The sequence below is a fragment of the Herbidospora solisilvae genome (assembly GCF_009901565.1).
Classification (GTDB): Bacteria; Actinomycetota; Actinomycetes; order Streptosporangiales; family Streptosporangiaceae; genus Herbidospora; species Herbidospora solisilvae.
In genome coordinates this window covers 1-55,158 of record NZ_WXEW01000012.1, presented here as the reverse complement: position 1 = coordinate 55,158, position 55,158 = coordinate 1, and the positions used below count along the sequence as shown (strand labels likewise).

Annotated in this window: 52 protein-coding genes, 2 tRNA genes, 1 pseudogene and 1 riboswitch (1 of these 56 only partly in view); of the genes and pseudogenes, 15 read left to right on the top strand and 40 right to left on the bottom strand. The window is 72.4% G+C overall.

The window, feature by feature from the left end:
• Nucleotides 1-891 carry the 3' portion of a TerC family protein gene (locus GT755_RS34580; RefSeq protein WP_161483786.1) on the top strand. It extends 117 nt beyond the left edge of the window, so 891 of the gene's 1,008 nt are visible here — the last part of the coding sequence; its start codon lies beyond the left edge, outside the window; its stop codon occupies nucleotides 889-891.
• Here the strand turns inward: GT755_RS34580 and GT755_RS34575 are convergent.
• Nucleotides 886-1,344, bottom strand: coding sequence for an ester cyclase (locus GT755_RS34575; RefSeq protein ID WP_161483785.1), 459 nt, complete (start codon nucleotides 1,342-1,344; stop codon nucleotides 886-888). The genes GT755_RS34580 and GT755_RS34575 overlap by 6 nt on opposite strands.
• Before the next feature lie 200 nt (nucleotides 1,345-1,544).
• Nucleotides 1,545-1,952 (bottom strand): DUF3147 family protein, encoded by a 408-nt coding sequence (locus GT755_RS34570; RefSeq protein ID WP_161483784.1) that lies wholly within the window; start codon nucleotides 1,950-1,952, stop codon nucleotides 1,545-1,547.
• Nucleotides 1,953-2,105: 153 nt separating this feature from the next.
• Between GT755_RS34570 and GT755_RS34565 the strand changes: the two genes are divergently transcribed.
• Together GT755_RS34565 and GT755_RS34560 are read left to right on the top strand one after the other, a co-directional pair.
• The gene (locus tag GT755_RS34565; RefSeq protein ID WP_202610885.1) at nucleotides 2,106-3,023 is read left to right on the top strand and encodes a phosphotransferase family protein; all 918 of its coding nucleotides are present in this window, start codon (nucleotides 2,106-2,108) and stop codon (nucleotides 3,021-3,023) included.
• 24 nt (nucleotides 3,024-3,047) lie between these two features.
• Nucleotides 3,048-3,515, top strand: coding sequence for a GNAT family N-acetyltransferase (locus tag GT755_RS34560; protein WP_161483783.1), 468 nt, complete (start codon nucleotides 3,048-3,050; stop codon nucleotides 3,513-3,515).
• A 6-nt stretch (nucleotides 3,516-3,521) separates the two neighbouring features.
• On the opposite strand, the gene GT755_RS34555 is transcribed toward GT755_RS34560, so the two are convergent.
• On the bottom strand, nucleotides 3,522-6,014 hold the full coding sequence (locus GT755_RS34555) for a GmrSD restriction endonuclease domain-containing protein (RefSeq protein WP_161483782.1): 2,493 nt from the start codon (nucleotides 6,012-6,014) through the stop codon (nucleotides 3,522-3,524).
• A gap of 221 nt (nucleotides 6,015-6,235) precedes the next feature.
• On the opposite strand from GT755_RS34555, the gene GT755_RS34550 reads away from it, so the two are divergent.
• A tRNA-Met gene (locus tag GT755_RS34550) sits at nucleotides 6,236-6,311 on the top strand.
• A gap of 7 nt (nucleotides 6,312-6,318) precedes the next feature.
• Here GT755_RS34550 and metE read toward each other — a convergent pair.
• A complete protein-coding gene (gene metE, locus GT755_RS34545; protein WP_161483781.1) occupies nucleotides 6,319-8,532 on the bottom strand; it encodes a 5-methyltetrahydropteroyltriglutamate--homocysteine S-methyltransferase in 2,214 nt (737 codons plus the stop codon).
• 101 nt (nucleotides 8,533-8,633) lie between these two features.
• Nucleotides 8,634-8,843, bottom strand: a riboswitch (cobalamin riboswitch).
• An 80-nt stretch (nucleotides 8,844-8,923) separates the two neighbouring features.
• On the opposite strand from metE, the gene GT755_RS34540 reads away from it, so the two are divergent.
• Nucleotides 8,924-9,601 carry a hypothetical protein gene (locus tag GT755_RS34540; RefSeq protein WP_161483780.1) on the top strand — a complete coding sequence of 226 codons (678 nt, stop codon included), beginning with the start codon at nucleotides 8,924-8,926 and terminating at the stop codon, nucleotides 9,599-9,601.
• Here the strand turns inward: GT755_RS34540 and GT755_RS34535 are convergent.
• The 11 genes from GT755_RS34535 to GT755_RS34485 all read right to left on the bottom strand — a co-directional run bounded on the left by GT755_RS34535 (nucleotide 9,598) and on the right by GT755_RS34485 (nucleotide 22,935).
• Nucleotides 9,598-10,356, bottom strand: coding sequence for an ABC transporter ATP-binding protein (locus GT755_RS34535; RefSeq protein WP_161483779.1), 759 nt, complete (start codon nucleotides 10,354-10,356; stop codon nucleotides 9,598-9,600). The genes GT755_RS34540 and GT755_RS34535 overlap by 4 nt on opposite strands.
• The gene (locus GT755_RS34530; RefSeq protein ID WP_161483778.1) at nucleotides 10,353-11,399 is read right to left on the bottom strand and encodes a FecCD family ABC transporter permease; all 1,047 of its coding nucleotides are present in this window, start codon (nucleotides 11,397-11,399) and stop codon (nucleotides 10,353-10,355) included. The genes GT755_RS34535 and GT755_RS34530 overlap by 4 nt, the downstream gene beginning before the upstream one ends.
• Nucleotides 11,396-12,343, bottom strand: coding sequence for an ABC transporter substrate-binding protein (locus GT755_RS34525; protein WP_161483777.1), 948 nt, complete (start codon nucleotides 12,341-12,343; stop codon nucleotides 11,396-11,398). The genes GT755_RS34530 and GT755_RS34525 overlap by 4 nt, the downstream gene beginning before the upstream one ends.
• Nucleotides 12,340-13,392: a TfuA-like protein gene (locus GT755_RS34520; protein ID WP_161483776.1), complete on the bottom strand. Its 1,053-nt coding sequence runs from the start codon at nucleotides 13,390-13,392 to the stop codon at nucleotides 12,340-12,342. The genes GT755_RS34525 and GT755_RS34520 overlap by 4 nt, the downstream gene beginning before the upstream one ends.
• Nucleotides 13,385-14,635: a YcaO-like family protein gene (locus GT755_RS34515; protein ID WP_161483775.1), complete on the bottom strand. Its 1,251-nt coding sequence runs from the start codon at nucleotides 14,633-14,635 to the stop codon at nucleotides 13,385-13,387. The genes GT755_RS34520 and GT755_RS34515 overlap by 8 nt, the downstream gene beginning before the upstream one ends.
• Entirely contained in the window at nucleotides 14,628-15,806 is a 1,179-nt protein-coding gene (locus tag GT755_RS34510) for a YcaO-like family protein (protein ID WP_161483774.1), read from the bottom strand. The genes GT755_RS34515 and GT755_RS34510 overlap by 8 nt, the downstream gene beginning before the upstream one ends.
• A gap of 8 nt (nucleotides 15,807-15,814) precedes the next feature.
• Nucleotides 15,815-17,203 carry a YcaO-like family protein gene (locus tag GT755_RS34505; protein ID WP_161483773.1) on the bottom strand — a complete coding sequence of 463 codons (1,389 nt, stop codon included), beginning with the start codon at nucleotides 17,201-17,203 and terminating at the stop codon, nucleotides 15,815-15,817.
• Nucleotides 17,200-18,513 carry a CocE/NonD family hydrolase gene (locus GT755_RS34500; RefSeq protein WP_161483928.1) on the bottom strand — a complete coding sequence of 438 codons (1,314 nt, stop codon included), beginning with the start codon at nucleotides 18,511-18,513 and terminating at the stop codon, nucleotides 17,200-17,202. The genes GT755_RS34505 and GT755_RS34500 overlap by 4 nt, the downstream gene beginning before the upstream one ends.
• 2 nt (nucleotides 18,514-18,515) lie before the next feature.
• Nucleotides 18,516-19,253: a hypothetical protein gene (locus GT755_RS34495; protein ID WP_161483772.1), complete on the bottom strand. Its 738-nt coding sequence runs from the start codon at nucleotides 19,251-19,253 to the stop codon at nucleotides 18,516-18,518.
• A gap of 176 nt (nucleotides 19,254-19,429) precedes the next feature.
• Nucleotides 19,430-21,196, bottom strand: a complete 1,767-nt coding sequence (locus GT755_RS34490; RefSeq protein WP_161483771.1) for an ABC transporter ATP-binding protein — start codon at nucleotides 21,194-21,196, stop codon at nucleotides 19,430-19,432.
• The gene (locus GT755_RS34485; protein ID WP_161483770.1) at nucleotides 21,193-22,935 is read right to left on the bottom strand and encodes an ABC transporter ATP-binding protein/permease; all 1,743 of its coding nucleotides are present in this window, start codon (nucleotides 22,933-22,935) and stop codon (nucleotides 21,193-21,195) included. Before GT755_RS34485 ends, GT755_RS34490 begins: the two co-directional genes overlap by 4 nt.
• A 114-nt stretch (nucleotides 22,936-23,049) precedes the next feature.
• Between GT755_RS34485 and GT755_RS34480 the strand changes: the two genes are divergently transcribed.
• Nucleotides 23,050-24,324, top strand: coding sequence for an MFS transporter (locus GT755_RS34480; protein WP_202610883.1), 1,275 nt, complete (start codon nucleotides 23,050-23,052; stop codon nucleotides 24,322-24,324).
• Here GT755_RS34480 and GT755_RS34475 read toward each other — a convergent pair.
• From GT755_RS34475 to GT755_RS34450, 6 genes are all read right to left on the bottom strand, one after another.
• Nucleotides 24,287-25,000: a TIGR03943 family putative permease subunit gene (locus GT755_RS34475; RefSeq protein WP_161483768.1), complete on the bottom strand. Its 714-nt coding sequence runs from the start codon at nucleotides 24,998-25,000 to the stop codon at nucleotides 24,287-24,289. The two genes, GT755_RS34480 and GT755_RS34475, sit on opposite strands and share 38 nt — an antisense overlap.
• Nucleotides 24,997-26,010: a permease gene (locus GT755_RS34470; protein ID WP_235968066.1), complete on the bottom strand. Its 1,014-nt coding sequence runs from the start codon at nucleotides 26,008-26,010 to the stop codon at nucleotides 24,997-24,999. Before GT755_RS34470 ends, GT755_RS34475 begins: the two co-directional genes overlap by 4 nt.
• Before the next feature lie 255 nt (nucleotides 26,011-26,265).
• Nucleotides 26,266-27,396 (bottom strand): Dyp-type peroxidase, encoded by a 1,131-nt coding sequence (locus tag GT755_RS34465; protein WP_161483766.1) that lies wholly within the window; start codon nucleotides 27,394-27,396, stop codon nucleotides 26,266-26,268.
• Nucleotides 27,389-27,946: a copper chaperone PCu(A)C gene (locus tag GT755_RS34460; RefSeq protein ID WP_161483765.1), complete on the bottom strand. Its 558-nt coding sequence runs from the start codon at nucleotides 27,944-27,946 to the stop codon at nucleotides 27,389-27,391. The genes GT755_RS34465 and GT755_RS34460 overlap by 8 nt, the downstream gene beginning before the upstream one ends.
• Before the next feature lie 60 nt (nucleotides 27,947-28,006).
• Nucleotides 28,007-28,573 (bottom strand): MFS transporter, encoded by a 567-nt coding sequence (locus GT755_RS34455; RefSeq protein ID WP_161483764.1) that lies wholly within the window; start codon nucleotides 28,571-28,573, stop codon nucleotides 28,007-28,009.
• A gap of 100 nt (nucleotides 28,574-28,673) precedes the next feature.
• Entirely contained in the window at nucleotides 28,674-29,330 is a 657-nt protein-coding gene (locus GT755_RS34450; protein WP_202610882.1) for a TetR/AcrR family transcriptional regulator, read from the bottom strand.
• Between the two features lie 58 nt (nucleotides 29,331-29,388).
• On the opposite strand from GT755_RS34450, the gene GT755_RS34445 reads away from it, so the two are divergent.
• Together GT755_RS34445 and GT755_RS34440 are read left to right on the top strand one after the other, a co-directional pair.
• Nucleotides 29,389-30,219, top strand: coding sequence for an SDR family NAD(P)-dependent oxidoreductase (locus GT755_RS34445; protein ID WP_161483762.1), 831 nt, complete (start codon nucleotides 29,389-29,391; stop codon nucleotides 30,217-30,219).
• An 85-nt stretch (nucleotides 30,220-30,304) separates the two neighbouring features.
• On the top strand, nucleotides 30,305-30,628 hold the full coding sequence (locus tag GT755_RS34440) for a nuclear transport factor 2 family protein (protein ID WP_161483761.1): 324 nt from the start codon (nucleotides 30,305-30,307) through the stop codon (nucleotides 30,626-30,628).
• Nucleotides 30,629-30,898: 270 nt separating this feature from the next.
• On the opposite strand, the gene GT755_RS34435 is transcribed toward GT755_RS34440, so the two are convergent.
• Nucleotides 30,899-31,372, bottom strand: a complete 474-nt coding sequence (locus tag GT755_RS34435; protein ID WP_161483760.1) for a GNAT family N-acetyltransferase — start codon at nucleotides 31,370-31,372, stop codon at nucleotides 30,899-30,901.
• 3 nt (nucleotides 31,373-31,375) lie between these two features.
• On the opposite strand from GT755_RS34435, the pseudogene GT755_RS34430 reads away from it, so the two are divergent.
• A pseudogene (locus GT755_RS34430) lies at nucleotides 31,376-31,504 on the top strand (CGNR zinc finger domain-containing protein); the annotation flags it as partial.
• Between the two features lie 13 nt (nucleotides 31,505-31,517).
• Here GT755_RS34430 and GT755_RS34425 read toward each other — a convergent pair.
• The 3 genes from GT755_RS34425 to GT755_RS34415 form a co-directional block, all read right to left on the bottom strand.
• Nucleotides 31,518-32,126: a hypothetical protein gene (locus tag GT755_RS34425; RefSeq protein ID WP_161483759.1), complete on the bottom strand. Its 609-nt coding sequence runs from the start codon at nucleotides 32,124-32,126 to the stop codon at nucleotides 31,518-31,520.
• Between the two features lie 103 nt (nucleotides 32,127-32,229).
• On the bottom strand, nucleotides 32,230-34,008 hold the full coding sequence (locus GT755_RS34420) for a ThuA domain-containing protein (RefSeq protein ID WP_161483758.1): 1,779 nt from the start codon (nucleotides 34,006-34,008) through the stop codon (nucleotides 32,230-32,232).
• 78 nt (nucleotides 34,009-34,086) lie between these two features.
• On the bottom strand, nucleotides 34,087-36,906 hold the full coding sequence (locus GT755_RS34415; protein WP_161483757.1) for a carbohydrate-binding protein: 2,820 nt from the start codon (nucleotides 36,904-36,906) through the stop codon (nucleotides 34,087-34,089).
• 391 nt (nucleotides 36,907-37,297) lie between these two features.
• Here GT755_RS34415 and GT755_RS34410 point away from each other — a divergent pair, with 391 nt between their 5' ends.
• Nucleotides 37,298-38,815: an arabinofuranosidase catalytic domain-containing protein gene (locus GT755_RS34410; protein ID WP_161483756.1), complete on the top strand. Its 1,518-nt coding sequence runs from the start codon at nucleotides 37,298-37,300 to the stop codon at nucleotides 38,813-38,815.
• Between the two features lie 46 nt (nucleotides 38,816-38,861).
• Here GT755_RS34410 and GT755_RS34405 read toward each other — a convergent pair whose 3' ends face one another.
• The 11 genes from GT755_RS34405 to selA form a co-directional block, all read right to left on the bottom strand.
• Complete coding sequence (locus GT755_RS34405; RefSeq protein WP_161483755.1) at nucleotides 38,862-39,377, bottom strand: hypothetical protein; 516 nt, start codon at nucleotides 39,375-39,377, stop codon at nucleotides 38,862-38,864.
• The gene (locus tag GT755_RS34400) at nucleotides 39,374-39,874 is read right to left on the bottom strand and encodes a MauE/DoxX family redox-associated membrane protein (RefSeq protein ID WP_161483754.1); all 501 of its coding nucleotides are present in this window, start codon (nucleotides 39,872-39,874) and stop codon (nucleotides 39,374-39,376) included. Before GT755_RS34400 ends, GT755_RS34405 begins: the two co-directional genes overlap by 4 nt.
• 3 nt (nucleotides 39,875-39,877) lie before the next feature.
• The gene (locus GT755_RS34395; RefSeq protein WP_161483753.1) at nucleotides 39,878-40,366 is read right to left on the bottom strand and encodes a hypothetical protein; all 489 of its coding nucleotides are present in this window, start codon (nucleotides 40,364-40,366) and stop codon (nucleotides 39,878-39,880) included.
• A 72-nt stretch (nucleotides 40,367-40,438) separates the two neighbouring features.
• Complete coding sequence (locus GT755_RS34390) at nucleotides 40,439-40,603, bottom strand: hypothetical protein (protein WP_161483752.1); 165 nt, start codon at nucleotides 40,601-40,603, stop codon at nucleotides 40,439-40,441.
• The gene (locus GT755_RS34385) at nucleotides 40,600-41,097 is read right to left on the bottom strand and encodes a hypothetical protein (protein WP_161483751.1); all 498 of its coding nucleotides are present in this window, start codon (nucleotides 41,095-41,097) and stop codon (nucleotides 40,600-40,602) included. The genes GT755_RS34390 and GT755_RS34385 overlap by 4 nt, the downstream gene beginning before the upstream one ends.
• A gap of 4 nt (nucleotides 41,098-41,101) precedes the next feature.
• Nucleotides 41,102-41,632: a hypothetical protein gene (locus GT755_RS34380; RefSeq protein WP_161483750.1), complete on the bottom strand. Its 531-nt coding sequence runs from the start codon at nucleotides 41,630-41,632 to the stop codon at nucleotides 41,102-41,104.
• The gene (locus GT755_RS34375) at nucleotides 41,617-42,294 is read right to left on the bottom strand and encodes a hypothetical protein (RefSeq protein WP_161483749.1); all 678 of its coding nucleotides are present in this window, start codon (nucleotides 42,292-42,294) and stop codon (nucleotides 41,617-41,619) included. The genes GT755_RS34380 and GT755_RS34375 overlap by 16 nt, the downstream gene beginning before the upstream one ends.
• Before the next feature lie 60 nt (nucleotides 42,295-42,354).
• On the bottom strand, nucleotides 42,355-43,104 hold the full coding sequence (locus tag GT755_RS34370; RefSeq protein WP_161483748.1) for an AfsR/SARP family transcriptional regulator: 750 nt from the start codon (nucleotides 43,102-43,104) through the stop codon (nucleotides 42,355-42,357).
• 28 nt (nucleotides 43,105-43,132) lie between these two features.
• Nucleotides 43,133-43,226 (bottom strand) — tRNA-Sec (locus tag GT755_RS34365).
• Between the two features lie 13 nt (nucleotides 43,227-43,239).
• On the bottom strand, nucleotides 43,240-44,913 hold the full coding sequence (locus GT755_RS34360; RefSeq protein WP_161483747.1) for a SelB domain-containing protein: 1,674 nt from the start codon (nucleotides 44,911-44,913) through the stop codon (nucleotides 43,240-43,242).
• A complete protein-coding gene (selA, locus tag GT755_RS34355) occupies nucleotides 44,904-46,190 on the bottom strand; it encodes an L-seryl-tRNA(Sec) selenium transferase (RefSeq protein ID WP_161483746.1) in 1,287 nt (428 codons plus the stop codon). The genes GT755_RS34360 and selA overlap by 10 nt, the downstream gene beginning before the upstream one ends.
• A 48-nt stretch (nucleotides 46,191-46,238) precedes the next feature.
• On the opposite strand from selA, the gene selD reads away from it, so the two are divergent.
• Nucleotides 46,239-47,222 carry a selenide, water dikinase SelD gene (selD, locus tag GT755_RS34350; protein WP_202610880.1) on the top strand — a complete coding sequence of 328 codons (984 nt, stop codon included), beginning with the start codon at nucleotides 46,239-46,241 and terminating at the stop codon, nucleotides 47,220-47,222.
• Here the strand turns inward: selD and GT755_RS34345 are convergent.
• Nucleotides 47,215-47,916, bottom strand: a complete 702-nt coding sequence (locus GT755_RS34345; protein WP_161483744.1) for a FadR/GntR family transcriptional regulator — start codon at nucleotides 47,914-47,916, stop codon at nucleotides 47,215-47,217. The two genes, selD and GT755_RS34345, sit on opposite strands and share 8 nt — an antisense overlap.
• Before the next feature lie 213 nt (nucleotides 47,917-48,129).
• Between GT755_RS34345 and GT755_RS34340 the strand changes: the two genes are divergently transcribed.
• Genes GT755_RS34340 through GT755_RS34330 form a run of 3 tightly spaced genes read left to right on the top strand, consistent with a single transcriptional unit; the run spans nucleotide 48,130 to nucleotide 51,765 of the window.
• Nucleotides 48,130-49,197, top strand: a complete 1,068-nt coding sequence (locus GT755_RS34340) for a sugar ABC transporter substrate-binding protein (RefSeq protein WP_161483743.1) — start codon at nucleotides 48,130-48,132, stop codon at nucleotides 49,195-49,197.
• Between the two features lie 38 nt (nucleotides 49,198-49,235).
• Nucleotides 49,236-50,738: a sugar ABC transporter ATP-binding protein gene (locus GT755_RS34335; protein ID WP_328794722.1), complete on the top strand. Its 1,503-nt coding sequence runs from the start codon at nucleotides 49,236-49,238 to the stop codon at nucleotides 50,736-50,738.
• A complete protein-coding gene (locus GT755_RS34330) occupies nucleotides 50,731-51,765 on the top strand; it encodes an ABC transporter permease (RefSeq protein WP_161483741.1) in 1,035 nt (344 codons plus the stop codon). Before GT755_RS34335 ends, GT755_RS34330 begins: the two co-directional genes overlap by 8 nt.
• A gap of 27 nt (nucleotides 51,766-51,792) precedes the next feature.
• Here GT755_RS34330 and larE read toward each other — a convergent pair whose 3' ends face one another.
• Genes larE through GT755_RS34315 form a run of 3 tightly spaced genes read right to left on the bottom strand, consistent with a single transcriptional unit; the run spans nucleotide 51,793 to nucleotide 54,611 of the window.
• Nucleotides 51,793-52,602, bottom strand: a complete 810-nt coding sequence (larE, locus tag GT755_RS34325; RefSeq protein WP_161483740.1) for an ATP-dependent sacrificial sulfur transferase LarE — start codon at nucleotides 52,600-52,602, stop codon at nucleotides 51,793-51,795.
• Nucleotides 52,595-53,305 (bottom strand): FadR/GntR family transcriptional regulator, encoded by a 711-nt coding sequence (locus tag GT755_RS34320; RefSeq protein ID WP_034385638.1) that lies wholly within the window; start codon nucleotides 53,303-53,305, stop codon nucleotides 52,595-52,597. Before GT755_RS34320 ends, larE begins: the two co-directional genes overlap by 8 nt.
• A gap of 10 nt (nucleotides 53,306-53,315) precedes the next feature.
• Nucleotides 53,316-54,611 carry an enolase C-terminal domain-like protein gene (locus tag GT755_RS34315; RefSeq protein WP_161483739.1) on the bottom strand — a complete coding sequence of 432 codons (1,296 nt, stop codon included), beginning with the start codon at nucleotides 54,609-54,611 and terminating at the stop codon, nucleotides 53,316-53,318.
• Nucleotides 54,612-54,959: 348 nt separating this feature from the next.
• Here GT755_RS34315 and GT755_RS34310 point away from each other — a divergent pair.
• Nucleotides 54,960-55,158 (top strand): twin-arginine translocation signal domain-containing protein (locus tag GT755_RS34310; RefSeq protein ID WP_161483738.1); only part of this gene is annotated, 199 nt, incomplete at its 3' end.

Here is a 55,158-nt window from a genome sequence, read left to right as displayed (position 1 = left end):
ATGCGCGAGGCCGTGGGATGGTCGGTCTTCTACCTGGCACTGCCGCTGCTCTTCGGCGTGTACGTCTGGGGCGTCCACGGCTCCGGCGTCGCGGTGGAGTTCTACACCGGTTACATGGTGGAGAAGTCGCTGTCGGTGGACAACCTGTTCGTGTTCATGCTGCTGCTGTCGTCCTTCGCGGTGCCCGACGCGCTGGCCCAGCGGGTCCTGCTGCTGGGCATCATCGGGGCGCTGGCGCTGCGGGCGGTCTTCATCGCCCTCGGGGCGGCCGTCCTGCAGAGCGGCACGTGGGCGTTCCTGCTGTTCGGCGCGATCCTGATCGCCGCCGCCGGGAAGATCGTCAAGGACGCGATGGGCGGGCACGGCCACGAGGTCGACATCTCGTCCATGCGCACCGTACGGCTGCTGCGCCGCCTCATGCCGATCACCGACGACTACCGGGGCTCCCACCTGGTCGTCCGCGAGGGCGGCCGGCGCGCGCTGACCCCGCTGGCGCTGGCCGTGGTGGCGGTCTTCGCCACCGACATCGTCTTCGCCGTCGACTCGGTGCCCGCCGTGTACGGCGTGACCCAGGACCCGTTCCTCGTCTTCGTCACCAACGCCTTCGCCCTGCTGGGCCTGCGCGCGCTCTACTTCGTGCTCATGGACGTGCTGACGAAGCTCCGGCACCTCAACCACGGCCTCGGCGTGATCCTCGCCTTCATCGGGATCAAGCTCATCCTGCACTGGGCCCACCAGGTCTGGACGTGGCTGCCGGAGATCCCGACGTTGCTCTCGCTCGGGGTGATCGTGGCGATCCTGGCCACCGTCACGGTGACCAGCGTGCTGGCCAACCGCCGCGACCGGCCGCCCGCCGAACCGGCCGCCGGCCGCAGGCGGGAGAGGCTATGACCCCGCCCGCGCCTGGCCGACGGCGCGCGGCAGCTCGGACAGGCCGAAGCCCAGCTGGCTGTACAGCTCCAGCTGGTCGTAGTAGTCGCGGTGGGTGACCACCAGGTCCCCGACGACATAGGTCATGCACGCGGCGCGGACCGTGACGTGACGGCCGGTCCCTTCGATCTCACGCCCGTCGGGCAGGAGCAAGGGCCCCAGGTGGGTCCCGGTGAACACCCATTCCCTGACCATGGGATCGTCACCGGGCACCTCCAGCCACGCCGTCTGGCGGTAGTCAGGAAAGGCGCCGAAGGCCTGCTCGTAGAACCAGGCGATCTGGTCCCGTCCCTCCGCGATGCCCGCCGGGGCGACGAGGACGGCGTCGGGACTGTACAGCCCGAGCAGGCGGGGCAGGTCGTGAGCGTTGATCGCGTCGCTGAGACGGCGTCTGATCTCCCAAGGATCGGACATGACAAAGGCCCTTCCGCAGTGGCGGGAGGAGACATCGCCTCATCGAGGCCGGAAAATCGGGATGACATCGTGTGGGGCCGACGTCTCAATCCCCCTTTCCCCCGAGGCTACCCAGCACGAAGTCAGTCGCCGATCTCGATAAAGTCGTGCGCACGTTTGGGAAGCGGCCGGGCTTTCCCGGCCGTCCCATGGCCGTGCCATCAAGACAAAGGACCGGCCTTGGCGGCCGGGCGGCCGAAGACCAGATGAAGGATGTCGGCGATCACCGCCCACACCAAGGTGGCGAAGACGAGCGCCAGCCAGGCGGGCAGCGTCACCGCCAGTCCCCAGACGCATCCGGCGAACCCGACCAGCCCGACCGCTCCCAGCACCACGCCCCGGGCATCCGGGACGGCCGGACGGGCCCGCTGCTCCTTGGTCTGGATCAGGGTCAGCGCGGCGGCGACGACGGCGGGCACGGCCAGGAAGATCCCGCCCACCACGGGCCCCCACCGGTTCCCGATCAGCCCGGCGACCACGAAGACCGCCGCACCGACGGCGAACCGCACGGCCAGGCCCCGCACCGACATGGAGGGCAACCCCAGGCGGATGCCCTCCTCCCGGATCATGACACCACCGCCGACACGGCGAGGCGGTGGGCGACGAGCTGGCGCATCCCGTCCATAGGCGTCCTTCGGTCAGGGGGGCCGGATGAGGGTCACTGCCCACCGACGGCGACCTCATGCCTGGCGCTGCCGCCGTCCGGGTGGTGAGGTGGCGCGGTGACCACCCTCCGACCATCGGCCCTGGCCTGGGTGCACCGGCACCTGGACGCCGGTGAGCGCGTCGTCACGGCGGAGCCCCTGCACGGCGGCATCACCGCCGACATGCGGCGCCTGACCGTCGGCACCCCCCACGGCGACACCCGTCACCTGGTGCTGCGGACCTTCCTCGACGTGGCGCAGGCCGAGGAGTGGCTGAACCGGGAGGCGCACGCCCTGACCCTCTGCGCGGGGTCCGGCGTACCGGCCCCGGAACTGGTCGCGGTCGACGCGACCGCCGCGCACTGCGAGTACCCCTCGCTCCTGATGACCCATCTGACGGGCCGGGTGGTCCTCGACGACGCGGGCATCGAGACCCGTGTCCCTCTGCTGGCCCGTCAGCTCGTGGCCATCCACGCCCTGCGGCCCGCCGAGCGGCCCCGGGACTACGTGACGCTGACGACCGCCGACACCGTCGTGGTCCCAGAGGGCGCCGACGCGGCGGCCTGGGCCGAGGCGATCGACATGATCCGCCGTCCCCCGCCGCCCTATGACGGGCGGGTCGTGCACCGGGACTTCCAGCCCGGCAACGTCCTGTTCGACGTGCCGCCCCGGATCACCGGCGTCGTCGACTGGGCGGCGACCTCCTGGGGACCGGCCGATCTCGACGTGGCCCACTGCTCCACCAACCTCGCGCTCCTGCACGGACCGGAGTGGGGCCCGCGGTTCGCCGAGGCATACGAAGAGGCCGGCGGCGTGCTGGCCGAGGCACCGGACGAGCGCCTGTACTGGCAGGTCCGGGACGGCATGGCCTGCTCGGAGGAGGTCGCGGTGGTGTCGCGGCCGTGGCGGGAGGCGGGCCGGACCGACCTGACGACGCGGGTCGTCGAGGCGCGCCTGGACGCCTATGTGGCCGCCCTGATCGGCACCCGCGCCTGACCTGATCATGACAGGATCCGCGTCATGGCCGATGTCACACTTCGTCCCGTCACCGACGACAACCGCGCCGCGGTGACGGCCCTGCGGGTCGCCCCCGCCCAGGAGGAGTACGTGGCGAGCGTCGCCGACTCCTTCGCCGACGCCGAACGGTATCCGCAGGCGATGCCGCGCTACTGGGCGATCTACGCCGACGAGACGCCGGTCGGCTTCCTCATGATCAGCGACGACGTCCCGCCGGGCGACCCGTCGATCCTCGGGCCCTACTTCCTGTGGCGGCTGCTCATCGACGCCGACCACCAGGGACGCGGCCACGGCCGGGCCGCCCTGGCCGCGCTGCGCGACTACCTGGGCACGCGTCCCGGCGCCACCGAGCTGCTGACCAGCGTGCATCCCGGGGAGATCGGCTCCCCGATGGGCTTCTACCTGCGGCTGGGCTTCCAGGACACCGGGACCGACCACGAGGGCGAACGCGTGCTGCGGCTGCCGCTCTGACCCTTCTCACTCGTCCTGTGAGACGACCGAGGTGAACCAGTCGAGGGTCGCCACGATCACGTCGAACACCGCCGGATCGGACAGCCGCGAGTTGGGGATCGAGGGGTAGAGGTTCAACTTCGCCACGGGGATGTCCACACCGGGCGCGTCGTTCAGGCGGGCGCGGAGTTCCTCGCGCATCGCCAGGTCGTCGAACGGCGGGCGCTTCAGCAGCGATCCGAACGGGATCTCGAAGGTCTTGGCGTACACGCGGCCGACGACCACGTCGCGGCCTCCCGACCTGCGGGCGAATCCGCAGGAGGCTCCCGCCGAGGTGCCGTGGACGAGACGGCCCCCCGTCTTGACCCAGTGGTCGATCACTCGTTGCACCGCCCCGGCCGCCTGAGGGCCGCTCGCGTCGTTGAGCTGCGCGAGCAGGCGCGCCGCTCCGCCGGAGGCGGGGTCGAACTCGCCCACGTCGTCGACGATGTCGGCGCCGGGCAGGCCGACGAGTTCGGCGAGTTCGCGGGCGGTCAGGTGCCGGGCGGGATCCGCCTTCCCCGTCGCGTCGAGGGGCACGCCCTCCGCTTCGAGCAACGCGGTGACGTCGCGGGTGTCGTCCGGGTCGGGCCAGCGGAAGCCGTCGGAGACCTGGCCCGACTTGGTGAGGACACGGTGGGCGTTGAGCACGGTCGTGCTGCCCAGGTGGACGCCGACGGGGACCGCGTGAGATCCGATGAGCTCGGCCAGATCCGAATACGACGTCCAGGTGCCCGGCGGCAGCGCGGCCAGGGCGCTGTGCAGGAGGGTCCAGTCGCGGGAGACGGCGGAGCCGCGGCCGGTCTTCTCCGGGCCGGGCCAGATGGCGATCGCCCGGTCGGCCAGCAGGTCGGCGCGGGCCCGGATCTCGAGCTCGCCCCAGGTCTCGTTGGCAGCGATCTCCTGGTTCATGGCGAGGCCGCTCTTCCCCAGGGCGGCGCGCTTGACGGCGAACGAGTGGTTGCTCAGTTCGGAGTTGTAGCCACTCAGAGTGAGGTTGCCGAGGGTGTGGACGAGGCTGCTGTGGAGTGCCTCCGGATCCGGAGTGGCGAGTTCGGCCCGCCATGCGGGGGTCAGGGTCTGCGGGAGGACGTGTTCGATCGTGATGCGGCGATCGGCGAGGTCGACGCGTTCCTTGCTGCCCAGGGACTCCTCGACACGCCGGAGGACGAGTTTCTGCTGGACCGCGCGGCCCTGCCAGTAGAAGGCCCGGTTCCTGATCTCGGCCCGCAACTGGTCGTCGTCGGCCCAATAGAGACGCGCGGCCGACAACTCACGGCGCACCTCTCCCGCCGGGTCGTCGGCGGTGACCGTCGCGGCGAGCCGCTGGAAGATGCGGTTGAGGTTGCTCGTGGACACGGCCGCGATCAGACGGCGGACGAGGAAGCTCTCGACGTAACCGAGCGCCTCGGCGATCTCCGCGTCGTCCACCAGGCCGTCCTCCCGGAACTCCAGCAGGCGCATGACGAGCGGGTAGGTGGTGGTGGCCTGCCACTCGTTGAGGAAACGGAGCCTGTCGGCGATCTCGCCGTCTCCCTGGGGAGCGAGGATCGACCGCAGGTGCCGGGCGCGCCGGTGGAGGCCGGCGACGTAGGCCTCGATGCGCGACTCGTCTCTGCCCATGGCCTGCAGGAGCTCCTGATGGCCCCGGTAGACGGCGTTGTACTGGGCGGCGTCACCGCGTTCGAGCACCAGGACCAGGTACATGAGCTGTTCCATGGCCTTGGCGTCGAGGAGGTCCTGGATCGGCTTCCAGTGGTCGTCGTAGACCCGCTGTCCTCGTGTGGGGAGGCACATGAAGACGTAGTTGCGGATCAGGTCGACCTGGCTCAGCCGCATGCCGGTGTTGTTGATCGATTCGAAGATGCGGAAGGCGTTGTCGTCCTTCTCGACCGTGATCAGCACCAGGTTCAGCCGGTCGAGCAGCACCGACTCCACCCGCGCGACGTCGTGCGGGTCGGCCGGGTCGTCGAACTCCTCGATCACGGTCCGGAAGAACTGGTAGGCGTTCCCGACGAGGCTGCCCAGCCTGCCCTCCGGCACCGCGTCGACACAGGCCTTGAACGCGTCCCGGTCGGCCTGCGTGGGCAGCAGGCGGTAACGCAGCTCGCCGCGCTGGAACTTGTTGATCAGGTGGAGTTCGTCGATGCGCTCGCGATGACCCGGATCCTCCGGGACGAGATGGTCGCGGAGGGCGCACAGGGCCAGCATGAGCGTGGTCAGCCGCTGCTGACCGTCGACCACGATCCATTGGGAACGGTTCGGCGCGAGGTCGGGGCCGGGGGCGAGCACGACGGACCCGAGGAAGTGGCTGGGCGCGTCCACGCGCTGGTCGGCGAGCAGATCCACCTGCGCGCGGATGTCCGCCCAGAGCCGGCCGAGTTGTTGTCGCTCCCAGGTGTACTGGCGCTGATAGAGCGGCACGAGCAACTGCTGGTCACCCTGGATCAGCCGGCGGAGTGTGATCTCGGTCGCCTTCACGCCACTACTTCGCGGCGGGAACACGTCGCGTTACGTGCGACCCGTGGCGGAAAACCTTTCGCGTCCGACGGATGCGATCTTGGATACTCGTCGTCACACGGTCGGACGGAGAAGGGAGGGCACCATGCGGCGAATGCCCCCGCCCTGTGAGGCTCACGTGTGACGCCGGTCCCGTGAGCCGTCTCGAACCGGTCGGGTTCGAGACGGCTTTCTCTTTTTCCGGCGGGTGAGGGCGCTGGTGTGCTCGACGGTTTCATACGCCGTTCCGGGTGGGTTCGATTCCCACACCCGCCACCACGAGTTGTTACACGGTCGTCCGGACGGTCCGGGCGGCGGTGACCATGTTGGTCAGCGCCGCCTCCGTCTCGGGGTAGGCGCGGGTCTTCAGGCCGCAGTCGGGGTTGACCCACAGCCGGTCGGCGGGGACCGCCTGGAGGGCCGTGCGGAGGTTGGCGGCCATTTCCTCGCTGGTGGGCACGCGGGGTGAGTGGATGTCGTACACGCCGGGGCCGATGCCGTTGGCGTAGCCGGCGGCGCGCAGGTAGGGCAGGAGTTCCATGTGGGAGCGGGCGGCCTCGATGCTGGTGACGTCGGCGTCGAGGTCGGCGATGGGGCTGAGGATCTCGCCGAACTCCGCGTAGCACATGTGGGTGTGGATCTGGGTGGTGTCGGCGGCGCCGGAGGTGGCGAGGCGGAACGCGCCGACGGCCCAGGCCAGGTAGGGCTCCCGGTCGGCCTCGCGGAGCGGGAGGAGTTCGCGCAGGGCCGGTTCGTCGACCTGGATGATCCGGATGCCGGCCGCCTCCAGGTCGGCGATCTCGTCGCGGAGGGCGAGGGCGACCTGCCTGGCGGTCGCGGCGAGGGGCTGGTCGTCGCGGACGAACGACCAGGCCAGCATCGTGACCGGGCCGGTGAGCATGCCCTTGACCGGCTTCGGGGTGAGCGACTGGGCGTAGGCGGTCCAGGCGACCGTCATCGGGCGGGGGCGGGTGACGTCTCCGTACAGGATCGGGGGGCGGACGCACCTCGTGCCGTAGGACTGGACCCAGCCCGCTTCGGTGGCGGCGTAGCCGTCGAGCTGTTCGGCGAAGTACTGGACCATGTCGTTGCGTTCGGGTTCGCCGTGGACGAGGACGTCCAGGCCCAGGTCCTCCTGGAGCCTGATCACGCGGGCGATCTCGGCGCGCATGGCCTCGGTGTAGGCGGGCTCGTCGATGCGTCCGGCCCGCAGGTCGGCGCGGGTGGCGCGGATCTCGGGGGTCTGCGGGAAGGAGCCGATCGTCGTGGTGGCGAGGTCGGGCAGGCCGAGTGCCGCCCGCTGGGCGGCGAAACGGGCCGCCCGGTCGGACCGCCGGGCGTCGAACCGGACCGGCTCGGCGGGGGCGGCCTGCGGCGGGGTGACCCTCGCGTGCTCCGGCTCCAGGTCGGCGGCCAGGGCGACCAGTTCGGCGACCTTCTGGCGGGCGAAGGCGAGCCGGTTCCGCACGGCCGGGTCGAGGCCCGTCTCGGTGTCGAGGTCGACGGGGACGTGCAGCAGGGAGCAGGAGCTGCTCAGCTCGACCGTGTCGGCGAGGCCGAGCAGGATCGGGTACGCCGACCTGGCCCGCGCCGGGTCCACGCGCCAGACGTTGCGGCCGTCGACGACGCCGGCGACCACGGTCGTGCGGGGCAGGCCGCCGACCGAGGCGAGCGCCTCCAGGTTGCCCGGGCCGGCGACGAGGTCGAGCGCGACCGCCTCCACGTCGGTGGCGGCGATCTCCCGCAGCGCCTCCGGCGCGACCGCGCCGAAGTAGGTGGCGAGCAGGATCTTCGGACGGCAGGCCAGGCCCCCGAGCCGCCGGTGGACGCGGCCGAGCGCGCCGGTCTCGCGGGCGTCGAGGTCGCGGGCGAGCACCGGCTCGTCGAGCTGCACCCACTGGCAACCCGCGCCGACGAGCCGTTCGAGCAGCTCGGCGTAGGTCTCGACGAGGGAGTCGAGCAGGTCGAGCGGGGTGAACCCGTCGGGTGAGCCGGGCGCGGCCTTGGCCAGCAGCAGGTAGGTGAGCGGGCCGACGAGCACCGGTCGGGTCTCGATGCCGAGCCTGCGGGCTTCGAGGTATTCGGCGACCGGTTTGGCGGCCGAGCCGTCGGCCAGCCGGAAGCGGGTGTCGAAGGTCAACTCCGGCACGATGTAGTGGTAGTTGGTGTCGAACCACTTCGTCATCTCCAGCGGCGGCAGGTCCGCGGTGCCGCGTGCCATGGCGAAGTAACGGTCGAGGCCGGTCAGGGCGCGGTATCGGGCCGGGACGGCGTCGATCATGACGGTGGTGTCGAGCACCTGGTCGTACAGGCTGAAGGTGTTGGACGGGATGGTGTCGAGCCCGGCGTCGCGGAGCTCGGTCCAGACCTCGCGGCGCAACCGCGCCGCGGTCGTCTCCAGTTCGGCGGCGTCGATCACGCCGGCCCAGTGGTTCTCGGTGGCGAACTTGAGTTCTCTCCGCGCGCCGATGCGCGGGTAACCCAGAATCGTCGTCTTCACGGCTGCTTCCCTCGTCTCGCCGACATGCGGCCACGTGAAAAAGGGAGACAGCGCACGACGCGCAGGCCCTCCCACGAGGCCGCGGACCACCACGCGCCGAGGTCGGCGCGCGGGCGGAGGCAGGTCTTCGGACTCGTGGGCGTGGTGCTCGTTCCTAGTGGCCGTCGCTTCCCAAGCCCGGAGGGCTCAGTGCTGGTGACGGCGGTCGTTCCCACATACCGCTGCGGGGCAGTCCCGGATTCACACCGGGTTCCCTCTTACGACGCCCGGCTCTGGCGGAGGCGGGCGAACCATCCACGCCGCCGAGTTTATCCGCCATCGCGCCACCATGGACGTCGATCACCCGAGAAGGTACGGTCTGCGCGAGAAGTCGACCATTGGAGCCTGTCGCATGCCCTCCAAGACGGCCAGATCGGCCCGCCCCCTCCCCGTCCAGGAGAAGCCCGGCCCGGGACGGTCGCGGTACGCGATCGGACTGGTGGCCGCCATCCTCGTGGCGGGCTCGCTGGGCTATCTGTTCGGGACCCCGGACGCCACCGAGAACTCGGTCGCCGAGATGCGGGCGGCCGAGATGAAGCGCGACGCGCAGCAGGTCACCGAGCTGACCTCCACGGCCCGCACCACGGTCGCCGAGGTGACCAAGGTCATGGTGGGCCTGGGAGAGGCGCTGCCGCCCGGCGGCGCGCTCGCCGCCCGGACGCCGTCCGAGGCCGAGATCGGCGAGTGGCAGAAGGTGATGAAGCAGGCGGTCGACCGGCACGCCGCCACGCCGTCGGGCACGACCGCGACCAATGTGGCGCGCGGTGGTTTCCGCAGCGCCGTCGACGGCATGGCGCTCGCGGTCGACACCTACGCGTACTGCCGGAAGGTGTCCACCGATGTGCGGGCGGGTTGCCTGGAGGTCGCCCGCCGGCAGCGGACGGCCGGGGTGATGGCCTGGTCGGTCGCGGCCACCCAGCTCGACGCGATCAACGTCGACGCCGGCCACGGTCACCAGCACGTCTACCTGACGAGCACGCCGGGCGAGGGGGCCATGATGGCCGACGGCGTGCCCGAGGGGACGAACTAGGTGGCCAGCGGCAAGTTGATCCTGGGCAGTCCGTCGGGGCCGTGGGTCACCTCCGCGGCCACGCCGTACACCTCGGTGAGCAGGTCGGCGGTGACCACCTTCGCGGGCGGGCCGTCGGCGACCAGGCGTCCTCCGCTCAGCACCGCGAGCCGGTCGCAGGCGGCCGCGGCGAGCTGGAGGTCGTGCAGGGCGGCGACGACGGTGACGCCCAGGGACCGGATCAGCCGCAGGAGCTCCACCTGGTGACGCAGGTCGAGGTGGTTGGTGGGTTCGTCGAGCAGGAGCAGGCCGGGCTGCTGGACCAGCGCCCTGGCCAGGTGCACCCGCTGACGTTCGCCGCCGGACAACCGGGCGTAGGGGCGGCGGGCCAGTGAACGCACCTCGCAGCGTTCCATGGCGTCGTCGATCAGGTCGTGTTCGGCGCGGGTGAGGCGTCCCAGGGTGCCCAGATAGGGCACCCGGCCGAGGGCGACGATCTGCTCGACGCTGTTCTCCAGGTCGGCGGGCGACTCCTGGGTGACGACGGCCACCCGGCGGGCCACCTCGCCCGCCGGGGCGGTCCACACGTCGAGCCCGTCGACCGTGATCCGGCCTCGGTCGGGGCGCTGCCGCCGGTAGACGCAGCGCAGCAGGCTCGACTTGCCGCTGCCGTTGGGGCCGATGAGGCCCAGGATCTCCCCCGGCGCCGCCGACAGGGTGATGTCGTGGAGCACGGGCGCCCAGGAGAGGTCCTCGACGTCCAGGGAAAGGCTCATGCCATCGCCCTCCGGTTGGCGCGGGCCAGCAGGACCAGGAAGAAGGGCGCGCCCAGCAGGGCGGTGATGACGCCGATGGGGATCTCGTCGGGCTGGTTGAGCAGGCGGGCCCCGACGTCGACCCACACCATCAGCAGCGCTCCGGCCAGCGTGCTGAGCGGGACCACCCACCGGTTGTCGCCGCCGACGACCATGCGGACGGCGTGCGGCACCATCAGCGCCACGAAACCGATGCCGCCGCTGACCGACACGACCGCGCCGACCGTGATCGCCGAGCCGACGACCAGCCGCACCCGCAGCCGGTTCACCTCGACTCCGAGGCTCGTGGCTCCTTCCTCTCCCAGGACGAGGGCGTTGAGTTCGGCCGAGCGCAGCCGGAACCACACGACGAAGATCCCGACCACGATCGCGGGGACGGGCAGGTCGCTCCATTGGGTGCCGGACAGGCCGCCGAGGGTCCAGAACAGCGCCGACCGCAACTGGGAGTCGGGTGAGTTCAGCACGATGAAATTGGTCGCGGCCTCCGCCAGCGCGGCGACGGCGACCCCCGACAGGATCAGTGAGGTGACCCCGAGCTGACCGCCGCCGCGCGCCAGCAGCAGCACCACCGTGAAGGTGACCATCGCGCCGGTGAAGGCCGCCACCGGCAGGAGCCACGACAGGCCCGACATCAGCGCCAGGACCGCCCCCAGCGACGCCCCCGAGCTGGCTCCGATCAGGTAGGGGTCGGCCAGCGGGTTGCGCAGCACCCCTTGGAGCACCGCGCCGGTGACGGCCAGGCCCGCGCCGACGATCGCACCGAGCAGGACCCGGGGCAGCCGGATGTCCCGGACGATCACCGCCATCGGCCCCGAGGGAGCGTCCTGGGTGGCGAAGACGATGCGCCACACGTCCAGGAAGGGGATGTCGACCGGTCCCAGGCCGACGGCGGCGACAAGGGAGACGCCGAGCAGTACGCCGAGCAGCACCACCGAGCCTGCCAGGGTCACCCGACGGCCCGGCCGGTCGGTGGAGACCCGCCGGGCGGCGACGCGGACGGTCAACGGGCGAAGCCCTCGGCCAGGGCCTTGAGCGCGCGGCCGCTGCGCAGGCCGGGCTGAAGGTCGTTGACGGGGATGACGACGAAGCGGTTCTCCCTGACCGCGGTGACGTCCTTGATCGGGGCGTAGGAGCGCATCCACTCGATGGCCTCGTCGGCGGGTTCGAAGGCCTGGTCCTCGACGATGATCACTTGGGGGTCGCGCTTGACCAGTTCCTCCCAGGAGACCTGGCCGAACTCTCTGGTCTCGGGGAAGATGTTCTCGCCGCCGGCCCGGCGGGCCAGGTCGTACACAAGAGTGTTCGCGCCGCTGGTCAGCGGCTTGTCCTTGCCTCCGGCGTAGTCGAAGACGCGCAGCGCCGGGGTGACGGGGGTGACGGCGTCGACCTCGGCCTTGAGCGCGGTGACGAGCTCCTCCGCCTTGGTCTGTACGCCGAAGATCCGGCCCAGCGCGCGGAGGTCGTCGTAGGTCTGCTCGACGGTGGCGGTGGCGCCGGGGCAGCTCGCCGACAGCAGGTGGCTGTTGACGCCCTCCTTCCGCAGGACGGCGCGGTCGCCGAGCGCCTTGGGGCCGTAGTCGTCGGGGTAGCCGCTGACCACCAGGTCTGGGTTGGCCGAGTAGACGACCTCCTTGGACGGCGGCGGGAAGGCCGACTCGGAGATCACCTTGATCCCGGTCAGGTCGGCGGCGTACCGCTCCATGATGTCGTTGGCGGCGACGGTCCCGGCCATCCGGTCCTTCAGGCCCAGGGCCAGCACGACCTCGGTGGCGACGGTGCTGGAGGTGACGATGCGCTCCGGCGGCTTGGCGTAGGTGTAGACGGTCCCGCAGTTGCTCACCTCGACCGGGCCGGAAGCGGCCGAGGGCGCGGGGGCGGCCTCGGTGCCGGACGTGCCGCAGCCGGCCAGCAGGACGACCGCGGCCAGCGCAAATATGGGTTTCTTCACTGTTTCTCCTTGGAGGCGACACGGGCGGCGTACTCGCCGCGGACGCGCAGGGTGTCGAGGATCGCGGCGGGCACGTCCCCCGCGACCTCGGTGGTGGCGGCCACCAGACAGGCCTGGTCGGCGGCGAAGGCCGCGAGACCGGCGGGGGTCAGGTCGGCCAGGTCGGCGGCCGGGATCCGCTCCGACACGAGGGCGATCCACTCGTCGAGGGCGGCCCCGTGCGGGCGGGCGCCCGTGGCGGCGGCCACCAGGCGCAACACGGCGGCGCGTTCGAGCTCGTCGTAGCCGCCCTCGGCGCGCAGGTCGTCGAGGACGGCCGCGGCGACGGCGGGCGGGAGCGCGGTCCGGCCGACGGGTCGCACCGCCCGCCATGGGGAGGTCTGCTCGAAGTGCCAGCCTCGGTCGGCGGGGCGGATCGCGTCCTGGGCCAGCAGGTCGAGCAGCGCGAGGGCGTCGGCGCGTTTCACGTCGCGCCGCCCGCCGGGCAGCCAGTCGCGCAGGGGCGTGTCACGACCGGCCAGCAGTTCGGGCCAGCGGCGGTCGGGATAGTGCAGCTCCTTCGCCGTGGCGACCAGGCCGGCCGCTTCCCCGGCGGGGATCACCCCTTCGGTCACGGCGGCGCGCAGCGTGGCGCGGATGGTGACCATCGCCTCGTTGACCGGGCGGTATCCCTGGTCGGCGTCCAGATGGGCGACCGCCACCTCGTCGTCGTCGGTCAGCTCGCCGGTGACGAACGCCCGGTAGACCTCGCCCACGCCGGTCATGCCGTAGGGCGCGAGCTCGGCGGCGCGCAGGGCGCCCATGCTGGCCGCTCCGGCGACGGCGACGCCCTCGGACATTGCCCAGAGGAGCTCCTTGTGCCAGACGGCGGGGACCCGCTCGTACACCCCGTCGACGACGGCGACGACACGGGGGCGTTCGGCGGCGACCAGCGCGGCCACGTCGCCCTGCCCGGCCGGCGGCAGCACCACGACGTCGCGGCCGGGCAGACGGTCGTGCACGACGGAGGCCGGGATCGTCGGACCGGCGAAGACGGCGATCTCAGGCATCGGCCGGCTCCGCTCCGAGGGCGCGTGCCCGGGGGCCGGGCAGGGTCGGTTCGCCGGTCAGCGCACCGGCCCCCTCCAGGCCGGGCACCAGCACCTTGACCACGGGCAGGCCCAGCGACGGGCGGGTCAGGTCGACGGCGGTCACCTGGTCGAGGCCCGCCGCCGCCAGCCGGTCGAGCAGCCAGTCGAGGTCGTCGCCGAGCAGGTCGTGGTCGGCCCCGGTGATCGTGAGCGGCCGGGCGTGCGGCAGGGTCGCGCGGAGCGCGTCGCGCAGCTCCGTGACGCCGCCGGTGTCGGTGGTCTGCGCGTAGCGCTCCCGGGTGACGTCGTCACGCGCGCCCGAGATGGTGATCAGCCGCGACTGGGCGGCCTCGGTCAGCGCCCGCTGGACCGCGATGGGCGGGCACGGGTGGCAACCCAGCCCGGTGGCGGCGGGCAGCGGCCGGAACGGGTCGGGTTCCGCCTCCACGATGTGGCACAACACCACGGGGACGCCGAGGTCGGAGGTGAGGTCGAACAGCGCGGCCTCGACGCCCGCCCGGTCGTAGAGGTCCAGCAGCCGCGCGGTCTCCGGGTCGGTCAGCGTGGCGGCGTCGATCCGGGCTCCGGCCTGGAACAGGGCGTCGCGGAGGTCCCACAGGGCCGCCGCGTCCCGTTCGATCAGTTCGCACAGCGCGTGGACCAGCGCCTCCAGCGCCGTGTTCCCCCCGGCCAGGCCGTTGCTGTCGCGCGACAGGCCGTGCCCGGTCAGCGCGGGCGGCAGGGTGAAGTCGAGGCTCACCGCCTCGTAGGGCACCGCTCTCGGTTCGCCGGTGCGGACGTCGGCGCCGTCGATCCAGAGCAGGGGCGTGACGTCGTCGAGCACGCCGTCGGCGGTGCGCGGCAGCCCGCGGGGGTCGAGCGCCGCCGGGCCCAGTTCGGCGGGCCGGGACAGCCGCAGGGGGCGGTCGATCATCTCGGCGTGGGCGTGCTCGACGGCCTCCATGGCCGCCGACACGCGGCTCGCCGCGCGGCTGACGCCCTTGCCCTGGCTGACCGAGAGGCTGCGCGCGTTGGGGCGGTAGGCGGTGGCGACCGGGATGCCGATGAGGTCGAGGCCGGTGACGTCGGCGACGCGGGTGACCCCGCACTCCCTCAGCGCCGGGCCGAGCCGCCGCCAGGTGTCCTCCAGGGTGGCGGCGCGGTGGGTGCCGGTCCTGGCGATCTTGCGGCCGGGCCGGTCGAGGTTCCAGGGGTCAGACATGGGGCACCGGCAGCCTCTCGACGTGGCCGGGCAGCGGGTCGGCCCCCGCGCCCAGGAAGGGGTAGGCGGCCGGTCCGGTGGAACGCAGCCCCGGCACCACGACTCGGGCGACGTGCAGCCCCACGGCGGCCAGGTCGGGGGTGGTGAGATCGACCATGATCACGTCGAGGCGGGGGGCGGTGGACGGCGTACCGGCGGGATCGCCGCCGTCGAGGCGGTCCCGGACGGCCGTGGCGACCCGTTCGTCGGCGAGGAGTTGCAGCGTGCAGAGCACGTCGGTGGCGTCGCTCAGGTCGGGGGCGTAGGAGTCGAGATACCGGCGGTCACTCCGGTGCGGCATCAGCGGGCCGGCCGGGCGTTCCCACTCCGGGATCCCGTCGGCGACCTCGGCGAGGGCGTCCAGCGAACGCAGCGCCTCGGCGGCGGCCGACCGGGCCGACCCGGTCGCGCAGCCCACGCCGAGCAGGCCCTCCGGGGTGACCGCCGTGCAGAGCACCACCGGCGCGCCCAGTGCGTTGGGGACCGACCGCCACGTGAGTTCCGCGCCGTCCGGGACGGGCAGCGGCGGCCCGTCCACCCGGGGGAAGGCCGCTCCCCCGTGCCAGGCGGTGGCCAACGCGTGCCGTTCCACGACCTCGGCGAGCGCCGAGGCGCGGGCCGCCTCCTGGGTCGGCCCGGCGGCGATGCCCGCCGCGATCGGCAGGTGCGCCGGGCGGCCCCGCACCAGCGCGTGTTCGCCGGACGACAACCAGACCAGCGAGGCGGGCACCCACACCGGGCGTCCGTCGCCGGCTCGTCCGGGCGTCCACCAGAGCACGTCGTCGCGGCGCAGGCCCGCGAACGGGAAGCCGGGGCGGTCGTGCTGGTCCGGGGAGTAGAGGGCCAGCCGATCGGGGTCGACGGCGGAATCGAGGTCGTGCCAGGTCGCACGTCTGAGCCTGGCTTCCGGGACCAGGTGGCCGGCGTAGCGTTCGGCCGCCTCGCCCAGCGCTCTCAGCCGGGCGCGGGCGGGGTCGCCGAAGGACGCGCCTCCGACGACGGGGTTGCCGAGGGGATGGCCGAACCGGCCCGTGGCGGCCAGTTCGGCGGTCGCGGTGTGCAGCACGGCGTGGCTGCGCCCGGTCACCAGCCGGGTGACCGGCCCGGTGCGGGGGTCGAGCAGGACGTCCATCGGATCTCTCAGGTGTGCGGGAGCGGGACGAGGTTGACGTCGGCCTCCGCGATCGGGGCGGCGCGCAGCCCGAGGCGGACCGGATCGGCGTAGAGGCGGTCGCCGCCGAGGAAGGGGAAGGCGGCGGGCGGGTTGGAGTAGGCGCCGGGGACGATCACGCGGACCACCCGGGCCCCCGTCGCGGCCACGTCGGAGGTGGTGAGGTCGACGGCATGGGCGTCGAGTCCCAGCGCCCGGACTTGGTCCAGATAGGTGCGGTAGACGTCGCCGGTGATCGTCGGCAGGTCGTCGAGGCCCACCGGGTCGCTCTCGCCGGTGATGGGTTCCAGTTCCTTGGCCATCGCCGGGTCGAGCCAGATCTGGCTGTGGCAGGCCAGGTCGACCACGTCCCTGAAGTCGCTGCGGTAGGAGGCGGCGTAGGCGCGGTCGGGCCGGTGCCGCTTGAGCATGTCCGGGCTGAGCACGCCGTCCTCGACGGCCTGGTAGATCGCGCCGTCGGGCTCCAGCAGGCCCAGGGAGTAGATCCGCAGGGTCACCGCCTCGGCCAGCGCCTTCGCCACCGCGTGCGCCGGATCGGGCCGGGCGGCGACGCCGAAGGTGTGGATGCCGAGCGCCGGGTCGTGGAGCAGCACCCCGATCACCGCCACGTCGAACGTCGTGGGGATGCGCACCACCCGGTAGCGGAGGTCCCCGGCGGCGCCCGGGGCCCTCCCCCAGCCCGGCCCCAGCGACGGGTCGGGACGCAGCAGGTGGGCCAGGCGGGGGTCGGCCACCTCCACCGGGTCGGCCGGGAGGCGGTTGGCCCACCAGATGACGGTGGCGTCCCGCTCGATGACCTCCTCCAGCGCCGAGGTCAGCGCGAAGCGCAGGTCGGGACCGGCCGCGAGACCGGCCAGCATGGCGTAGTTGGTGGCGGGCTCGGCCGCGCGCGGCGGCACGAGGTAGTTGACGAAGACGAGGGAGGCGGGCACCCACACGGGCGGCCCGTCCAGGGTGGTGCCCTTGATCCACAGGACCGGCAGGTCGGCGGTGAAGGGCACGAAGGGGCATCCCGGTTCGGCGTACTGGCTCTTGGAGTAGAGCGCGAGCGTCGCCGGGTCCAGGGCGTTCTCCCCGGCGGCGGCGAGTTCCGCGTGGGTCGCCCGGCGCAGGCCCGCCGGGACGAAGTTGCCGCAGTAACGTTCGATCGCCTCACCGGCCGCGCTCGTCAGGGCCCGGCCGGGGTCGTGGAAGGCGGTGCCGGTCGCCACCCGGTCGGCCGGCCACGGCAGGTGGTCGGAGACGGCGGCGACCGAGGCCGTGCACACGTTCAGCCCGGCGGGCCACCAGGGCTCGGGCGGCACCTGGTCGAGGCGGGTGATCAGTCCGGTACGGGGGTCGGGCGGCACGGGGTTCATCGGCGGCCTCCCGGGACCAGCAGCTCGACGTCGGAGACCGTGACGGTGACCGGCGTCTCCGGCGCGGTGTGGCGGGGCCGCCGCCCGACGGTGAGCTCCAGGTGCAGGACGTGGCCCGCCGGGAGGTCGACGGCGACGGGCGCGCAGCGCATCTCCGCCACCGCGTGTCCGGGGGTGATCGGCGCGGTGCCGTCGGCCAACCGGGTGCGCACGCCCGCCGGGGTCTCGTGCACGAGCGTGGCCACCAGTTCGGCGGCGCGATCGGTCCTGACGCGGCAGCGCACCCGGGCGGCCCCGCGCCACTCGACGTGGCCGGTCGCGCGCAGCCGCACGACGTCGGCTCGCGGCCCGATGACCAACAGGTCGGCCGAGTGCGGCAGCGAGGGGTAGGGGTCGGCCGGATCGTGGTCGATGGAGGAGGACGCCGGACCGGTCAGGGGCAACGCCCGCAGGTCCGGCCGCGCGGCCGGCCGGGGGTCCGTCTGCTCCCACCGGTTGCTCCCCAGCACCAGGCAGCGGTGGCCCTCCATGGGGTCGGCGCCGGTCGCGACCGCCACGAGCCACGGCAGCGCCAGGTCGGAGGGGTCGGGGTCGACCGGGACGTCGATCGCGCACTCCGGCTGGAGCCGGTGGGTCAGCGGGGAGGCCCACCCGCCCATCACGACGGTCGCCCGCCGGGCCAGGGCCGCCTGGCGCAGCGTCGTGGCGGCCGAGCCGCAGTACCAGCTGCCCAGGTGCAGGGTCGGCAGGTCGGCGGCGCGGATCCGGGACGAGGCCCGGCGGGCCTGCGGATGCCAGCTGCTCGGCGTCGGCGGCCAGGCGCCCAGCGGCACCGGCCAGGCCGGCCGGGTAAGCGCCAGGTCGTAGAGGCCGGGGCGGAGCTGGCGGCCGCCGCCGATCTCGGTACGCCACCACAACTCCTCGTCGACGGCCACGGCGGCGGGCGGCCAGGACTGGCGGCCGGCCACGCCCCGCACCGACGGGTGGCCCACGGCGCACCAGGCGGCGTAGGCCTCGTAGGCGGTGCCGTACAGGCAGGTGACGCCGTCGGACCACGGCTGCGCGGTGATCCAGTCGAGGGCGGCGTGGCCGTCGGCCCGCTCGTCGGCGCCGGCCTCGAACTCGCCGGGCGAGCGGTGGCGTCCGCGCAGGTCCTGGAGGACCACGGCGAGCCCCGCGCCGGTCAGCGCGTCGGCCTCGGGCCACAACCCGGGCGTGCCGTAGGGGGTGCGGACCACGACGGTCGGCGCGGGCAGGCGTTCGGGCAGGAAGACGTCGGCCACGAGCCCGCCGACCGGGACGTCGATCATGATCACGGCTGCTCCGTCATCAGCCCGGCGGGCACCGGCAGCACGGGGTGCCGGTTCAGCAGGCCGGTCGCCGGGTCGAAACCCGCCTGGACCCCCGTTCCGGGGGCGTCCTCGCCGTGGAGGTACGCCCACACGTCCGCGACGATCAGGGCGGCGGCGACGCCGGCCCCCAGCGGGAACGCCGGGCCGGTCTCCGGAGCGCCGCCGGAGTCGAGCCACGCCCAGTAGGCGCTCAGTTCGTCCGGCCACGGCGAGGCGGCCAGCCGTCGCAGCCGCAGATCCTCGTAGGAGGCGGTCGCGGGGCCCGTCCAGAACGGACCGGCGTACCAGCGCCGCCCTTCGGCGAACCCGAGGTGCAGCGCGGTGCCGGTCTCCCGCGCCTCGGCGGCGAGCCGCCGGAACAGGTCGTCGCGCGGCCACGGCGCGACGGCGACCCGCACCGCGACGTCCTCGTCGCCGCAGGTCAGACCGGTCCGGCCGAGCAGGAGGGCGACCGCCTCGACCAGCGGCCCGTCGCCGGTCAGGGCGACCGCGCCGGGCCTGCGCGCCGGGACCCGCTCCAGCACGCCCTCCTCGGCGAAGACCTCCGCCAGGTCGGGGTCGCCGGGCGGGGGACGGTCGGGGCGCTCGCCCCCGGGCGCGGACACGGCGAGGAAGTCCTCACCGGGGGTGTGCACCAGCCAGCCGTCCCGCGTCGGGACGAACGACACCCCGCCGGCGTACCGGCCGGTGGGCTCCATGGGCTTTCCTTCCTGCTCTACGCTGCGAGGACCACGGGCGGGGACGCGATACGCGCGCGTCCCCGCCCGTGGGTGGGCCGGCTAGCGCCAGGCCACGCTGGACCGGGTCACGGTCGAGTGGTTGTTGGAGTGCACGCTCGCCTTGACCTGGGCGACCTTCAGCTTCGTCACCTTCATCACGGATCACCTCCTCGTTTCGTCGTCGGGACGGGCCGCCCGTCCAGGAGCGCGGCGGCGTCCGCCTGCGCCTGGACGAGACGTCGGTAGGGCGCGCACCGCGCCATGAGCTCGGCGTGGCGGCCGAGGTCGGCGATGCGGCCGTGGTCCAGCACGGCGACCAGGTCGGCGTGCCGGAGCGTGGTGAGCCGGTGGGCGATGACCAGGGTGGTGCGCCCGTTCCTGACCCGGTCGAGCGCGGCCTGCAGCTCGTGTTCGGAGAGGGCGTCGAGCTGGCTGGACGACTCGTCCAGGACCAGCACCGGCCGGTCGCGCAGCAGCGCCCGCGCGATGGCGACCCGCTGCCGCTCCCCGCCCGACAGCGCGGCCCCCCGCTCCCCCACCACGGTGTCGAGGCCGTCGGGCAGCCGGTCCAGGAAGGGGGTGACACGGGCGTCGGCGCACGCTTGGGCGACGTCCTCGGCGGACGCCCCGGGACGGGCCAGCTCCAGGTTGGCACGCAGGGTGTCGTGGAAGAGGAACGCCTCCTGCGGCACGTGGCAGACGAGCTCGGTCAGGTCGTCGACGGGCAGGTCGCGCAGGTCGGCTCCGCCGATCCGGACCGTCCCGGAGGCCGGGTCGAAGTGCCGGAGCAGCAGGTGGGCCAGGGTCGACTTGCCCGCGCCCGTCGCGCCCGCCAGGGCGAGCGTCGTCCCGCCCGGGACGGTCAGCGAGACGCCGCGCAGCACCGGGCGCGTCTCGTCGTAACCGAACACCACCTCGTCGAACTCGACCGCGGGAGGCCCGGTCAGGACGGGAAGCGGGGCGCGGCCGGTGTCGGGGACGGCGGCCGGTTCCTCCAGGAGGTCGAACACGCGGTCGGCGGAGGAGGAGGTGAGGCCCCACACCCGGGTGACGTTGAGCAGCATCGTGATCGGGGTGAACGCGGCCCCGGCGAGCGCGACCGAGGCCAGCAGCGCGGGCGCGGGCAGGCCGGTGTGCAGCCCGGTGGCCAGGACGCTCAGGCTCGCGCCGCCGATCGCGGCCCCGCCGGCCACGGTCTCCAGCCCGGCGCGGCGGGCCTGCCGGCGCTGCGCCGCCGCGAGCCGCCGGTCGGCGTCGCGCAGCCGGTCGAGCCGGTCGGCTCCGCGGCCGAAGGAGAGGATCTCCCGCAGGCCCTGCACCAGGTCGGTGACCTCGACGTTGAGCTCGGTGAGCGCGTCGGTGAGGTCGCCGCCGTGGCGCGCCCCCGCCCGGCGCAGCGCCAGCGGCACCGCCGCCGAGGCCGCCATCCAGGGCAGCAGCACGAGCGCCGCCCAGCCGCCGCCGATCATCGCCATCGCCGCCAGGGCGGCCGGCGCGACGACCAGCGCCGCCGCCACGTAGATCGAGGTGTGCGCGTAGAAGATCTCCAGGCTCTCGCTGTCGCGCAGCGCCCGGACGACGAGGTCGCCGCCGCGCCTGCGGATCAGCCCGCCGGGGGCGATCCGGGCGAAGGCCTGGTAGAGCCACTGCCGGACCTGGGCCAGGACACGGAAGGACAACTCGTGGGAGATCCACGACTCGACCCAGTTGGCCACCGCGCGCACCGCCGTCAGGCCGAGGGTCCACCAGAACAGGGGCCACAGATCGGCGGCCCCGGAGAGCGCCTGGCCGGCGGTGGCGGCGGCGAGCACGACCGCGCCCATCCCGGCCGCCTGGTTGACGACCGCGAACAGCACCGAGATCCCGAACGGGCGCAGGTGCCCGGACAACACGCGCAGCAGTCCCGCGGTGCCCCGCCTCATCGTGCGCCTCCGGCCTGCGCCGCGACCAGGTCCGACCAGGCTCCGGCGCGCCGGGCGAGGTCGGCGGGCGCGCCGTGCTCGACCAGGTCGCCGTCGTCCAGGACGGCGACCGTGTCGGCGTCGACGAGGCTGGACAGACGGTGCGCGATCATGATCGTGGTGCGGCCGGCCCGCAGTTCGCCCAGCGCGTCGCGCAGGGCCGCCTCGGTCTCGCCGTCGACGGCCGAGGTGGCCTCGTCGAGGATGAGCACCGGCGCGTCCTTCAGCAGGGCCCGCGCGATCGCGATCCGCTGGCGTTCGCCGCCCGACAGGCGGGCTCCGCGTTCGCCGACGACGGTGTCGAAGCCGTCCGGCAGGCCCTCGATGAGGTCGAGGATCCGGGCGCGGCGGGCGGCGTCCCTGAGGGCGGCGAGGTCGGCGTCCGGCCGGGCCAGCCGCAGGTTCCCGGCGATCGTGCCGTGGAAGAGGTGGGTGTCCTGGGCGACCACGGCGGTCATCGCGCGGACCTCGTCGCGGTCGAGGTCGCGCAGGTCGACGCCGTCGGCCAGGATCTGGCCGCTCTGCGGGTCGAGGTAGCGCTGGAGCAGGGTGACCACGGTGGACTTGCCCGATCCCGACCGCCCGGTGACGGCCAGGGTCGTGCCCGGTTCGACGACCAGGCCGACCCCGCGCAAGGCGGGGCGGGCCGCGCCTGGGTAGGTGAAGGTGACCTCGCGCAGGACCAGCCGGGGCGGCCGGTTCGACGGCCGCCTCCGGACCGGCGTGGCCGGTGCGGGGGCGGGCGCCTCGGCGTCCAGCAGGGCGAAGACGCCCTTGCCCGCGGCCAGGCCGTGGAAGCCCTCGTGCCAGTAGTTCTGCAGTTCGAGCAGCGGGCGGAAGGCCTCCGCGGTGAGCCAGGCGATCAGGAGCAGCCCGGCAGCGTCGAGGTGGCCGGTGGAGTGGCGGATCGCGGCCACCACCACCGCCAGGCTCGTGCCCGCCGACATGAGGAACGCGCTGACGACGTAGACGGAGCTGGAGGCGGCGAGGTCGCCCATGGTCGCGCGGTAGAGCGCCAGGGCGTCGCGCCGGAGCCGGTGGCCGTAGACGCCGGTCGCGCCCAGCGCCTTCAGGGTCGTCATGCCCTGCAGGGCGTCGAGCACCCGGGCGGCGAAGTTCTCGTACGCCGTCCAGTGCCGCTGGGACCGCGTGCCCATGATGCGCCGCCAGAAGGGCTTGGACGCGGGCACCAGCACCACGCAGGTCCCGGTGATCGTGCCCGCCACCGGATCGTGCCAGGTCAGCACGGCCACGATGATCAGCGGACCGCCCACGCTCACGACCACCTGCGGCAGGTAGAAGCCCACGTAGGCGCGGATCGCCTCCACGCCGTCGGCGATCGTGGTCCGCAGCGTCCCGGCCGGCGCGGTGACCGTGTGACCGGGCCCCAGGTCGAGCAGGCGCTCGGCCAGCCGCAGCCGCAACCGGGCCTGGACCAGCGACGCCGTCCGGTTCGCCGCCTGGTCGCGGCCCCATAAGAACAGGCAGCGCAGCAGGGTGAACAGTCCCGTCAGCACCAGCGGCCCGCCCACCTCGCCGGGATCCGGCGCGCCGGAGATGAGGGCGCGCCGGATCGTCTCGACGAGCGCGACCGCCTGCCCCGCCCCCGACGCCGCCGAAAGGAGCGAGAGCAGGGCGGTCGCCGCCACGGGGCCGAAGGCGCCACGCGCCAGACGCAGCATGCGCCGCTGGACGAGCACGTTTCGCCTCCTTCCTGTCGGGTGAACCGGGAGAGACGCTAGGCGCTAACGATTTTCATTGTCAACGAAATTTTGGGGATGGTTTTCATTTTCTTTGCACGGTACGGTCCTGACGTGACCGAAGAGGAGCGGAGCGCCCCCGGCCTGGGCTCGTTGCTGGCCGGGAACCGGGACTTCCGGTTGTTGTGGCTGGGCAACCTGGTCAGCGTCTGCGGAGGCTGGTTCACCGCCGTCGCCGTGTTCGCGATGTTGTACGAACACACCGGCGCCGCCGTGGCCGCCGGCGCCTCACTGGCCATGCGCTACCTGCCCGGCATCCTGTTCGGGACCTGGGGCGGGGTGCTGGCCGACCGGCTCGACCGCAGGACGATCATGCTGGCCGGCGACGGTGTGCTCGCCGTGCTCGCGCTGGCGTTCCTGCTGGCCGACAGCCCCGGCACGGTCTGGCTCGCCTACCCGCTCACCTTCGCCTCGGCCGCCGTCGGCTTCGTCTTCCAGGCCGCCCGCAACGCCTGGATGCCGTCGCTGGTGCGGCCGGAGGAGGGCGTGCTCTACGCAGCGGCGGTGCAGGTCAACGGGCTGCTGTTCCAGGCGGTCGGCGGGCTGGCCGGGGCCGCCGCCGTCACCCTGGTCGGCTGGCGGTGGGCCTTCGTGGTGAACGCGGTGTCGTTCCTGGTGTCGTTGTACTTCACGGCCAAGGTCCGGCGCGGCGACCGGCGCGGCGACACCTCGCCGGGGGCGGCGCGCGGGCTTCGGGCGTTCCGCGAAGGGCTGCGGGCGGTCCGGCGCAGCCGGCTCGTCTCGGCCCTGCTGCTCCTGGAGGCGGTGTTCTGCCTGGGCCTGGGCGGGTCGATCACGGCCATGACGGCGCTGGCCGTGCAGGTCCACGACCTGGGCGACGGCGGCACGGGCTGGTTCTACGCGGTGCAGGGGCTGGCCGGGGCGGTCGTGCTGCTGGTCGCCGCGCCCCGGCTGAAGCGGCTGCCCGAGGAACGGCGGCTGGTCGTCCTGGGGTTGTCGTGCCTCGGGGAGGGCCTGCTCACCGCCGCGCTCGGCCTGCCGTCGAGCGCACTGGGGGCGCTGGCGGTCTGGGGGGCCGCCGCCTGCGTGGACGTCGTCTACGGGCCGGTGTCGATGGCCATCCTGCTCGGCCACTCCCCCAACGAGCTGCGCGGGCGGGTGGTGTCGTTGTGGAGCGCGACGGCGACGGCCTCGCTGGGCGTCTCGGCCGTGGTCTCCGGGGCCCTGCTCGACGCGCTGGGACCGGCGGCGCTGCTGCCGATCCTCGGCGCGTGCATGGCGCTGCCCGGCGCGGCCTGGCTGGTGGCGCTGCGCGCGGGCCTGCTGGGGGTCACTCGTACGGTTCGACCGGCTGCGGGATCGAGGTGATCGAGGTGGCGGTCAGCTCGGGGGCGATGATGCCGGGTTCCAGTTTTCCGGACGGAGGCCGCTTCCACGTGCCGACCACCTCGACCCAGGTGTTCTCCGGCGGCATGTCGGCGTCGAGCACGGCCACCTTCAGGGCGACGCCGTCGGCGGCGCAGCAGGCGATCTGGATCCGGGCCAGATACCAGCGGTCCCTCTTCCGCTCCGACGGCACGGCGAACCCGGTCAGCCTGACCTGCTGCCCCACCAGCGAGTCGGCCGACTCGCCCCACGCCCGGCCGACGAACTCGCCGATGGTCATCTCGTTGACCGTCCCGGCCGAGAGGGCGTCGTACGGCTCGGCGGCGGCCACCGGCCGCGCCTGGGGCTCCTCCGCCTTCGCCGAGAAGGCGCCGAGGGCGGGCGGGGCGATGAGGAAGATGGCGAAGACGGGAAGCGTCAGCAGCCAGGCCACTCCGGGCGCATGCGAGTGGTCGTGGTCGTCCTCGTGGGCGGTCGCTCCTCTCCACTCCTGGACGAGGCCGATCACGCCCAGCAGGAGGACCACCACGCCCGCCGCGATCAGGAAGGGCCGGAAGCCCGGCTTGACGTAGTTCAGGTAGGTGGTGGACACGGTGGTGATCCGCAACACCGCGCCGCCGAGAAGGATGAGGATCATGCTCTGGGTCAGCCGGTTCACAACAGGACCTCCCCGGCCGCCATGCTGACGACCACCGCGAGAACAAAGGTCAGCGGGATGAAGCGGGCGGCGAACCGCCGCCCGAAGGTGCCCGTCTGCAGGGCGATCAGCTTCAGGTCGACCATGGGCCCGACCACCAGGAACGCGAGCTTGGCTGTCGGCGAGAAGGCGGTCAGCGAGGCCGCCACGAAGGCGTCGGCCTCCGAGCAGATCGAGAGAATCACCGCGAGCAGCGCCAGGACCAGCACCGACAGCACCGGGATCCCGGCGACCGACTCCAGCCACGCGCGGGGCACCACCACGTTCATCGTCGCCGCGGTGGCCCCGCCGACGACGAGGAACCCGCCCGCGTGCAGGAAGTCATGGCGCATGGCCTCGACGAACGAGCGCCATTTCGGCCCGTGCCCGACGGGGCGCGAGGGGATGCGCAACCAGTCGGCGCGGCCGAACCGCAACCACACCCAGCCGGCCACGACCGCGACGACGAGCGAGGCCCCGAACCGGGCCACGGCCATCATGGGCTCGCCGGGGAAGGCCACCACCGTGGCGACGATCACCACCGGGTTGATCGCGGGCGAGGCCAGCAGGAACGCCAGCGCGGCGGCGGGCGTCACGCCCCGCGACATCAGCCCGGACGCGACCGGCACCGACGCGCACTCGCAACCCGGCAGCACCGCCCCGGCCGCCCCCGCCACCGGCACCGCCAGGAACGGCCGCTTCGGCAGCGCCCGGGTCCAGAACGAGGCCGGCACGAACGCGGTGATCGCCGCCGACAGCAGCACCCCGAAGGCCAGGAAGGGCAGCGCCTGGACGCAGATCGCCACGAAGATCGTCGCCCAGGCCTGTAACGCCGGGGCCGTCAGATAGGGCGCGAACACCAGCCGTCCGAGCAGCAGCAGCCCGACGACCACCACGAAGATCCATGGACTGACGGCGCCCAACGGCTGCCGCCGCCCCCATTCGGGCGGCGGCACCTCCTCGGAGACCTCGACCCCGACCCGTTCAGACATGCGCCGACGCTCCCGCAGTGCGATGAAAGTGGTGATGATAACCATGTGTCGGCGATGATTGTAGGGACAAAAGCGGCGAGCCGCCTAGACCCGGTCTGCGTCAGAGGAAACCCGTCGCCCGGCGAACCGGAACACGACCGGTCGCCGCCGCCGGCGGCGCGGACCGGGAGCGGCCGTCGGCGCCGACCACGCGGAGCCGTAACGGAAGTGCTCAAGCCGCCGTCCACGACGAGGCGAGCCGAGTGCGCGGCGGCCTCATGACAGGACCTCCTGGCCGATCCAGCCCTTCTCGTCGCAGCCCGGCGGGATGACGAACACCGCCGACCCGATCGGGGTGATCCACTCGTTGAGCAGGTCGGCCTCGGCGAGCTGCCGCTGGATCGGCACGAACTGGCGCTCGATGTCCGCCTGGTAGGAGGCGAAGATCAGGCCCGAGTCGGCGTGGCCCTGCGCGGTGACGTCCTCGTCGTAGTTGTACGGGCGCCGCAGGATGCGGAGCCGCGGGTCGCCGACGTGGGCGCGGCGGATGTGGGCGTACTCGGAGATGACCGGGAAGCCGTGGGCGCCCTTGGCGGCGAGGTCGGGCGGGTCCTGCTCCCGGGTGCCGGTCAGGGGCGCGCCGGTCGACAGGCGGCGGCCGATGGTGAACTCCTTGGCCACGACGTCGGCGGCGTCCCAGGTCTCCAGTTCGGCCCTGATTCTGCGGACGACGAGCTGGGTCGAGTGGTCGGGCCGCCAGACCGCGAGGTCGAAGTCGGCGGTGCCGGGCTTCGGGTTGGCGGTGCCGTCCATCTGGCCCATGACGTTGCGCTGGGTCTGGCCGCCCGGCTGGGTGCCGGCGGCACGGCGGAAACCGCGCTGGGTCCAGCGGACCGTCGCGAACGAGCGGGCGTCCTTGACGATCATCCGGAGGGCGTGGCTGACGGTCAGCGGGTCGTCGGCGCAGATCTGCACCAGCAGGTCGCCGCCGCTCCACCTCTTCTCCAGCTTGTCGACGGTGAACTTGGGCAGGGGCTTGATCGGGGACGTCAGGGCGGCATGGGCGTACAGGCCGGGACCGAAACCGAACGTCACGGTCAGGCGCGCGGCGGGGGCCGCCAGTTCGGGTTCGGTGTCGGCGAGCGCCGGGCGGCCCTGGGTGAGCCGCCTGGCGTCGTCGGTGAGCAGCCGCATCATCCGCCGGAGGGCGTCGCGATCGGTGTCCTTCCGCAGGTCGAAGGCGACGAAGACGGCGTGGGCCTGCGGTTCGGTGGCGATCCCGGCCTGGCGGGGTCCGTGGAAGGGGACGACGGTCTCGCCGGTGCGGGCCGACGCGGCAGGGGTGAACGCGGCCACCCCCGCCACGACGCCGCCGGCGAGCAGTCCCCGGCGGGTCAGGTCAGCCATTGTGCGAACCGGGCTGGTAGTCCTCCTTGGCGCCCGCGAAGTCCTTGCCGACGGCGGTGAACTCGAAGGTGCCGCCGTCGGCGAGGGTGAGGGTGAACGGGATCTCGGCGCCGGGCTCGACGGCCTGCTTGGCGTCCATGATCATGATGTGGTCGCCGCCGGGCTTGAGCTCGTGGGAGCCGCCCGCCGGGATGACGAATCCGCCCTGCTTGGGCTGCATGACCATTTTGCCGTCCTTGTCGACGACCTCGTGCAGCTCGATCATCGACGACAGCGGGCTGGCGCCGGAGACGACGGTGATGTCGGCGCCGGAGTTGTTGACCAGGGTGCCGAAGGCGGCGGTCATGCCCTCCTTGGCGGTCTTCACCCACGGGTCGGTGATCGACAGGGCGGCGGCCGCGGGAGCGGCGGGGGCGGTCTCGGCGGGAGCGGAGGCGGCCGGGGCCGAAGCGGCCGGCGCGGCGGCGGTCGGCGTGTCGGAGGAGCCGCAGGAGACGACCGTGGCGGCGGTGGCGACGGCGAGCAGGGACAGCGCGAGGCGCGAAGACATGATGAGAAGAACCCTTCGGGGAAAGACGGCAACGTCAGAGGGCCGCGCTGAACCTCGTGTTCAGGCGGCGAGAAGGCTGACGCTGCCGGGAGGCCCCCGGCGGCTGATCTCGTGTCGGAGGGGCGCCGACGCCGGGATGACGACCCGGTCGGCGGGCGCGGCGGGTTGCGGATGGGCGGGTTCGACCGCCACGCGCAGCAACAGCAGGAGGCGGACGTCGAGGCGGCGCAGCAGGGCCCACAGGAGCGCCTCGCCCCGCGCCAGCCACAGGGCCGTGAGCCCGGCCGCCCAGGCGTGGGTGAGCAGCATGCTCAGGCTGGGCAGCAGCGTGGTCGGGTGGTGGTGGCCGAGCGCCATCGGCTCGACGGTGTGGGCGTAGGAGAACAGCAGGTGGAGCACGGCCTGGCAGCCCGCCAGCGCCGGGAAGATCACCCGGGCCGACCGTTCGCGCCCCGCCAGGACCACCCCGACCAGGAACGAGAGGGTCAGCGCCACCAGCACCGCCGTCGCGGTGGTCGAACCGCCCGCCCAGGCGTGCGCGCCGACGCTCAGCACGACCGAGACCGTCGCGAAGACGGCGGCCCGGACGACGCGGAAGGGCGTCGATGCTGAGGTGGCGCTAGTCATGGCGCCGTCATCATCGCACGGCGTACGGCCGCCTCCCAATACGCCCCGGTCCGGGAGGGCGCGGAAACGACGGAAACCGAACCGGCGCCGGCCGCGTGCTCTAGCGGGCCAGGCGGTCCAGCAGTTCGCCGAGCAGCGCGCGTTCGCCAGGGGTGAGGTCGCCCGGGTCGTCGCCGACCAGCGCACGCAACGTCAGTGCGGCGCTCGCGCGGTTCGCGGGGGCGTCGGCGGAGGGCGTGTGCAGGACTCCGGCCAGCGCGGCCTCGCGGACGCGGCCGGACAGCCCGAAGTCAGGCTCCGGCTGGCTGATCAAGGTGAGCGTGATGCCGACATTGGCGGCGAGCACCTGTTCGGCGGCGTCGTCCGCCGGCACCTTGAGCAGGCCCTGGGCGGCGGCGGCGGTCAACCGCTCGCGCAACGCGGCGTGCGCGGGAGCGGTGATGGCACAGGGCTTTCCCGGCTCGGCCCGGCCGTAGAGCAGCCCGTAGAACGACGGGTGCTCCAGCCCGAACCGCACGTGCCTGTCCCAGCCCTCGCGCAGGTCGCCCAGCGGGTCGCCGGAGCTCTCGACCGCCGTGTACTGGGTGAAGCCGTGGTTCACCACGGCGTCGATCAGGCCCTGCTTGCTGCCGAAGTGGTGGTACAGCGTCGGGGCCTGCACCCCGGCGCGTTCGCACACCGCCCTCGTGGACACCGTGCCGCCGCCTTCCAGCAACTCCGCCGCGGCGAGCAGGAGTCGATCCCGCGCGTTCTGCATGTTTGCTACATTAGCGCATATAGCGCTACATTGCTCGCTATAGCGAAAGGAGAAGTCCATGAGGACTTGGTTCATCACCGGCGGGACGCCCGGAGGGTTCGGCCTGGTCTATGCCGAGGCTGCGCTGAAAGAGGGCGATCAGGTGGTGGTGACCGCGCGTCGGCCATCTGAGCTGCGGGAATGGGCTGAACCGCACGGCGGCCGTGTGCTGGTTCTCCAGCTCGACGTCACCGATGCCGAGCAGGTGCGCGCGGCGGTCAAGACGGCGGAGGAGCGGTTCGGCGGGATCGACGTACTCGTCAACAACGCGGGCCGTGGCTGGTTCGGCTCGGTCGAGGGGGCCCCTGACGAGACGATCCGCCGCACGTTCGACCTCAACCTGTTCGCCGTGGTCGAGGTGATACGCGCGGTCCTGCCGGGTATGCGGGCACGCGGCGACGGCTGGATCGTGAACATGTCGTCGGTGGCGGGCCTCGTCGGCGCGCAGGGGTTCGGCTACTACTCGGCGGCGAAGTTCGCGCTCGAAGGACTGTCGGAGACACTGCGCCAGGAAGTCGAGCCGTTCGGTGTGCGCGTGCTCGTCGTAGAGCCGGGAGCGTTCCGCACCAAGGCTTTCGCCGGCTTCCAGAACGAGCCCGTCAACGAGACCGTCGACGCCTACGTGCCGATGGTCGAGGGCGTCAAAGCGGCGTTCGTGGCACACGACGGCAAGCAAGAGGGTGACCCCGAACGCGGAGTGCAGGCCGTGATCAGCGCGATGAACGCACCGGTTCCGCCGCAGCGGATCGTGCTCGGCAACTCCGGCTACGACGTCGTCGTCGCGATGCACGAGAACGCACTCGCGGAACTGCGCGCGAACGAAGAGCTCTCACGCGGTGCGGACTTCTGAGCCCGTCGCCAGAAGTCGTGTCCGTGACCCGCGGGAGCGGACCGACTCACCACACACAACCGAACCCGAAGACCGGAGAACACAAATGGACGACATCAAGCTTCCCAAGGCCGTCGCGAACTTCATCGCGGCCACCAACGCACACGACGCGAACGCGCTGGCCGCGGTCTTCGGCGACGACGCCACCGTGCGCGATGACGGGACGACCTACACCGGCGAGGCCGAGATCCGCGAGTGGATCCAGGGGCACCTGATCAACCCCAAGATCGTGATCACGCCGACCTCGTTCGCGGGCGACCGTCTGGTGGCCTCCGGGGACGGCGAGTTCCCCGGCGGGCCCCTGTCCTTCGCGTTCGTGTTCGGAATCAAGGGCGACCAGGTCACCGACCTCGCGATCGACCCCGTCTAATTCATCACCGGCCGCCCCGGCCGTGAACAAGGACCGGCCATGGATCAACCCGGCAGCTGCGACGCCACCGAGGCCTGTCCGACAAATGATCACGGTGGATGCGGTCAGATGAGCGCCCGTGCTGCGACGAGGCGAGCCGACCGACAAGGCCCGGCAACGGATCGAGCCCCTGCTGCCCGCGACGGACGGCAGGAGACGGCCCTGGTGTGATCACCACGAGGTCATCGACGGGATCTTGTGGCGGTCGCGGCGTCTGAAAGAGGCCGAACGTCAGGCCGACGACGGTTTCCAGCACAACAGGGGGTCGGGGTGGTCGGCGAAGCCGAGGTCGCGGTAGAGGGGTTCGGCCTGCCCTGAGGCCGTCAGGTCGACCCGCACGGCGTCGCGTTCGCGGAACCAGCCGAGCAGCCCGAGCATGATGGCCCGGCTGTGCCCGCGCCGCCGGTGGGCCGGGTCGGTGACCATGCCGATGACGTGGCCGATCCGCCCGTTGCGTGAGTGGGGGCCGGGGAACCACTGCTCGACGGTGCCGATGCCGCAGGCGGCCAGGCCGGTGTCGGCGTCCACGACGAGGATCCGGCAGTCGGGTTCGGCCAGCTTCCGGCCGAAGACCCGGGCGAGGGCGGCCCGCCAGTCGTCGGCGGGGTCGGCCGGAGAGAAGAACTCGCCGCCGAGGTCGTCGAAGAGCAGCGCCCTCAGCCGGACGAGTTCGGGAATGTCATGCCTTGTTGCCGTTCGTACCATCGCCGGTGCGCCGTCGAGGGCTGCGACCAGATCTTCGCCGACACCTCCCGCACCGCGCGCCGGCGCTACTGCTCCCAGCCGTGCGCCAACCGCGACGCGGTCCGCCGCCACCGGGCCCGCACCCTGGCGTGACCGGCGACGCCGTTCAGGCTCGTTTCGCGTACACCTTCTTCAGCTTCGCGACCGCCTTCTTGGTGTTCTTGACGGTCGTCGGCCAGGTCGAGCGCCCCTTGCCGCTCTGGCCCTGGTAGACGATCACCGCGCTCCTGTACGCGACCACCACGAACTCCGACACGTAGGTAGCGTTGCGTCCCAGACCGTAGGGGACGTAGTCGAAGGTGACCTGGAAGGCGTAGGTGGCGTCACCGAGGTTGGCGACCTTCTTCCGCTTGAACGAACTCTCCCCGCGGAACCCGGTCTGGCCGTCACAGGCCGGACCGACCCTGCTCGCGGCGGCCTTGAGGCTCTTGATCGTGGCCGCGTTCCCGGTGAAGACCTGATGCAGCGCGGCGACCTTGCCGAACGTCCACGCCGACGGCCGCGTTCCGCCGAAGGCGGCGTCGTAGCCCTTGAGCGCCTCCATGCACCGGGCGTGGTCGACGCGGAAGGTCGACAGAATGCCGGCGTCCACATCGCGGACGAGCACGCCCGTGCCCTTGCCGAAGTCCTTCGCCGTGAGAAGCGCGGACTTGATCTCCGCGTCCGAGAGCGGCGCCACCGCCAGCGAACCCGCCAGCACCAGAGTCATGATCATGCGGGCACGCTAACGACATCCCATCCCGTGATCAATGAAACTGCGCGAACCGGTGGAGCCGGTCGCCTCGGCGGCCGGCTCCACGGTTTGCCTCAAGGGTTGATCAGACGCGGGTCCACTTCTGGTTGCCGCCGCCGTGGCAGGTCCAGATGTGCAGGCGGGAGCCGTTGGCGGTGCCGGAGCCCACCACGTCCAGGCACTTGTTCGCCGCGATGGCGGTGATGCTGCCGTCGGAGTTGAAGCGCCACTTCTGGTTGTTCTGGCCGTTGCAGTCCCAGATGCTGACCGCGGTTCCGTTGGCGGTGCCGTTGCCGCTCACGTCCAGGCACTTGTTGCCGTAGACGCGCAGTTCGTTCGCGGCGGTGGAGGTCCACCTCTGGTTGGTCTGGCCGTTGCAGTCCCAGATCTGCACGATCGCGCCGTTGGCCTGGGAGGCGCCGCTGATGTCCAGGCAGCGGCCCGACGCGACGCCCCGGATGGCGCTGGTGGTGCCGGTCGAGGGAGACGGGGACGGGGAGGGCGACGGCGAGGGAGAAGGTGACGGCGAGGGCGTCACGGTGGTCAGTTCCTTGATGCGGATGTTGCGGTAGGCCACCACGTCGGGGGACCCGTGGTTCTGGATGCCGATGTACCCCTGGGTGAGCGAGCGGGCCGGATCGGTGTTGGTGAAGTCGTTGATCTTGGTTCCGTTCAGGAACACCTGCAGCCGCTCACCCTCCACCAGCAGCTCGTAGGTGTTCCACTGACCCGGCGGGTTCAGGGCCGCGTCGCGGGCGGCGATGTCGGCCGCCTTGAAGCCGTAGATCGCGCCGGTCGTCTTGTCGGCGGTGTCGGTCGCGTCGATCTGCACCTCGTGACCGGTGTTGAGCGCGGTCTGCGGGTCGCTGGTGGCGGGGAAGCCGACGATGACGCCGGAGTTGGAGTCGCCGTTCAGCCGCCAGTCGAGCTTGAGCGAGTAGGACGCGAACTGCTTGGTGCTGTACCAGAGCATGCCCATGCCGCCCGAGGAGGTCAGCGTGCCCGAGCTGTTCGAGAACGACCCCGGCCCGGCCTGCTGCCAGCCCGTCGTCGAGCCGTTGTACAGCGCGGTGTAGCCGGTCTCGGGGCGGCAGTCGGCGTGGGCCGCCTTGGCCGCGTACCGGATGCCGCCCAGCAGCAGGGTGCGGAAGTTGGAGTCGGAGTACGACGCCTGCGTGTGCCCGAGGCCGGTGTAGAAGGCGCGGCCCGACTGCTGCGGGTGGCACCAGGTGATCGGGTGGTCGCCCATGCCGCCGCCGCTGTAGCTGCTCTCGTCCAGGTTCTGCAGGACGCGCACGTTCGGGCGGGGGTTGCTGCGGAAGCTGTACCACTCGTCGCTGCGCGACCAGGTCGTCCCGAGGTGGGAGGTCGCGGGGTGCGCCCGGTCCTCCTGGCGCACGGTGGCCTGCTGGATCGCGGGGTGGCTGTTGAACCAGGCGCCCACCAGCTGCCCGTAGAAGGGCCAGTTGTACTCGGTGTCCGAGGCCGCGTGGACGCCGACGTAACCGCCGCCGCCGTTCACGTAGGTCTGGAAGGCCGACTGCTGGGTGTCGTTCAGCACGTCGCCGGTCGTGTTGAGGAACACCACCGCCTGGTACTGGGCGAGGTTGGAGGTGTTGAACGCGTTGGAGTCCTCGGTCGCGTCGACGGTGAAGTCGTTGGCCGACCCGAGGTCGCGGATGGCCTGGGTTCCGACGGCGATCGAGTCGTGCCGGAATCCGGCCGTCTTGGAGAAGACCAGCACCTTGAAGGCGGCGGCGTGGGCGGGCACGGCCGGGATCACCGTCGCGGCGGCGGCGGTGGCAAGCGCCACCGCGGTCACCGCCAGGCGCCTGAGCGCGGCAGAGGTCAGATGTCGCAGCATGGGGTTCCTTCCGTGGTGACGCCCGGCGCGGTCGCGCCGGGCGTCACACCGATGGTTTTCTGGCTGGGGCGCGGAGCCTCAGACGCGGGTCCACTTCTGGTTGTTACTGCCGTTGCAGGTCCAGATCCGGGCCTTGGTGCCGTTGGCGGTGCCGTTCACCTCCAGGCACTTGTTCGCGCCGACGGCGGTCATGCTGCCGTCGGAGTTCAGGCGCCACTTCTGGTTGTTCTGGCCGTTGCAGTCCCAGATGAGGACCGCGGTGCCGTCGGCCGTGCCGGCGCCGCTCACGTCCAGGCACTTGTTGCCGTACACCCGCAGCTCGCTCGCGGCGTTGCTGGTCCACGACTGGTTGGTCTGGCCGTTGCAGTCCCAGATCTGGGCGAGCGCGCCGTTGGCGGTCGACGCGCCGTTGACGTCCAGGCACCGGTTGGAGCCGGTGCCCCGCAGCGCGTTCGTCCAGCCGGTCGAGGGGGTGCCGGTGGCGAAGGTGAAGGAGTCCACGTCGAACAGGTAGCCCTGGCCCGTCGCGCCGCGGAAGACCAGGTACAGCGTCGTGGCCCCGGAGGGCGCGCCGCTGAGGGTCGCCGAGACGTTGGCGAAGGTGTCCCAGCTTCCGGTGGCGGCCACGGTGGCCGTGCCGAGCAGCGTGCCCGTGGCCGAGCCCGCCCGGACCTCGATCCGGCCGCCCGCGCCCGCCGAGGAGACCCGCGCGGTGAAGCTCGTGGCGTTGCTCAGGTTGTACGGCTGGAAGGAGATCCAGTCGCCGTCGTCGACGAAGCCCACCGTCTTGCCGCCCTCGGCGGCGGTCTTGTCGGCCGTCTGCACGCCCTGCTGGGCGCCGAAGTGCTCGGCCTGGCGGAGCCTCGGCTGGAGCGTCCGGGTGCTCGTGGAGGTCAGGCTGCCGTTGTCGGTGTAGGAGGCCGTGAAGACGCCGTAGATGTTCGCCGCCGAGTCGTGCTCACCGTCGACCGGCACCGCGATGGAGCCGCTGCACCCGGTCTGGGAGGTGATCTGGTGGGCGTGGCTGTCGTGGCCCAGGAAGTAGGTGACCGACACCCGCGAGCAGTCGATCGTGCCGTCCTCCGGGTCGCTGACCGAGACCTGGTAGGAGACGGTCTCGCCGAAGGAGAACAGCCGGCCGTCGCCGGGGGTGGTGAGCGTGACCGACGGGGCGGTGTTGCCGACCGTCACGTTCACGCTCGCGCTGCCGGTCAGTCCCTGCGGGTCGCGGACGGTGAGCGTGGCGGTGTAGGCGCCGTTGGCGGTGTAGGTCTTGCTCGGGTTGGCGGAGGTGGAGGTGGTGCCGTCGCCGAAGTTCCACGAGTACGTCAGCGAGCCGCCCTCGGGGTCGGAGCTGCCCGACGACGAGAAGTTCACCGTCAGCGGGGCCGCCCCGGAGGTCTTGTCGGACGAGGCCCGCGCGATCGGGTTCCGGTTGGCCTGGCCGATGTACTCGACCCGGTAGAGGGCCTGGTTGTTGTTGCCGGTGCCGTAGTCGAGCACGTACAGCGCCCCGTCGGGGCCGAAGGCCATGTCCATCACCTGCGTGCCCGACCAGGGGAACGCGGAGATCTCGCCGTAGCCGCCGGAGGAGGTCACCTCGATGGCCTTGATCCAGCGGCGGCCGTACTCGCCGGCGAAGAACCGGCCGTTGAGGGCCTGGGGGAACTTGACGTTGGAGTTCAGGTTGGCGTCGTAGCGGTAGACCGGGCCGCCCATCGGCGACTCGGAGCCGGAGCCGAACTCCGGCGGCGAGCCGGCGTCACCGGCGTACCGGATCCACGCGGGCTTGGCCGCGGGGAGGGTGGACAGACCGGTGTTGCGGAAGGAGTTGTTGGTCGGCCCGCCGGAGCAGTTGTACTTGCTCCCGGTGCTGTTGCTGGCGAAGTTCCACTCGTTGTAGGTCTCGCTGGTGCTGTTGGAGCCCGTGCAGTACGGCCAGCCGTAGAAGCCGGGGCCGGTCACCCGGTTGAACTCCACCTGGCCGCTGGGGCCCCGGTTGGAGTTGGACGACCCGGCGTCGGGACCGTAGTCGCCGAGGTAGACGACGCCGGTCGCCTTGTCGACGCTCATCCGGAACGGGTTGCGGAAGCCCATCGCGTAGATCTCGGGCCGGGTGTTGGCGGTGCCCGGCGCGAACATGTTGCCGCTGGGGATCGTGTAGGTGCCGTCGGCCTGCGGCTTGATGCGCAGGAGCTTGCCGCGCAGGTCGTTGGTGTTGGCCGCGGAGCGCTGGGCGTCGTACTGCGGGTTGCGGTTGGTGCGCTCGTCCAGCGGGGAGTAGCCGCTCGACTCGAACGGGTTGGTGTCGTCGCCGGTGGTCAGGTAGAGGTTGCCCTGGGCGTCGAAGTCGATGTCGCCGCCCACGTGACAACACTGGCCCCGGTCGTTGGCGACCCGCAGGACCACCTTCTCGCTGGAGGTGTTGAGGGTGTCGTCCGAATTCAGGGTGAACCTGGACAGGTACAGTTCACCCTTCCACGCGTCGAACTGCGATTGCGTGCCGGTGGCGGGGGCGTCGCCGCTGGGGGTGCTCAGCCGGGGCGAGTAGTAGAGCCAGACGTACCTGTTGGTGGCGAAGCCGGGGTCGACCGCCACCCCCTGGAGGCCCTCCTCGTCGTGGCTGTAGACGTTGAGGCGGCCGGCCACCTTGGTGTTGCCGTTGACGTCGGTCACGCGGACCGTGCCGTCGCGGGCGGTGTGGATGACCGAGCGGTTCGGCATCACGGCCAGGGACATCGCCTCGCCCAGCTCGTTGCCGCCGGAGGCGAGCGACACCTGCTGGTAGTCGGAGGGCGAGATGGTCAGCGCGTTCGCCGGGGAGGCGGAGAGCGCGACGACCGCGGGCGCGATGAGCGCCATCGTGGTCAGCATCCTGAGCCACGGACGTCGGGACATGCGGTGTTCCTTCCTGACAAAGGAGAAGTCAGGGCAAGGCGCGCGCCGCCACGCTGTTGCCGGGAGGGTCATGCTTCTCGTGCCCGGAGGTGTGCCGCCTCGGGAGCATCGCTACCTATTACGTTCAGGCCACCCGTGATCGTCAAGGGCTTAAGCCTGCTTATTTCATCGACCACCTGCCGAGGACCCGGCCGGGAGTGGTCGTCCATCTGTTGTGAGCTGCGGATATCGCCGCAGTTGCCGGGATACCTGCCGGAAATCTGAATGAATCATTCAGGCGCGTCGTCCCGATGAGCCCACACAAGCCATGGCCCATAGGCCAAGTCAGTCATACTCTTACCGCGAATCGAATCGATTCGCTCCCTTTCCCCCTTCGCGAAGGAGCTCGACCATGCAGCGTTCGCCCATCCCCTTACCGGGCCGCCCGCTACTCGTCGCGGCGGTCGTGGTGGTGCTGACCACGCTCCTGGCCACCACCCTGACGTGGTGGGCCCCGGCCACCGCGGCGACCACCCCGTTGGTGGGCACGGCCTCCGGCCGGTGCCTGGACGTGCCGGGGGCCTCCCAGGCCAACGGCGCCCAGACGCAGATCTGGGACTGCAACGGGCAGGCCAACCAGCAGTGGACCACCACCACCGCCGGTGAGCTGCGCGTGTACGGCAACAAGTGCCTCGACGTGAACGCCGCGGGCACGGCCGACGGGACCAGCGTGATCATCTGGGACTGCAACGGCCAGAACAACCAGAAGTGGCGCCTGAACTCCGACGGCAGTGTCACCGCCCTCGGCGCGAACAAGTGCCTCGACGTGTCCGGCTACGGCACCGCCAACGGCACCCGGGTCCACATCTGGACCTGCCACGGCGGGGCCAACCAGAAGTGGTCGACCGGCGCCCAGCCCAGCCCGTCGCCCACGCCCACCACGAGCCCGAGCCCGCCGCCGCCCGGCGCCCGCCCCTGCGACATCTACGGCGCCGGCGGCACGCCGTGCATCGCGGCGCACAGCACGACGCGCGCGCTCTTCAACGCCTACGCCGGGAACCTCTACCAGGTCAGGCGCTCCTCGGACAACACGACCAGGAACATCGGCGTGCTGACCGCGGGCGGGGTCGCCAACGCCGCCGCGCAGGACTCCTTCTGCGCCGGCACCACGTGCGTCATCACGGTGCTCTACGACCAGTCCGGGCGCGGCAACGACCTGTGGTACCAGGGGTCCAGCGTGGTCCCCGGCTCGCCGCAGAGCCGGCCGGCGGTCGCCACCACCGAGTCCCTCACGGTCGGCGGCAACAAGGCGTACTCGCTCTACATCAACCCCGGCAACAGCTACTGGCGGGACGGCCACCTGACCGGCGTCCCGACGGGCAGCGCCCCCGAGGGCATGTACATGGTCACCAGCGGCGTCCACGTCAACAACGGCTGCTGCTTCGACTACGGCAACAGCGAGACCACCAGGAAGGCCGACGCCGCGGGCGCCATGGACGCCATCAACTTCAGCACCCAGTGCTGGTTCGGCGGCTGCCAGGGGACCGGCCCGTGGGTGCAGGCCGACCTGGAGTGGGGTCTGTTCCCCGGCGGCAGCCAGTCGTGGAACCCGAACCAGCGGGCCTTCCCGCACAAGTTCGTGACCGCCACGCTGAAGAACAACGGCACGACCCGCTTCGCCATCAAGGGCAGCAACGCCCAGTCGGGCGGCCTCTACACGCTGTACGACGGCCCGCTCCCCAACGGCTACAGCCCGATGAAGAAGCAGGGCGCCATCATCCTGGGCAGCGGCGGCGACTGCTGCAAGCCCGACGGCGGCGCCAACCTCAGCGCGGGCACCTTCTACGAGGGCGCCATGGTCGCCGGATATCCGACCGACGCCGTCGAGAACGCCGTCCAGGCCGAGGTGATCTCCGCCGGCTACCGCTGACGGACCGGGCCCCGGAGGGCGGCCGCGAACCGGCCGCCCTCCGGGGTCACCCGGCCTTCGCCGCCTGTGCACGGGCGGCGTCGCCGATCGCGGCGAGGTCGTCTCCGGGACCGCTGACGACGATCAGGTGGTCCTCGGTGAACACGGCGATCTCCGTCGTGTCGCCGCGCACCACCACGTTGGACGGTCCGGGCCGCGACTCCACCTTCCCCGCCGAGGAGCACTCGGCGTAGAAGCGCTTGAAGGTCTGGAAGACGTCCGTGCCGGAGACGACGACCTCGGACACCGACGCCCCGCCGGCCGACTCGAACACCCGGAAGCGCACCCGGGCGTCCTCCGGGGCGATGGTCCGCTTCCCGCACGGCACCAGCGCCTCGTCGAGGTCGGCCCAGCGGGTGTCGCCGGTCGTACCGGCCGTCCAGGGGCCGCCCGGCAGCTGCGCCGCGTCGAGGAGCACCTGTGGCGGCGGCGGCGACGGGCCGGCCGCGACCGGTTCCTCCTCCCCGGTGCAGGCGGACAACCCGGCCACCGCGACCGCGACGACGAGCGCCCATCGGCTCATCTGATCCTCCTTCGAGGGGACGACGACGAAACGGACGACACCGACGCCGCCACGACCGCCAGCAGGGCCGCGAACCCGGCCAGGGCCAGGTGGAGCAGGCGGACGGGCGCGGTCTCCGGGAGGGGGACCGTCCCCGCCGCCATCACGGCGCTCGCGGCGGCCCACACGGCGCCGACGCCCGCTTTCACCGGGGACACGGGGGTGACCGCGTCGAGACAACCGCACGGGACCCGGCCGCGTACCCGCAGCAGGACCAGGAGATACCCGGCCAGCGCGGTGTGCCACACCGCCGCCGCCAGCCAGACGTGCCGCCCGGGATGCCCCCAGAGCCAGACGCCGATCACCGCGACGCCGAGCACCGGGTCGATCAGACCGGCGGCGCGGATCACCCAGGCGGGCAGCAGGCCGTGGGCCCGCGTGACCTCCTCGGAGCGCAGGAACGCCGCCGCCACGAGCAGCAGCGCACCGGCCAGGGCGACGTCCGCGATCAGGATCATCGGTCACCACCCCAGGAGCAGGACCGCCAGGGCGGCCAGGAACCCGGCCGCGCACCACCGGCCCACCCACGCGAGCCCGCCCAGCAGGTGGCGGTCCCATCCGGAGGGGTCGCCGCTCAGGGAGCGGGTGAGCGGCATCAGCACCCGGCCCAGACCGAACCCGAGCCCGGCCAGCACTCCGGGGAGCAGACCCCCGACGAGCACGACCGTGAGCACCAGGGCGTGCGGGAGCGCGGTCGGCGTGAACGTGCGCACGCCCGTGCCCATCTCGAAGCCGAACTGGAACGGCCCCTCGAACCGGCTGCGCGGGATGATCTCCTGTGGCACCAGCCTGCGGTTCTGGATCAGCGCGAGGGGACGTCCGGCCAGCTCGAAGGCGAGCAGCACCGCCACGACCGGGATCAGCGCCCAGGTCCGCACGGCGTCCGGCACCACCGAGACGAGGCCGCCGAAGGCCCCCGCGACCGTGCCCGACACCAGCCCGCCCAGCACCAGCCCGGACGAGAACGCCGTGAGTTGTCCCCGCCAGACCGGCGAGGTCAGCAGATCCGCTGAGTTGAGGCTTCAAACCGAGCCGGACAACGAGAACCCGGCGACCACGCCCATCAGCGCCCAGGCGAGGAAGTCCAGCCTCCCGGGCCAGACCGCGCCGGCCACCGCCACGAGCGTCGTCAGGGCGAAGAGGGACCCGGCCGTGCGGGTGGCGGGCAGCCCCAAGGGCAGCGTCACGGGTTGGCCCGGGAGCAGATGTAGAAGGTGCTGCCCGCGCCGTACACCACGAAGCGGCCGTCGGCGCAGCGGTAGGGGGTGCTGCCGGCCGTCCAGCGCCAGGCGTTCTTCTTGGAGACCCCGCCCGCACCGCACTCGACGATCGGCGTGTAGTAGGAGTAGGCGTTGCCGTCGGTGCGGAACCAGCCGTCGCTGCCGCAGTAGCTGCTGGCGTACGAACCGCCCACGCACACCCGCTGGGTGGTGCCGTCGCGGTAGCCGTCGAAGTTGGCGTAGCCGCTGTTGGAGCAGCCCGACCACTCCGTGCCCACCGTCGCCGAGGCGCTTTTGATACGCGCGGGCGGCAGCGCGCCCACCACGTTGAGCGCCAGGGCGCCGCCGAGCACGCCGACCGACTTGACCATCGTGCGGCGCGACACGCGGGCCCGGACCGGCGGACGCGCCTCCACGTCCTCGTCCGCCGACGGCACGTCGGACCAGTAGTCGCGGGTCATGCGGTCACCTCACGTTCGACGATTCGGGCAGGTCCACCCCGAGGAGCCGGTCGAGGTCCGGGTCGGACCCGACCACGCGGCGCCACTCCTCGGCGCCGTCGGGGGCGTACTTCACGAGAGAGGGGGTCGCGCCGACCGCGACCGAACCGAGCAGGTCGGCGTCGACGACGGCCTCGACGTGGGGGGCCGGTCCGGCCCAGGCCGCGCACGCCTCGCCCGCGCTCAGCAGGACGAGACGGCCGTCCACCCGGCCGGGCGGCATCCCGGCCAGGTGGGCGGCGCGGTCCCGGCAGCTCGGACACTGCTCGGAGACCACGAGGACGAAGGTCGGCCGCCCGTCGGCGGAGGCGAAGCGGGGCACCCTCCGGACGGCGTCCGGGCCGGGGGCGGCGGGGACGGCCAGCACCGCCTGCTGCAGCTCGCGCACGATCCGGAGCAGCGCGGAGATCGCGAACAGGGCGATCACCATGCCGAGGAAGGCGAAGACGGCCAGCGAGTTGACGACGTTCTGCACGGCGGTCAGCTCAGCCCGCACGTGAGGGAGTCGGCGACGGCCGCGAAGCGCGGGTCGTCGGCGTCCCTGGCGGTGAGGATCGTGGTCGTCGAGGTGTTGACCAGGATGGCCGAGCGGAGCACCCGCCCGTCGTCGGCCCGTTCGTCGCGTTTCCACAACGCGCCGCCGCGCACCCGTTTTCCGCTGCCGCCGGGGGTGGGCAGCGCCCCGGCCGGGTTCACCTGGATCGAGCAGACGCCCTCCAGGCTGTTGACCGCGAGCAGGCCGTCCAGGCGCACCCGCGCGCCGAGCCGGGGGGCCACCACGACCCCTTCCGGGGAGTCGCGGACGTCGAAGGCGGCGAGCTGGCCGATGAACACCTCGAACGGCACGTTCGTGCCCTGGATGAACGTGTAGAGCTCGTGGTGCGGCCCGATCCAGAGCATCGTGGTGCCGCCGTTCTCCGGGTCCTCGTGGGAGACCAGCCGGGCCCCGTTCCACGACACCTCGCGGACGGTGAACCGGTCGTACTCGCCGAGGTGGCGGGCGATCAGCTCACGCGCGCCCGCCGCGCCGGTGTGGAACCGCTGGGCGCCGTTGTCGCCCCGCGCCCAGAACAGGTAGTCCCAGCCCATGGTGAAGGGCTGCGGGCTGCCGTCGACGGTGAGCGTACGTCCATCTGGTGTTCGCGCTAACATCGCCACGCCACAAGAGTGAGCGGTCCGCGTCCACGTCCGCCACACGACCGCCATACTGCCGCCACATCACAGGCCGGCGTCCTCCATGAGGATGCGGTCGTGCAGGGCCGTGAGCGTGGTCGACGGTCCGACGCCGATGTGCTCGACCAGCGCCGCCCGGCAGTCGTGGTAGGCCAGCAGCGCGTCGGCCCGGCGTCCGCTCTTGTGCAGGGCGAGCATCAGGCGCGCGCGCAGGTCCTCGCGCAGCGGGGCGCGGTCGACCGCGATCCGGAGCTGGTCGATGGCCTCGTCGTAGGCCCCCAGGCGGATGCACGCGCCGGCGAAGTCGCCGATCGCGGCCGTGCGGCGCTCGTTGAGCTGGGTGGCGGCGTTGCGCAGCGCCTCGGAGCTGTCGGCCAGGTCCTGGAGCGCCCCGCCGCGCCAGAGGGCGAGCCCGTCGCGCAGCAGGCGGGCCGCCTCGGCGTCGTCGTGCTCGGCCAGGGCGGCGGCCGCCGCCGACCGCGCCGCCTCGAAGTCGGCCAGGTCGAGCCGGCCCTCGACGTCGGCCACCCGGTAGCCGCCGGGCTCGGTCCGGATCTCGACGCCGGAGCAGGCCAGCCCCTTGCGCAGGTCCGCGATGTACGTCTGGAGGTTCCGCCGCGCCGACGGCGGGGCGCCGTCGCCCCACAGGACGGCGATGCAGCGCTCGGTCGGGACCGTGTGGGGCGAGTCGAGCAGCAGGAGGGCGAGCAGCTGGCGGTGCTTGATCCGGGTCACGGCGAGCTGACTGCCGTCCGGCCGTTGGATTTCGAAGTGCCCGAGCAGGAGAAATCTCATGGAACTCCAGCCGACTCTGGGGGGAGCAGCGGAGACGGACGGGAATCGAACCCGCCGCGCCGAGATCCTCGGCGCCACCGGTTTTGAAGACCGGGAGGGCCACCAGGCACCTGCACGTCCCCGATGGTAACGCTATCAAAGAAATGTTCTGGAACCAGAGGCGTCCTGGCGCCGGGTGACGCCGAGGCGGTCGAGGTGCTCCAGGAGCGGGACGACGACCCGGCGGCTGGTCTTCAGCGCGGTCCGCGCCTGCGCCACGGTGAACGGCCGGGGCAGCCGGGCCAGCACCGCGGCCGCCTCCTCCGGCGCCTCGGGCGGCAGGACGACGCCGGGGGCCAGCCGGACCAGCTCGCCCGCCGCCTCGGCGACGGCCAGCGCACGCGCGTCGAGACCCAGTTCCGCCAGCCGGGCCGCGTCCGGCGCGGTGAACGGGTCGTCGGCCCAGCCCCGCCGCAGTTCGGCGACGCCGGGGGTGCGGGCCGGCAGGACCAGCCGCCCGCGCACCAGGCGGATGGGGGTGCCCTCGGCCAGGGCGTCGACCAGCGACCGGTCCGGCAGGTCGAGCAGCCGCCGCGCGGTCTCCGCCGCCATGCCCGGCTGAGCGGCCACGGCCTCGGTGAGGCGGGTCCGCAGCCCCGCCCAGTGGGCGGGATCGGCGACCCAGTCCCCCGCGACCGGTTCCGCCGTGACGGGCGTGCCCATGGCGGCCAGGTCGCCGCGCCGGGCCAGGCCCCGCCGCCGCAACTCGGCCGCGCCGTCGGGGCGGCGGGACATCCCGGCGAGCTCGGCGGCCCGCGCCCTGGCCGCTCCCCTGCGCCGCAGCTCCGGCGGCCGGACGTCGAGCACCACCGCGCCCCACACGCGGCGGCTGCCGGGGTCGCGCAGCAGCGCCCGGTCGCCGACCCGCAGGGGCAGCGGCCGGGGCAGGGTGACCCGCGCCGTGCCGGCGCCGAGGGCGCGCAGCCGCGCCGGTTCCGCCGCGGTGCCGAAATGCCAGGTCACGTGGTCCGGCGGACGCCCTTCACCGGAGACCCGGATGTCGAGCACCCCGACGTCGAGCCAGCGTCCCGGGGTCACCAGCGTGTCCCCGCGCCGGGGACGCGCGCCGCCGCGCAGGTTCACCGCGACCCGCGCGGGCGCGGCGACCTCGGCCTTCGCCTCGTTGAGGCTGTGCAGGCCCCGGACGCGCACCTCGTCGCCGCCGAGCCGGAGCCCGTCGCCGACCCGGATCACCCCGGCGCCCAGCGTCCCGGTGACGACGGTCCCCCGTCCCTCGACGGTGAAGACGCGGTCGATCCACAGGCGCACGTCCGCCTCCGGGTCCGGGCCGGCCATCGGGATCGAGGTCAGCAGGGCGCCGAGGCCGGGCAGGCCGTGGCCGGTGACCGCGCTGACGGCGATCGACGGCACGTCGGCGAGGATGGTGCCGCGCAGGTGTTCGCGGCAGTCGGCCAGCACGGGTTCCGGGTCGGCGAGGTCCGACCGGGTCACGGCGAGCACGCCCCGCCCGACGCCCAGGGCGTGCAGGATCTCCAGGTGCTCCTGGGACTGCACCGCCCAGCCCGAGTCGGCCGCCACCACGAACAGCACCGCCGTGACGGGGCCGACCCCCGCCAGCATGTTGCCGACGAAACGCTCGTGACCGGGCACGTCGACGAAGGTGAGGTCCTCCGTCCACACGTAGCCGAGGTCGATGGTCAGCCCGCGTCTGCGCTCCTCCTCCCACCGGTCGGGCTCCATGCCGGTGAGCGCCCGCAGGAGGGTGGACTTCCCGTGGTCGACGTGCCCGGCCGTGGCGATCACCCGCACGCCGCCACCACCGCGTGGAAGAGGTCGTCGTCGCGGTGCGGCGCGACCGCGCGCAGGTCCAGCAGGCAGCGCCCGCCCTCGACCCGGCCGACCACCGCCGGGTCGCCCGTGCGCAGCGGCCCGGCCAGCGCTTCGGCCACCGCCACCGCCGCGCTGGGCAGCACGACGCCGGGTGCTCCCCCGCCGCCGACGGCGGCCCCGGTGTCCAGCGCCTCGGCCGGCACGCCCGCCTCGGCCAGCCGTGTCACCAGGTCGTCGGCGCGGCGGCGCAGGGCGGCCGGGTCGGCGCGCAGGGCCTCGCGGGCCGGGTTGGCGGTGTGGGTGAGCGTGGCCTCCATCGCGGCGAGCGTCAGCTTGTCCACGCGCAGGGCGCGGGCCAGCGGGTGGCGGCGCAGCCGCTCGACCACGCCGGCCCGTCCGAGCAGCAGGCCGCACTGCGGACCGCCGAGCAGTTTGTCGCCGCTGGCCGTGACCAGGTCGGCGCCCGCGCGGAGCCACGTCGCCGCGTCGGGCTCGTCGGGCAGCAGCGGTTCGGGCGTCAGCAGGCCCGAACCGATGTCGGCGACGAGCGGCACGCCGAGCCCGGTCAGTTCGCCGACGGACGGTGTGGCCGCGAAGCCCTCGATCCGGTAGTTCGAGGGGTGCACCTTGAGCACGAACCCGGTTGCGGGCCCGATGGCACCGGCGTAGTCGGCCACGGTGGTGCGGTTGGTGGTGCCGACCTCGCGCAGGCGGGCGCCGGTGGAGGCGAGCAGGTCGGGCAGCCGGAAGCCGTCGCCGATCTCGACGAGCTCGCCGCGGCTGATCACGATCTCCCGCCCCTGGGCCAGCGTGGTCGCGGCCAGCACCAGGGCGGCGGCGTTGTTGTTGACGAGGTGGACCGCCTCGGCGTCCGGGACGGCCCGCGCGAGCGCGGCCAGCGCCGCCCGGCCGCGCCGGGCCCGGCGGCCGGTCTCCAGGTCGAACTCGACGTCGGTGGTGCCCGCCGCCGCGCGGACGGCGTCCAGGGCCGGGGCGGAGAGCGGGGCCCGGCCGAGGTTGGTGTGCAGGAGCACCCCCGTGGCGTTGATCACCTGGCGGGGCCCGCCGCCCGGCAGCGACCGCACCACCTCGTCCGGCACGTCGGCGGGGCCGATCTCGCCGTCTCTCGCCCGTCTCTGGGCCGCCCGCACGGCCCCCTTGACCCGGTCGCGGCCCATGCGTTCGACGAACGGGGCGAGGCGGGGATCGTCCAGGAGCGCGTCGGTGCGCGGGATGTGGCGCCGGGGATCGGTCACGACAGATCGGGATATACCAATCCGCCGTTCCGCGCAATGATCCCGATCATGGTGAGACTGACCCAATACGCCCAAGGCGGCGGCTGCGCGTGCAAGATCCCACCCGGCGAGCTCGAGGACGTCCTGACGGGTTTCGGCGTCAGCCCCAAGGACCCGGCCGGGGAACTGCTGGTCGGGCTGGAGACCGGAGACGACGCGGCCGTCGTCCGCGTCGAGGGCGGCACGGCGGTGGTCGGCACCGCCGACTTCTTCACCCCGGTGGTGGACGACCCCTACGACTGGGGCCGCATCGCCGCCGCCAACGCCCTGTCCGACGTGTACGCCATGGGCGGCCGCCCCCTCATGGCGCTCAACCTGCTCTGCTGGCCGCGGGAGACGCTCCCGTACGACCTGGCCCGCGAGGTCCTGCGCGGCGGCGCCGACGTGGCCGCGCTGGCCGGCTGCCACGTGGCGGGCGGCCACAGCGTCGTCGACGCCGAGCCGAAGTACGGCATGGCCGTCACCGGCCTCGCCGACCCCGCCGCCCTGATGCGCAACGACGCGGGCCGCGCCGGGCTGCCGCTCTCGCTGACCAAGCCCCTGGGTCTCGGCGTGCTGAACAACCGCCACAAGGCGACGGGCGAGGTGTTCCCGCAGGCCGTCGCCGTCATGACGGCGCTGAACGCCGCCGCCAGCGAGGCCGCCGTCCGGGCCGGGGTGCGCTGCGCGACCGACGTGACCGGGTTCGGGCTGCTCGGTCACCTGTTCAAACTGGCCAGGGCCTCGGGGGTGACGGCGATGCTGGACAGCGGGAAGGTGCCGCTGCTGGAGGGCGCGCGGGAGGCCGTCAGGGACGGCTTCGTGCCAGGGGGTTCGCGCCGCAACCTCGGCTGGGTGGCGCCGCACCTGTCGGGCGGGGCCGACGAGGAGACGATGCTGCTGCTGGCCGACGCGCAGACCTCCGGAGGGCTGCTGATCGCCGGGGAGGTGCCCGGCGCGCCGGTGATCGGCGAGCTGGTGCCGCGCGGCGAGCACCCCATCGTGATCAGGTGACGCGCTCGCCCGGTTCGCGTACCAGGTTCTCCCGCAACCAGGTCTCGGTCGTGCTCACGTGCATGAGCGCGGCCGCCTGGGCGAGCACCGCGTCGCCCCGCTCCAGCGCCCGGTAGATGGCGACGTGCTCGGAGACCGTGCGGCCGGCCACGTTGCCCTCCAGCACCCCGCGCCAGACCCGGGCCCGGACCGTCCGGCTGGCTATCCCGACGAGCAGGGCGCACAACGCCCGGTTGCCGGTGGCCTCGAACACCGCGCGGTGGAAGGAGTCGTCGTGGTGGGTGAGCAGCTCGACGTCGCCCTGGGCGGCGACCATGGCGTCGAGGTGTCTCTCCAGCTCCGCGAGCTGGGCCGGCGTGATGCGGGTGGCCGCCAGGCTGGTGGCCACCGGCTCGAACAGCCGGCGCACCTCGGTGATCTCCAGCAGGTCGTCGCCCTGCATCATCTCGACCGCGACGCCGACCCCCTCCAGCAGCAGCGCGGGGTCGAGTGAGGTGACGTAGGTGCCGTCGCCCCGCCGCACCTCCAGCACCCGGGTCGTGACCAGGGATCGGACGGCCTCGCGGAGCAGGTTGCGGGACAGCCCCAGCGAGGCGGCCAGGTCCTGCTCGGGAGGCAGCCGGGCTCCGGGAGGGAGCGTCCCGTCCTTGATGAGCTGCCGGATGCGGACGATCGCCTGCTCGGTCAGAGACATAGGAGCATCCTGCCCCCAAGGCCCCCTCCCCGGGAAACCCGAGACAGACATGTGATGTTCGACGGCGAGCCGATAACGGCGTTCTGACATAAGCGCAGGTGATCGCGATTATGTTCGTCAGCTCTAGACACCGACATGGTTTGGGTCATAGAAAGACATCCCATGTCCGGCGCTCAAAGCGGGCTTACCGCAATGGCACCCGAAGGAGTGACGATGAGAATCAGACGCTTACCCGTCGCCGTGACGTTGTCAATGGCGGCCTGCCTCTTGGCGGCGTGCGGCGGGGAGGAGACGCCGGGGCCGACGGCCAACGCCCCGGCGAAACCGGTCATCGGGGTCGACTACCCCCGGTCCGACACCGACTTCTGGAACTCCTACATCAGTTACGTGCCGAAGTTCGGCGGCGAGATCGGCGCCGACCTGAAGACCACCAACTCGCAGAACGACATCGCGAAGCTCACCGCGAACGTGCAGAGCCTCGTGAGCCAGGGCATCCGCGGGCTGGTCATGGCGCCGCAGGACACCGCCGCGGTGGCCCCCACGCTCCAGCAGCTCGAAGGCAAGAAGATCCCCGTGGTCCTGGTGGACACCCGGCCCGACACGGGCAACGCCTTCATGGTCGTCCGCGCCGACAACCGCGCCTACGGGGAGAAGGCCTGCCGCTACCTCGGTGAGCAGCTCAAGGGCGCCGGCAAGGTGGTCATGCTGCAGGGCGACCTCGCCTCCATCAACGGCCGCGACCGCACCGAGGCCTTCAACGAGTGCATGGCGCAGAACTACCCCGGCATCAAGGTCTTCGGCGAGGCCACCAACTGGGACGGCGCGGTCGCCTCGCAGAAGTTGTCGACGGTGCTCACGGCCAACCCCGACGTCAAGGGCGTCTACATGCAGTCGAGCTTCGCCCTGGCCGGCACCCTCCAGGTGCTCAAGCAGCGCAACCTGCTGGTGCCCCCGGACGACCCCAAGCACGTCTTCGTGGTCTCCAACGACGGCATCCCGCAGGAGCTCAAGGACATCGCGGCGGGCAACATCGACGCGACCGTGTCCCAGCCCGCCGACCTCTACGCCAAGTGGGCGCTGGAGTACACCAAGGCGGCGATCGACGGCAAGACCTTCGCCCCCGGGAAGACCGACCACGACAGCACCATCATCGAGGTCCGGCCGGGCCTGCTGGAGGACCAGCTCTCCGCGCCGCTCGTCACGCGCGACGGCGCCACCTACGGCGGCATCCCCAGCGTCAAGCACGACGACAAGTCGCTCTGGGGCAACAACCTGAGCTGAGAGGCACGACGATGGGCGCTTCCACGAGCCCTTCCTCCGTGAACGGCCCCGTCGCCGAGGCGGAGCGCATCACCAAGAGATACGGCGAGACCGTGGCGCTGGACGGCGCCCACATCACGATCATGCCGGGCGAGACCCACGCGCTCGTCGGGCGCAACGGCGCGGGCAAGTCCACCCTCGTCTCCATCCTGACCGGCCTGCAGGAGCCCGACGAAGGGGAGGTCCGGTTCGCCGGGCGGCCCGCGCCCCGCCTGTCGGAGCGCGACGCCTGGCGGGAACGGGTCGCCTGCGTCTACCAGAAGTCCACGATCATCCCCGAGCTGACCGTGGCCGAGAACCTCTACCTGAACCGCCACGACCACAACGGCCTGCGCCTGGTGAGCTGGAAGAGCATGTGGCGCAAGGCCGCCGAGCTGCTGGAGGCCTGGGCGGTGGACGTCGACGTGCGCCTGCCGGCCAAGGAGCTCGGCGTGGAGCAGCGGCAGTTCGTCGAGATCGCCAGGGCGCTGTCCTTCGGCGCGCGGTTCATCATCCTGGACGAACCGACCGCGCAGCTCGACGGAGCGGCGATCGCCCGCCTCTTCGACCGGATGCGGGCGATGCGCGAACAGGGGGTCACCTTCCTGTTCATCAGCCACCACCTCCAGGAGATCTACGAGATCTGCGACACCGTCACGGTCTTCCGCGACGCCCGGCACATCCTCACCGCGCCGGTCATGGAACTGCCCCGGGGAGACCTGGTGGCCGCCATGACCGGGGAGGCGGCGGGCCTTCAGGAGAGGAAGGCCCGCCCCTCCGTCCCTCCGGACGCCGATGTGATCCTGGACGCCCGCGGGCTGACCGACGGCGACCTCTACACCGCCGTCGACCTGCGGGTGCGGGCGGGAGAGATCGTCGGGCTGGCCGGCCTCGGCGGCAGCGGGAAGACCGAGCTGGCCGAGACGATCGCGGGGCTGCGGGCCCCCCGCGAGGGCACGGTCGAGGTCGCCGGGCGCCGCCCGCGCGCCGGGAGTGTGCCCGACTCGCTGGCGGCGGGGGTCGGGCTGGTCCCCCGCGACCGCCACCACCAGGGGCTCATCCCGTTGATGTCGATCGCCGACAACACCACGATGACCGTGCCGGAACGGCTCGGCACCGCCGGGCTCGTGAGCAGCCGGCGCCGCGACGACCTGGCCCGCGAGATGATCACGAATCTGGCCATCAAGACCCCCGGCCCGGAGCTGCCCGTCAACGGCCTGTCCGGGGGCAACCAGCAGAAGGTGGTGATGGCCCGGGCCCTGGCGAGCGACCCCCGCCTGCTCGTGCTGATCACCCCGACGGCGGGCGTGGACGTCCGGTCCAAGGAGTTCCTGCTCGCCAAGGTCGAGGAGATCGCCGGGAAGGGCACCGGCGTCGTGATCGCCTCCGACGAACTGGACGATCTGCGGCTGTGCGACCGGGTCCTGGTGATGTTCCACGGCCGGGTCACCACCGAACTGGCCGCCGGCTGGCACGACCACGAGATGGTGGCGGCCATGGAAGGAGTCGAGCTCGATGCCTGAGACCACCGCCGCCCCGACGGAGACCGGCCGGCCCGCCCCGAAGGGATCGGGGAGGTCGCCCGCCGGGCTGCGCCTGGCCCGGTTACGCGACTTCGCGCTGGTTCCGGCGATCATCGCGATCGCGATCGTCGGGCAGATCGTGCACCCGATCTTCCTGCAGGCCGACAACCTGATCAACATCCTGCAGACCATGTCGGAGATCTCACTGCTCGTCCTGGCCCAGGCGCTCGTGCTCATCGTGGGCAAGATGGACCTGTCGCTGGAGTCGACCTTCGGCCTCGCGCCGGGCGTGGCCGCCTGGCTGACGGTCGCGGTGGGCACCGGCTCGGGTCTCGGGCTGCTGTCCGGCTTCTGGGCGATCCCCATCACCCTGGCGGTCGGGGTGCTGGTCGGGGTGGTGAACGCGTTGTTCATCGTCCGGTTCGGGCTCAACGGGTTCATCGTCACCCTGGGCATGCTGATCGTGCTGCGGGGCCTGCTCACCGGCATCTCCGGCGGGCAGACCTTCTTCAACCTCCCGGAGTCGATGACCTACCTGGGCTCGGCGATGTGGCTGGGCGTGCCCGCCTCGATCTGGATCTGCCTGCTGCTGTTCGCGGTCGGCGTCCTGGTCATGGGCTTCACCGGGTTCGGCCGCTCGCTGTACGCCATCGGCGGCAACGTCGACGCCGCGAAGGCCGCGGGCATCCGCACCGACCGGGTGCTCTGGATCACGCTGATCACCGCCAGCGTGCTGGCGGCGATCGGCGGCCTGCTGCTGACCGGGCGGCTGGCCTCCGTCGCCGCCGCGCAGGGCGACGGGGCGATCTTCACCGTGTTCGCCGCCGCCGTCATCGGCGGGGTCAGCCTCAACGGCGGCAAGGGCACGGTGTTCGGCGCGTTCACCGGCATCCTGCTGCTGTACATGATCCAGAACGTCCTCACCCTCGCCGGCGTGCCGGCGCAGTGGATCGAGGCGCTCAACGGGGCGATCATCCTCACCGCCCTGGCCCTGTCGCGGCTGACCGGCGGCAAGACACAGGAGTGACGCCCCCGTGATCTCGCGTCCGGGCGCCTACGACGGCAGCAGAGGGAGCAGCGCGTTGAGGCGTCCGGACGCGAACCCGGACAGGTCGAGCGAGCAGAAGGTGAAGCCGGCGCCGCGCACGGCGGCGTCGACGTGGTCGCGCAGCTCGCCGGCGCGGGCGATCTGGTCCTTCGGCACCTCGATCCGGGCGAGGGTGCCGCCCGCGTGGGCGCGCACCCGGCACACCGGGAAGCCGAGATCGCGCAGCGCCGCCTCGGCGGCCTCGATCCTGGCCAGCACCTCGGGCGTGACGGGGTCGCCGTAGCTCACCCGTGAGGCCAGGCACGGCGCGGCGGGCTTCTCGGCGGTCACCAGGCCGAGCTCCCGGCTGACCGCGCGCACGTCGGCCTTGGTCAGCCCGGCGTCGACCAGCGGCGTGATGACCCCGCGCTCGGCCGCGGCGCGCTGGCCGGGCCGGTGGTCGCCCAGGTCGTCGAGGTTGGTGCCCAGGGCGACGGCCGCGCCCATGGCCGCGGCCAGCGGGGTGAGCGCGTCGAACAGCGCCGACTTGCAGTGGTAGCACCGGTCACGCCCGTTCGCGGTGTACTCCGGCCGCTCGATCTCGTCGGTGCAGACCTCGACGTGGGCCAGGCCGTGCTCGCGGGCGAAGGCCCGCGCGGCGGACCGCTCGGACGCGGCCAGGCTCGGCGAGACCGCGGTGACCGCCAGGGCGCGGGTCCCCAGCGCCCGGCCGGCGGCGAAGGCGAGCAGGGCCGAGTCGGCGCCGCCCGAATAGGCGACGACGACCGCCTCCTCCTCGCGCAGCCGGGCCGTCAACCGCTCGACGGGGTCACTCATCGTTGTCCTCTCTGAAGTCACGCGAGCCCGCCAGGCTCTCCTCGACGCCCAGCACGTGCATGGCGGCGTGGATGCGGGCCCGCTCCGGATCACGCGCGAGCAGCGCCAGGTAGACGGCGCGGTGCTCCCCCAGCGTGCGCTGGACGGCCTCCGGGTCGGTCATGCCGCGCCAGATCCGGGCCCGGACCGTGCGGCCGGACATGTTCTGGATGACGGCGGCCAGCACGGCGTTGCCGCAGTGGGAGGTGATCAGCGCGTGGAAGTCCTGGTCGAGGGCGACGAGCTTGCCGTGGTCGATCTCGGGCCCCGAGGCGAGGCGCTCGGCCTCCTCCAGCAGGTTCCCCAGGGCGACGAGGTCGTCGTCGGGGATGCGGACGGCCGCCAGAGCCGTCGCCTCCGCCTCCAGGATCCGCCGTACGTGCAGGAACTCCCCCGCGCCCGCGTGCTGGTGGATGTCGGCGACGAAGCTCATGCCGTCGAGCAGCAGCGCCGGGGACAGGCTGGTGACGTAGGTGCCGTCGCCCTGGCGCGTCTGCAGGACCCGCATCGCGATCAACGCCCGCACGGCCTCGCGCAGGGTGTTGCGGGCGATGCCGAGCTGATCGGCGAGCTCCTTCTCGATCGGGAGTTTCTGGCCGGGACGCAGCTCGCCGTCGACGATCATCTGCTTGATCGTGTCGATCGCGCTCTCGATGACTCCCACGCCACCATCCCTACTGCCGTGCCCACCGCGGGCCATCAGGGTAGCGGTAGGCCGCCACGGACTCCGGACGCATCTGGGCGCTGTAGCCCGGCGCCCCGGGCAGGCGGTAGCGGCCCCCGTCGATCCGGACCGGGTCGGTGAAGTGCTCGTGCAGGTGGTCGACGTACTCCAGCACGCGTCCTTCCAGGCTGCCGCTCACGCAGACGTAGTCGATCACCGACAGGTGCTGGACGATCTCGCAGAGGCCGACGCCCCCGGCGTGCGGGCACACCGGCACGCCGAACTTCGCGGCCATGAGCAGGATGGGGATGATCTCGTTCACCGAGGCCAGGCGGCAGGAGTCGATCTGGCAGTAGTCGATCGCCTCGGCCTGGAGGAGCTGCTTGAACATCACCCGGTTGTGGCAGTGCTCCCCGGTGGCCACGCCGACCGGGGCGATCGCCTTGCGGATGGCGGCGTGGCCCAGGACGTCGTCGGGGCTCGTCGGCTCCTCGATCCACAGCGGCTCGAAGGCGGCCAGCCGGTTCACCCAGGAGACGGCGTCCGGCACGTCCCACACCTGGTTGGCGTCGATCATGAGGTGGCGGTGGCCGAGCTCCTCGCGGGCGATGGCCAGCCGCCGCAGGTCGTCGTCGAGGTCGGCGCCGACCTTGAGCTTGACGTGGGTCCAGCCGTCGGCCACCGCCTCCCGCACCAGCCGCCGCAGCTTGCCGTCGTCGTAGCCCAGCCAGCCGGGCGAGGTGGTGTAGGCGGGGTAGCCCCGTTCGGCCAGTTCGGCCACGCGCTCCTCGCGGGTGGGCCGCAGCCGGGCGAGCATCTCGACGGCCTCGGCGGGGGTCAGCACGTCGGACAGGTAGCGGAAGTCGCAGGCCGCCACGATCTCCTCGGGCGTCATGTCGGCCACCAGGCGCCACAACGGCTTGCCGGCCCGGCGGGCGGCCAGGTCCCAGGCGGCGTTCAGCACGGCGGCCGCGGCGAGGTGCACGACGCCCTTCTCCGGTCCCAGCCAGCGCATCTGGCTGTCGGCCATGATCTCCCGGTAGAGGCCGCCCAGGTCGGCGGCGAGGCCGTCGACGTCGCGGCCGTTCAGCCGGGCGGCGATCTGGCGGGCGGCGGCCACGCACAGGTCGTTGCCGCGTCCGATGGTGAAGGTCAGGCCGTATCCCGTCAGGGCGTCGTCGTCGGTGCCGAGGACCACGTACGCGGCGGAGTAGTCGCCGTCCGGGTTCATCGCGTCCGAGCCGTCGAGGGTGGCGGAGGTGGGGAACCTGACGTCGATCACGTCCACTGCGGTGATCGTCGGCATAATGATCTCCAATTGATCGGATGAATACGGGTTAGACGGTAGGCCGCGACCCGTCTGAGGTCAACAAACTAGCCGATTGGTCGTTTCTCGTCTTCACTTAACCCGATGAATCTGCCGACCTGCCCGCGCGCGAGCGCACAACGGCCGGTCGGGCACGGTGATCCGCGTGGACGATCAGCCGCGAGGCCAATCAATCCCATGTCTCACCATGATCATGTGGCGAAAGAGGGCAAATGTCGGCCCTCACAACGACTATTGACCCTATTAATCCCATGTTTGTAACCTGACGGTCACATTGCCTCGCGTGTGGCGAGCCCACCCGTACCCCAGGGAACGGAGAACCGAGAGATGTCTGACTTATCCCGCAGGCAGGTGCTGCGCTTCGGCGCCGCGGGCGCCGGAGCGGCGATCCTGCCCCTGCAGTGGACGGCGGTCGCCAGGGCGGCCGCCGCGCCGCCGGCCGAGGCCGGTGACCTGGCCCTGTGGTACGACGAGAGCGCCGGCACCGACTGGCTGCGCGCGTTGCCGATCGGCAACGGCCGATTGG

Excerpts from the sequence above, each read along its gene's own strand:
- GT755_RS34340 (WP_161483743.1), top strand. The coding sequence starts at position 48,130 with ATGAGAATCAGACGCTTACCCGTCGCCGTGACGTTGTCAATGGCGGCC.
- GT755_RS34500 (WP_161483928.1), bottom strand. The coding sequence starts at position 18,513 with ATGATCGACGTCCCGGTCGGCGGGCTCGTGGCCGACGTCTTCCTGCCC.
- GT755_RS34425 (WP_161483759.1), bottom strand. The coding sequence starts at position 32,126 with ATGATCATGACTCTGGTGCTGGCGGGTTCGCTGGCGGTGGCGCCGCTC.
- GT755_RS34445 (WP_161483762.1), top strand. The coding sequence starts at position 29,389 with ATGAGGACTTGGTTCATCACCGGCGGGACGCCCGGAGGGTTCGGCCTG.
- GT755_RS34455 (WP_161483764.1), bottom strand. The coding sequence starts at position 28,573 with ATGACTAGCGCCACCTCAGCATCGACGCCCTTCCGCGTCGTCCGGGCC.
- GT755_RS34520 (WP_161483776.1), bottom strand. The coding sequence starts at position 13,392 with ATGCCTGAGATCGCCGTCTTCGCCGGTCCGACGATCCCGGCCTCCGTC.
- GT755_RS34470 (WP_235968066.1), bottom strand. The coding sequence starts at position 26,010 with ATGTCTGAACGGGTCGGGGTCGAGGTCTCCGAGGAGGTGCCGCCGCCC.
- GT755_RS34490 (WP_161483771.1), bottom strand. The coding sequence starts at position 21,196 with ATGAGGCGGGGCACCGCGGGACTGCTGCGCGTGTTGTCCGGGCACCTG.
- GT755_RS34330 (WP_161483741.1), top strand. The coding sequence starts at position 50,731 with ATGCCTGAGACCACCGCCGCCCCGACGGAGACCGGCCGGCCCGCCCCG.
- GT755_RS34570 (WP_161483784.1), bottom strand. The coding sequence starts at position 1,952 with ATGATCCGGGAGGAGGGCATCCGCCTGGGGTTGCCCTCCATGTCGGTG.
- GT755_RS34495 (WP_161483772.1), bottom strand. The coding sequence starts at position 19,253 with ATGGAGCCCACCGGCCGGTACGCCGGCGGGGTGTCGTTCGTCCCGACG.
- GT755_RS34450 (WP_202610882.1), bottom strand. The coding sequence starts at position 29,330 with ATGCAGAACGCGCGGGATCGACTCCTGCTCGCCGCGGCGGAGTTGCTG.
- GT755_RS34460 (WP_161483765.1), bottom strand. The coding sequence starts at position 27,946 with ATGTCTTCGCGCCTCGCGCTGTCCCTGCTCGCCGTCGCCACCGCCGCC.
- GT755_RS34505 (WP_161483773.1), bottom strand. The coding sequence starts at position 17,203 with ATGAACCCCGTGCCGCCCGACCCCCGTACCGGACTGATCACCCGCCTC.
- GT755_RS34415 (WP_161483757.1), bottom strand. The coding sequence starts at position 36,906 with ATGTCCCGACGTCCGTGGCTCAGGATGCTGACCACGATGGCGCTCATC.
- GT755_RS34370 (WP_161483748.1), bottom strand. The coding sequence starts at position 43,104 with ATGAGATTTCTCCTGCTCGGGCACTTCGAAATCCAACGGCCGGACGGC.
- GT755_RS34440 (WP_161483761.1), top strand. The coding sequence starts at position 30,305 with ATGGACGACATCAAGCTTCCCAAGGCCGTCGCGAACTTCATCGCGGCC.
- GT755_RS34465 (WP_161483766.1), bottom strand. The coding sequence starts at position 27,396 with ATGGCTGACCTGACCCGCCGGGGACTGCTCGCCGGCGGCGTCGTGGCG.
- selD (WP_202610880.1), top strand. The coding sequence starts at position 46,239 with ATGGTGAGACTGACCCAATACGCCCAAGGCGGCGGCTGCGCGTGCAAG.
- GT755_RS34575 (WP_161483785.1), bottom strand. The coding sequence starts at position 1,344 with ATGTCCGATCCTTGGGAGATCAGACGCCGTCTCAGCGACGCGATCAAC.
- larE (WP_161483740.1), bottom strand. The coding sequence starts at position 52,602 with ATGAGTGACCCCGTCGAGCGGTTGACGGCCCGGCTGCGCGAGGAGGAG.
- GT755_RS34410 (WP_161483756.1), top strand. The coding sequence starts at position 37,298 with ATGCAGCGTTCGCCCATCCCCTTACCGGGCCGCCCGCTACTCGTCGCG.
- GT755_RS34510 (WP_161483774.1), bottom strand. The coding sequence starts at position 15,806 with ATGGACGTCCTGCTCGACCCCCGCACCGGGCCGGTCACCCGGCTGGTG.
- GT755_RS34345 (WP_161483744.1), bottom strand. The coding sequence starts at position 47,916 with ATGTCTCTGACCGAGCAGGCGATCGTCCGCATCCGGCAGCTCATCAAG.
- GT755_RS34405 (WP_161483755.1), bottom strand. The coding sequence starts at position 39,377 with ATGAGCCGATGGGCGCTCGTCGTCGCGGTCGCGGTGGCCGGGTTGTCC.
- GT755_RS34540 (WP_161483780.1), top strand. The coding sequence starts at position 8,924 with ATGCCCTCCAAGACGGCCAGATCGGCCCGCCCCCTCCCCGTCCAGGAG.
- GT755_RS34420 (WP_161483758.1), bottom strand. The coding sequence starts at position 34,008 with ATGCTGCGACATCTGACCTCTGCCGCGCTCAGGCGCCTGGCGGTGACC.
- GT755_RS34560 (WP_161483783.1), top strand. The coding sequence starts at position 3,048 with ATGGCCGATGTCACACTTCGTCCCGTCACCGACGACAACCGCGCCGCG.
- GT755_RS34315 (WP_161483739.1), bottom strand. The coding sequence starts at position 54,611 with ATGCCGACGATCACCGCAGTGGACGTGATCGACGTCAGGTTCCCCACC.
- GT755_RS34435 (WP_161483760.1), bottom strand. The coding sequence starts at position 31,372 with ATGGTACGAACGGCAACAAGGCATGACATTCCCGAACTCGTCCGGCTG.
- GT755_RS34515 (WP_161483775.1), bottom strand. The coding sequence starts at position 14,635 with ATGTCTGACCCCTGGAACCTCGACCGGCCCGGCCGCAAGATCGCCAGG.
- GT755_RS34385 (WP_161483751.1), bottom strand. The coding sequence starts at position 41,097 with ATGACCCGCGACTACTGGTCCGACGTGCCGTCGGCGGACGAGGACGTG.
- GT755_RS34400 (WP_161483754.1), bottom strand. The coding sequence starts at position 39,874 with ATGATCCTGATCGCGGACGTCGCCCTGGCCGGTGCGCTGCTGCTCGTG.
- GT755_RS34535 (WP_161483779.1), bottom strand. The coding sequence starts at position 10,356 with ATGAGCCTTTCCCTGGACGTCGAGGACCTCTCCTGGGCGCCCGTGCTC.